The 57,671-nt window shown below is 68.6% G+C and carries 46 protein-coding genes, 1 tRNA gene and 1 pseudogene (2 of these 48 running past the window's edge); 23 read left to right on the top strand and 25 right to left on the bottom strand.

The features are described 5' to 3' along the window. The 3 genes from GGQ80_RS00270 to GGQ80_RS00280 all read left to right on the top strand — a co-directional run. Window positions 1–143: the final stretch of a hypothetical protein gene (locus GGQ80_RS00270; protein ID WP_183981706.1), read on the top strand. Its footprint begins 157 nt before the window's first position; 143 of the gene's 300 nt are visible here — the last part of the coding sequence; its start codon lies off the left edge, out of view; it ends in the stop codon at window positions 141–143. 43 nt (window positions 144–186) lie between these two features. After that, a complete protein-coding gene (locus tag GGQ80_RS00275) occupies window positions 187–1,152 on the top strand; it encodes a cation diffusion facilitator family transporter (protein WP_183981707.1) in 966 nt (321 codons plus the stop codon). A gap of 270 nt (window positions 1,153–1,422) precedes the next feature. Next, window positions 1,423–2,052, top strand: coding sequence for a PEPxxWA-CTERM sorting domain-containing protein (locus GGQ80_RS00280; RefSeq protein WP_183981708.1), 630 nt, complete (start codon window positions 1,423–1,425; stop codon window positions 2,050–2,052). A gap of 82 nt (window positions 2,053–2,134) precedes the next feature. On the opposite strand, the gene GGQ80_RS00285 is transcribed toward GGQ80_RS00280, so the two are convergent. Continuing rightward, window positions 2,135–3,145, bottom strand: a complete 1,011-nt coding sequence (locus GGQ80_RS00285; RefSeq protein WP_183981709.1) for a polyprenyl synthetase family protein — start codon at window positions 3,143–3,145, stop codon at window positions 2,135–2,137. Window positions 3,146–3,224: 79 nt separating this feature from the next. Here GGQ80_RS00285 and GGQ80_RS00290 point away from each other — a divergent pair, with 79 nt between their 5' ends. From GGQ80_RS00290 to GGQ80_RS00300, 3 genes are read left to right on the top strand one after another with little or no spacing between them, the layout of a single operon-like run. Beyond that, a complete protein-coding gene (locus tag GGQ80_RS00290) occupies window positions 3,225–3,503 on the top strand; it encodes a chorismate mutase (RefSeq protein WP_183982410.1) in 279 nt (92 codons plus the stop codon). A gap of 45 nt (window positions 3,504–3,548) precedes the next feature. Then, window positions 3,549–3,932, top strand: a complete 384-nt coding sequence (locus tag GGQ80_RS00295) for a DUF2147 domain-containing protein (RefSeq protein ID WP_246346760.1) — start codon at window positions 3,549–3,551, stop codon at window positions 3,930–3,932. Continuing rightward, complete coding sequence (locus GGQ80_RS00300; protein ID WP_183981710.1) at window positions 3,929–4,600, top strand: nucleoside/nucleotide kinase family protein; 672 nt, start codon at window positions 3,929–3,931, stop codon at window positions 4,598–4,600. The genes GGQ80_RS00295 and GGQ80_RS00300 overlap by 4 nt, the downstream gene beginning before the upstream one ends. Here the strand turns inward: GGQ80_RS00300 and GGQ80_RS00305 are convergent. Further along, complete coding sequence (locus GGQ80_RS00305; protein ID WP_183981711.1) at window positions 4,597–7,038, bottom strand: M10 family metallopeptidase; 2,442 nt, start codon at window positions 7,036–7,038, stop codon at window positions 4,597–4,599. The two genes, GGQ80_RS00300 and GGQ80_RS00305, sit on opposite strands and share 4 nt — an antisense overlap. A 185-nt stretch (window positions 7,039–7,223) precedes the next feature. On the opposite strand from GGQ80_RS00305, the gene GGQ80_RS00310 reads away from it, so the two are divergent. Genes GGQ80_RS00310 through GGQ80_RS00320 form a run of 3 tightly spaced genes read left to right on the top strand, consistent with a single transcriptional unit; the run spans window position 7,224 to window position 10,227 of the window. Continuing rightward, window positions 7,224–8,492, top strand: a complete 1,269-nt coding sequence (locus GGQ80_RS00310) for an extracellular solute-binding protein (RefSeq protein WP_183981712.1) — start codon at window positions 7,224–7,226, stop codon at window positions 8,490–8,492. Beyond that, on the top strand, window positions 8,489–9,370 hold the full coding sequence (locus GGQ80_RS00315) for a carbohydrate ABC transporter permease (RefSeq protein WP_183981713.1): 882 nt from the start codon (window positions 8,489–8,491) through the stop codon (window positions 9,368–9,370). Before GGQ80_RS00310 ends, GGQ80_RS00315 begins: the two co-directional genes overlap by 4 nt. Next, complete coding sequence (locus GGQ80_RS00320) at window positions 9,367–10,227, top strand: carbohydrate ABC transporter permease (RefSeq protein WP_425505990.1); 861 nt, start codon at window positions 9,367–9,369, stop codon at window positions 10,225–10,227. The genes GGQ80_RS00315 and GGQ80_RS00320 overlap by 4 nt, the downstream gene beginning before the upstream one ends. 47 nt (window positions 10,228–10,274) lie before the next feature. Here GGQ80_RS00320 and GGQ80_RS00325 read toward each other — a convergent pair whose 3' ends face one another. Beyond that, window positions 10,275–11,366 carry a sn-glycerol-3-phosphate ABC transporter ATP-binding protein UgpC gene (locus GGQ80_RS00325; RefSeq protein ID WP_183981715.1) on the bottom strand — a complete coding sequence of 364 codons (1,092 nt, stop codon included), beginning with the start codon at window positions 11,364–11,366 and terminating at the stop codon, window positions 10,275–10,277. A 95-nt stretch (window positions 11,367–11,461) separates the two neighbouring features. Here GGQ80_RS00325 and truB point away from each other — a divergent pair, with 95 nt between their 5' ends. From truB to pnp, 3 genes are all read left to right on the top strand, one after another. Next, the gene (truB, locus tag GGQ80_RS00330; RefSeq protein WP_183981716.1) at window positions 11,462–12,469 is read left to right on the top strand and encodes a tRNA pseudouridine(55) synthase TruB; all 1,008 of its coding nucleotides are present in this window, start codon (window positions 11,462–11,464) and stop codon (window positions 12,467–12,469) included. A 24-nt stretch (window positions 12,470–12,493) separates the two neighbouring features. Then, window positions 12,494–12,763 (top strand): 30S ribosomal protein S15, encoded by a 270-nt coding sequence (gene rpsO, locus GGQ80_RS00335; RefSeq protein WP_183981717.1) that lies wholly within the window; start codon window positions 12,494–12,496, stop codon window positions 12,761–12,763. 197 nt (window positions 12,764–12,960) lie between these two features. Next, window positions 12,961–15,321 (top strand): polyribonucleotide nucleotidyltransferase, encoded by a 2,361-nt coding sequence (gene pnp, locus GGQ80_RS00340; RefSeq protein ID WP_183981718.1) that lies wholly within the window; start codon window positions 12,961–12,963, stop codon window positions 15,319–15,321. A 208-nt stretch (window positions 15,322–15,529) separates the two neighbouring features. Here the strand turns inward: pnp and GGQ80_RS00345 are convergent, their stop codons facing one another. Further along, window positions 15,530–16,408, bottom strand: coding sequence for an LOG family protein (locus GGQ80_RS00345; RefSeq protein ID WP_183981719.1), 879 nt, complete (start codon window positions 16,406–16,408; stop codon window positions 15,530–15,532). An 85-nt stretch (window positions 16,409–16,493) separates the two neighbouring features. Continuing rightward, window positions 16,494–17,135, bottom strand: a complete 642-nt coding sequence (locus GGQ80_RS00350) for an extensin family protein (protein WP_221364109.1) — start codon at window positions 17,133–17,135, stop codon at window positions 16,494–16,496. A gap of 207 nt (window positions 17,136–17,342) precedes the next feature. On the opposite strand from GGQ80_RS00350, the gene GGQ80_RS00355 reads away from it, so the two are divergent. From GGQ80_RS00355 to GGQ80_RS00365, 3 genes are all read left to right on the top strand, one after another. After that, the gene (locus GGQ80_RS00355) at window positions 17,343–18,497 is read left to right on the top strand and encodes a phosphoserine transaminase (protein WP_183981720.1); all 1,155 of its coding nucleotides are present in this window, start codon (window positions 17,343–17,345) and stop codon (window positions 18,495–18,497) included. 113 nt (window positions 18,498–18,610) lie between these two features. Continuing rightward, window positions 18,611–20,188: a phosphoglycerate dehydrogenase gene (gene serA / locus GGQ80_RS00360; protein WP_183981721.1), complete on the top strand. Its 1,578-nt coding sequence runs from the start codon at window positions 18,611–18,613 to the stop codon at window positions 20,186–20,188. Between the two features lie 35 nt (window positions 20,189–20,223). After that, the gene (locus tag GGQ80_RS00365) at window positions 20,224–20,484 is read left to right on the top strand and encodes a hypothetical protein (RefSeq protein ID WP_183981722.1); all 261 of its coding nucleotides are present in this window, start codon (window positions 20,224–20,226) and stop codon (window positions 20,482–20,484) included. Between the two features lie 121 nt (window positions 20,485–20,605). Here the strand turns inward: GGQ80_RS00365 and GGQ80_RS00370 are convergent, their stop codons facing one another. Next, the gene (locus GGQ80_RS00370) at window positions 20,606–21,361 is read right to left on the bottom strand and encodes a DUF1134 domain-containing protein (protein WP_246346761.1); all 756 of its coding nucleotides are present in this window, start codon (window positions 21,359–21,361) and stop codon (window positions 20,606–20,608) included. Between the two features lie 174 nt (window positions 21,362–21,535). Between GGQ80_RS00370 and GGQ80_RS00375 the strand changes: the two genes are divergently transcribed. From GGQ80_RS00375 to GGQ80_RS00385, 3 genes are all read left to right on the top strand, one after another. Continuing rightward, window positions 21,536–21,625, top strand: a tRNA-Ser gene (locus tag GGQ80_RS00375). A 124-nt stretch (window positions 21,626–21,749) separates the two neighbouring features. Then, entirely contained in the window at window positions 21,750–22,589 is an 840-nt protein-coding gene (locus GGQ80_RS00380; protein WP_183981724.1) for a glutamine amidotransferase-related protein, read from the top strand. Between the two features lie 64 nt (window positions 22,590–22,653). Beyond that, on the top strand, window positions 22,654–23,937 hold the full coding sequence (locus GGQ80_RS00385; protein ID WP_183981725.1) for a glycoside hydrolase family 130 protein: 1,284 nt from the start codon (window positions 22,654–22,656) through the stop codon (window positions 23,935–23,937). A gap of 7 nt (window positions 23,938–23,944) precedes the next feature. On the opposite strand, the gene GGQ80_RS00390 is transcribed toward GGQ80_RS00385, so the two are convergent. The 8 genes from GGQ80_RS00390 to GGQ80_RS00425 form a co-directional block, all read right to left on the bottom strand. Next, complete coding sequence (locus tag GGQ80_RS00390) at window positions 23,945–25,414, bottom strand: FGGY family carbohydrate kinase (RefSeq protein ID WP_183981726.1); 1,470 nt, start codon at window positions 25,412–25,414, stop codon at window positions 23,945–23,947. Then, window positions 25,414–26,373 carry a transketolase family protein gene (locus tag GGQ80_RS00395; RefSeq protein WP_343050708.1) on the bottom strand — a complete coding sequence of 320 codons (960 nt, stop codon included), beginning with the start codon at window positions 26,371–26,373 and terminating at the stop codon, window positions 25,414–25,416. Before GGQ80_RS00395 ends, GGQ80_RS00390 begins: the two co-directional genes overlap by 1 nt. Continuing rightward, entirely contained in the window at window positions 26,370–27,245 is an 876-nt protein-coding gene (locus tag GGQ80_RS00400) for a transketolase (protein WP_246346762.1), read from the bottom strand. Before GGQ80_RS00400 ends, GGQ80_RS00395 begins: the two co-directional genes overlap by 4 nt. Window positions 27,246–27,333: 88 nt before the next feature. Then, window positions 27,334–28,617: an MFS transporter gene (locus GGQ80_RS00405; protein WP_183981727.1), complete on the bottom strand. Its 1,284-nt coding sequence runs from the start codon at window positions 28,615–28,617 to the stop codon at window positions 27,334–27,336. Window positions 28,618–28,685: 68 nt separating this feature from the next. Then, on the bottom strand, window positions 28,686–29,954 hold the full coding sequence (glcF, locus tag GGQ80_RS00410) for a glycolate oxidase subunit GlcF (protein WP_183981728.1): 1,269 nt from the start codon (window positions 29,952–29,954) through the stop codon (window positions 28,686–28,688). After that, window positions 29,951–31,069: an FAD-binding protein gene (locus tag GGQ80_RS00415; RefSeq protein ID WP_183981729.1), complete on the bottom strand. Its 1,119-nt coding sequence runs from the start codon at window positions 31,067–31,069 to the stop codon at window positions 29,951–29,953. Before GGQ80_RS00415 ends, glcF begins: the two co-directional genes overlap by 4 nt. Continuing rightward, entirely contained in the window at window positions 31,069–32,562 is a 1,494-nt protein-coding gene (locus tag GGQ80_RS00420; protein WP_183981730.1) for an FAD-linked oxidase C-terminal domain-containing protein, read from the bottom strand. The genes GGQ80_RS00415 and GGQ80_RS00420 overlap by 1 nt, the downstream gene beginning before the upstream one ends. 4 nt (window positions 32,563–32,566) lie before the next feature. After that, a complete protein-coding gene (locus GGQ80_RS00425; RefSeq protein WP_183981731.1) occupies window positions 32,567–33,544 on the bottom strand; it encodes a TIM barrel protein in 978 nt (325 codons plus the stop codon). Between the two features lie 357 nt (window positions 33,545–33,901). On the opposite strand from GGQ80_RS00425, the gene GGQ80_RS00430 reads away from it, so the two are divergent. Together GGQ80_RS00430 and GGQ80_RS00435 are read left to right on the top strand one after the other, a co-directional pair. Beyond that, on the top strand, window positions 33,902–34,636 hold the full coding sequence (locus GGQ80_RS00430; RefSeq protein ID WP_183981732.1) for a FadR/GntR family transcriptional regulator: 735 nt from the start codon (window positions 33,902–33,904) through the stop codon (window positions 34,634–34,636). Further along, window positions 34,633–35,676: a glycoside hydrolase family protein gene (locus GGQ80_RS00435; RefSeq protein WP_183981733.1), complete on the top strand. Its 1,044-nt coding sequence runs from the start codon at window positions 34,633–34,635 to the stop codon at window positions 35,674–35,676. The genes GGQ80_RS00430 and GGQ80_RS00435 overlap by 4 nt, the downstream gene beginning before the upstream one ends. 119 nt (window positions 35,677–35,795) lie before the next feature. Here GGQ80_RS00435 and GGQ80_RS00440 read toward each other — a convergent pair whose 3' ends face one another. Beyond that, window positions 35,796–36,971 (bottom strand): SGNH/GDSL hydrolase family protein, encoded by a 1,176-nt coding sequence (locus GGQ80_RS00440; protein WP_183981734.1) that lies wholly within the window; start codon window positions 36,969–36,971, stop codon window positions 35,796–35,798. A gap of 71 nt (window positions 36,972–37,042) precedes the next feature. Here GGQ80_RS00440 and GGQ80_RS00445 point away from each other — a divergent pair. Next, a pseudogene (locus GGQ80_RS00445) lies at window positions 37,043–39,505 on the top strand (family 78 glycoside hydrolase catalytic domain); the annotation flags it as partial. Next, the gene (locus GGQ80_RS18360) at window positions 39,485–39,856 is read left to right on the top strand and encodes an alpha-L-rhamnosidase C-terminal domain-containing protein (protein WP_246346798.1); all 372 of its coding nucleotides are present in this window, start codon (window positions 39,485–39,487) and stop codon (window positions 39,854–39,856) included. The pseudogene GGQ80_RS00445 and the gene GGQ80_RS18360, both read left to right, overlap by 21 nt. 104 nt (window positions 39,857–39,960) lie before the next feature. Here the strand turns inward: GGQ80_RS18360 and GGQ80_RS00455 are convergent, their stop codons facing one another. Continuing rightward, entirely contained in the window at window positions 39,961–42,066 is a 2,106-nt protein-coding gene (locus tag GGQ80_RS00455) for a beta-galactosidase (RefSeq protein ID WP_246346763.1), read from the bottom strand. A 27-nt stretch (window positions 42,067–42,093) separates the two neighbouring features. On the opposite strand from GGQ80_RS00455, the gene GGQ80_RS00460 reads away from it, so the two are divergent. Beyond that, complete coding sequence (locus tag GGQ80_RS00460) at window positions 42,094–45,414, top strand: glycosyl hydrolase (RefSeq protein ID WP_183981737.1); 3,321 nt, start codon at window positions 42,094–42,096, stop codon at window positions 45,412–45,414. On the opposite strand, the gene GGQ80_RS00465 is transcribed toward GGQ80_RS00460, so the two are convergent. The 9 genes from GGQ80_RS00465 to GGQ80_RS00505 all read right to left on the bottom strand — a co-directional run. Further along, entirely contained in the window at window positions 45,395–46,972 is a 1,578-nt protein-coding gene (locus tag GGQ80_RS00465; RefSeq protein WP_183981738.1) for an alpha-L-fucosidase, read from the bottom strand. The two genes, GGQ80_RS00460 and GGQ80_RS00465, sit on opposite strands and share 20 nt — an antisense overlap. Next, entirely contained in the window at window positions 46,969–49,032 is a 2,064-nt protein-coding gene (locus tag GGQ80_RS00470) for a DUF4350 domain-containing protein (RefSeq protein WP_183981739.1), read from the bottom strand. Before GGQ80_RS00470 ends, GGQ80_RS00465 begins: the two co-directional genes overlap by 4 nt. Next, window positions 49,029–49,760: an SDR family oxidoreductase gene (locus GGQ80_RS00475; RefSeq protein ID WP_183981740.1), complete on the bottom strand. Its 732-nt coding sequence runs from the start codon at window positions 49,758–49,760 to the stop codon at window positions 49,029–49,031. Before GGQ80_RS00475 ends, GGQ80_RS00470 begins: the two co-directional genes overlap by 4 nt. Continuing rightward, window positions 49,757–50,857 carry a Gfo/Idh/MocA family protein gene (locus GGQ80_RS00480; RefSeq protein ID WP_343050709.1) on the bottom strand — a complete coding sequence of 367 codons (1,101 nt, stop codon included), beginning with the start codon at window positions 50,855–50,857 and terminating at the stop codon, window positions 49,757–49,759. Before GGQ80_RS00480 ends, GGQ80_RS00475 begins: the two co-directional genes overlap by 4 nt. Next, window positions 50,854–52,041, bottom strand: a complete 1,188-nt coding sequence (locus GGQ80_RS00485; RefSeq protein WP_183981741.1) for an extracellular solute-binding protein — start codon at window positions 52,039–52,041, stop codon at window positions 50,854–50,856. The genes GGQ80_RS00480 and GGQ80_RS00485 overlap by 4 nt, the downstream gene beginning before the upstream one ends. Beyond that, complete coding sequence (locus GGQ80_RS00490; RefSeq protein ID WP_183981742.1) at window positions 52,038–52,829, bottom strand: IclR family transcriptional regulator; 792 nt, start codon at window positions 52,827–52,829, stop codon at window positions 52,038–52,040. The genes GGQ80_RS00485 and GGQ80_RS00490 overlap by 4 nt, the downstream gene beginning before the upstream one ends. Window positions 52,830–53,051: 222 nt before the next feature. Further along, window positions 53,052–55,748: a TonB-dependent receptor gene (locus tag GGQ80_RS00495; RefSeq protein WP_183981743.1), complete on the bottom strand. Its 2,697-nt coding sequence runs from the start codon at window positions 55,746–55,748 to the stop codon at window positions 53,052–53,054. Window positions 55,749–55,870: 122 nt separating this feature from the next. Beyond that, entirely contained in the window at window positions 55,871–57,055 is a 1,185-nt protein-coding gene (locus GGQ80_RS00500; protein ID WP_183981744.1) for a CaiB/BaiF CoA transferase family protein, read from the bottom strand. Then, window positions 57,052–57,671: the 3' portion of an ABC transporter permease gene (locus GGQ80_RS00505; protein ID WP_183981745.1), read on the bottom strand. It continues 520 nt past the right edge of the window; the window shows 620 of its 1,140 coding nt (coding positions 521–1,140); the start codon falls outside the window, past its right edge — the gene reads right to left on this strand; the stop codon is at window positions 57,052–57,054. Before GGQ80_RS00505 ends, GGQ80_RS00500 begins: the two co-directional genes overlap by 4 nt.

The following is a 57,671-nucleotide window of genomic DNA, read 5'->3' on the forward strand; positions in this document are numbered from 1 at the left end:
AGCAGACCGGGCTGCCCACCGACACCATCCAGCAGCTGCTGGCGTCGATCGGCGGCGAGGACATGTTGCAGCGGGTCACCGGCGCGCTAAGCCAGGGCGGCGGGTTGGAGGCGATCACCTCCGGGCTGTTCGGCAAGAACTGACGCGCTGGCGCCCGCGCGTGGCGGCGTGTAACCTCGCATCGCGATGAGCGGGCACCATCACCAGCACGGCGGGCATCAGCACGATCACGGCCACGGCCACCACCACGCCCCGGCGAGCTTCGACCGCGCGTTCGCGATCGGCATCGCGCTCAACCTCGCCTATGTCGCTGCCGAGGGCGGCTTCGGGTTGTGGACCGGGTCGGTCGCGCTGCTCGCCGATGCGGGACATAATCTGTCCGACGTATTGGGGCTTGCGGTCGCCTGGGGCGGCGCGGCATTGGCGCGGACGCCGCCGTCAAAGCGCTTTACCTATGGGCTGAAGGGTTCGACGATCCTCGCGGCGCTGACCAACGCGCTGCTGCTGCTGGTCGCGCTAGGGGCGATCACGCTCGAGGCGGGGCAGCGCTTCGCCGATCCGCCGCCGGTCGCGGGGCTGACCGTGTCCGTTGTCGCGGGTGTCGGGATCCTCGTCAACGGCCTTACCGCCTGGCTGTTCGCGCGCGGGCGACACGGCGACGTCAACATTCGCGGCGCCTTCCTGCACATGGCTGCCGATGCCATCGTGTCGGCCGGCGTCGTGATCGCCGGCATCGCGATCTGGGCGACGGGGATCGGCTGGATCGACCCGCTGGTCAGCCTGGTCATCGTCGCGGTCATCTTCGTCCAGACCTGGGGACTGCTGCGCGAGACGATCGAGATGGCGCTGGCCGCGGTGCCGCGCGGCATCGACTTCGATGCGGTGACGATGGCGCTGCGCACGCTGCCCGGCGTGGCGCGGTGCCACGACCTACATATCTGGCCGATGTCGACCACCGAACCGGTGCTGACCGCGCATCTCGTCATGCCCGCCGGCCATCCGGGCGATGCCTTCCTGGCCGACGCGCGCGAGATGCTGCGGGATCGTTTCGGCATCGGCCATGCCACGCTACAGATCGAGATCGAGGATCAAGACGACCACGACGGTGCGATTTGTGCGCCGCACCACGATACGGGCGATCATCGCCACTAAGTCGTGGTTCCGGCGCGCATTAACCGCCCGACCTGCAGAAAAGCCGATGCGATCGCGAAACGATGCCCAGACTACCGTTCATCGCGGTTTGCAGCGTCGCCCAAACGACACGGGTCAACGGAAATTTTTGTCCCCCAACGGCACAAAAATTCACCTTAACCGTTTGCGATTCCGTAACCTTTGGCGGGGTGGTGCATCCAAAGCGGCCCCGAGCAGTTTGGCGTCATGACTTCGGTCAACGCGTCTGTACCTGAATAGGGGTCTACCATCATGAAGAAGCTGCTTCTCGCCAGCGCCACCGTCGCGCTATTCGCGTCCTCCAACGCTTACGCCGCCGCCAACCTAACCAGCGCCACCGTCCGCGGCGGCACCATGGCCTCGCCGAGCTCGACGGTGTGGAACACCATCCAGGATAGTTTCTACACGCTGTTCATCCAGCAGCCGTTCGCGAATGCGCTCAACGGCACCAACCCGACGATCAACGATCCGACTACGCTGGGTGGCAACGACTTCCTCATTTCGGGCGATGGCTTTCCGTCGGGCTCGATCACCAATTCGGACCTGAACTACACGATCACGCTCGGCTTCGCCGATGGCGCCACGATTTCGGGCATGTACAACACCATCTCCGGCGCGTTCACCGCCGGCAGCTCGTCGACGGTCGGCGACACGACGTACACGCTGACCGGCTTCGGCTGGAATCGTAACCCGAACAGCGATATCGTCAGCCAGTTCGCCCCCACCAAGGGCAATGATACGTCGGACTATACCGGCCTGTTCTCGTTCGACGCCTCGGCGGTTCCCGAGCCTGCGACCTGGGCGATGATGCTGATCGGCTTCGGCATGGTCGGCGGCGCGGCGCGCTATCGTCGTCGCAACTCGCAGGTCGTCTACTCGTAAGATCGACGCGACGAGCGATATCGGAAAGCCGCGGCCCCCATGGGGTCGCGGCTTTTCTCTTGTCCGTCCCTGTAATCAGCGATCAGTAGGCGCGGGCGACCGCGAACTCGACCGCCTCGACCATCGCCGCGCGGGCCTGGCCATCCGGGAAACCGGCGATCGAATCGATCGCCCGCTGGCCATAGTGGCGGGCGCGCGCCAGCGTGTCGTCGACCGCCCGGCTGCGGCGGACCAGATCGACCGCCTGGGCGAAATCCTCGTCCGACGAACGCCGCCCCTCGACCGCGTCCTTCCAGAACTTGCGGTCGTCGGCGTTGCCGCGGGCATAGGCGAGGATGACGGGCAGCGTCATCTTGCCCTCGCGGAAGTCGTCGCCCGCATCCTTGCCCATCGTGCCGGCGTCGGACACGTAATCGATGGCGTCGTCGACCAGCTGGAACGCGATGCCGAGGTTGCGGCCATAGGCGTCGAGCGCCATTTCCTCGCGCTCCGGCCGCTCGGCGACCACCGCGGCGATGCGGCAGGCGGCGGCGAACAGGGCCGCCGTCTTGGCGTTGATGATGTCGAGGTAGCGATCCTCGCCCAAGTCGACACGCCGCGCGGCAGTCAGCTGGTTGACCTCGCCCTCCGCAATCACGGCCGACGCATTGGACAGGATCTTCAGCACCTTCAGGCTGCCGTCCTCGACCATCAATTCGAAGCTGCGGCTGAACAGGAAGTCGCCGACCAGCACGCTCGCCGGATTGCCCCAGATGATGTTGGCGGTGCGGCGGCCGCGGCGCAGGTCTGACCCGTCGACGACGTCGTCGTGGAGCAGCGTCGCGGTGTGGATGAACTCGACTGCCGCGGCGAGGCGATGGTGGCGGTTCCCGGTATAGCCGATCAGCCGCGCACTCGCGAGCGTCAGCATCGGCCGCATCCGCTTGCCGCCGCCTGCGATCAGGTGGCCGGCCAGCTCCGGGATCAGCGGGATCTGCGACTGCATGCGGTCGAGGATCACCGCATTGACCGAATTCATGTCGCCGGCCACGAGTTGCAGCATCGGCTCGAGGCTGGGCTGGCGATCGGCGAGACGGTGGATGGTCGCGGTCATGCTCGCGTGGCTGTGGCGGCTGGGGTTGGCAAAGGCAAGCCCGCGCTTCATGGAGTTGCGCGAGGGCAAGGGGCGAACGATGACCGACGACGTGCTGCAGGGCTATCGCAAGAGCATCGACAATATCGACGCGGCGCTCGTCCATCTGCTCGCCGAGCGCTTCAAGGTGACGCAGGCGGTGGGCCGGTACAAGGCGACGTCCGGGCTGCCCGCCGCCGATCCGGGCCGCGAGGAGCACCAGATCGCGCGCCTGCGCCGGCTGGCGGAGGACGCCGAGCTCGACCCCGAGTTCAGCGAGAAGTTCCTGCGCTTCATCATCGACGAGGTGATCCGCCATCACCAGCAGATGCAGGCGTGATCCAGCCATGACCGGTTCATGGGACGGTTGGTTATGCCGGCGGGCATGATCGCGTTTCTCGCCCTCGCCACCGCCGCGCCTATGATCGCCCCCCAGCAGGCGATCCTCGGCACCTGGCACAATCCGAAGAATTCGGTCGCGGTGAAGACCGGGGCGTGCGGCGACAAGCTGTGCGGCTGGGTCGTGCGCGCGAGCGACAAGGCCAAGGCCGACGTCGCGCGTCACGGCGGGCCGCCGCTGATCGGCACCGCGCTGCTGCGCGAATATCGCGTCAGCGGGCGTGGCAAATGGTCGGGCCAGGTGTGGATTCCCGACATGGGGCGCTCATTCGGATCGACGATCGCGATGAACGATGCGGACACGATCACGGTCAAGGGCTGCCTGATCGGCGGCCTCATCTGCAAGTCGCAGGTCTGGCGTCGCGATTGAGCTTCCTGCTGGCCATCGAGGGCGCCGACGGCGCCGGCAAGGCGACCACCGCCGCCGCGGTCACGGCCGCGCTGCGCGACCAGGGGCGCCGCGTCGAGGTGATCTCGTTCCCGCGCTATGGCGCCACGATCGGCGGGCATATGCTGGGCGATTTCCTGGCGGGACGGCTCGAGCGGACGGCGACGCCGCGATCGCTCGCGGTCCTCTACGCGCTCGACCGGCTCGAGTCGGCGGACGTCATCGCCGAGACGATGGCGCGCACCGACGTCATCGTCTTCGACCGCTACATCGCGTCGAACATCGCATACCAGGCGGCAAAGGTGCCCGATGCCGAGGCGCCTGCGCTGATCGACTGGATCGTCGCGCTGGAAACCGTGCAGTTCGCGCTGCCGCGCCCGGCGCTGTCGGTCTATCTCGACACCCCGCTCGACACCGCGCGTCGCCAGATCGCGCAGAAGCAGCAGCGCGACTATACCGACCGCACCTATGACGAGCACGAAGCGGACGTCGCGCTCCAGGCAGCGGTGCGGCGGCGCTATGCGGCGATGGCGGAGGCCGGGACGCTGTCGCCTTGGGCTCGCGTGCAGCCTCTCAACGGCGGCACGATGCGTCCGCCCGCCGACATCGCCGCGGAGATCGTCGCAGCGATGGCGACAGCCTCGACTTAAACGATATCGGCGACCGGCGCGATGGCGACGAAGCTCGCCGCGTTCAGCGCCGTCCCCGCTGCCAGCTGCGCCAGCAGGATCGCCGCGCCCGCCCCGTTAGCGTCGGCATCGAAGAACAGCCGCCCGCTCGCCTGATCATAGACCAGCCGGTCGTCGCCATCCTGCGCCGCGGTGCCAGCCACGAACTCGCTCGACTGGATGCCGCTATCGGTGACCGCGGCGAACACGTTGGTGGCGAGCCCGATCCTGTCGATGCCCGCCTGGAAATCGAGGATGGTGTCGGCATTGCCGCTCGCTGCCGCCGTCGTGAAGGCGAACACGTCCGCCCCGCCGCCCCCCGCGAGCGTATCCGCACCGCCGCGCCCGTCGAGCGTGTTGGCGCCGTCGTTGCCGGCGATCACCTGTGCGGTCTCGTTGCCGGTCAGCACCAATGCATCGGTGCCGCCGCGGTTCTGCGCCGCCAGCGTCTCGACGCTGACGCCGTTGCGCAACTGGTAGCTGGCCGAGGCGACGACGGTGTCGTTGCCCTGCCCGGCATTCTCCACGATCACGACGTGCGCATCGCCGACCGCATAGGTGTCGTCGCCGAACAGCCCGATCAGCGTGTCGGTCCCGCCCGATCCGCCATTGAGCACGTTGTTGCCGTAATTGCCGATGACGAGCTGGCTGGCGTAGTTGCCGATCAGGTCGATCCCGTCGGATGCGCCCTGGACCACGGTCGACAGCACCTCGACCTCGGCAGCGCCCAGGCTGTAGCTGACCGTCGCGAAGACGGTATCGTAGCCGCCGCCGTTCGCTTCCACCACCTGATCGGCGGTCGAGCGGACCTGATAGGTGTCGTTGCCACCGAGCCCGATCAGCGTGTCGCCGCCGCCCGCGCCCGACAGGATGTTGGCGCCGTCGTTGCCGATGATCGTCTGCGCATCGGGGCTGCCCGTGATATTGATCGCGTCGGTGCCGCTGGCCGCCTGGATCGTCTCGACCGAAGTGCCCGCGTTGAGGACGAAGTTGGACGCCGCGGCCGACACGGTGACGACGTCGCTGCCCTCTCCGGCGTTCTCGAACACGACGGTGCGCACGCTGTCGACGAGGTAACGATCATCGCCGCGCAGGCCGATGAGGACGTCGTTCTGGTCGCCCGACCGCGACGTGCCACCGCCGGTCAGCGTATTATTGCCGTAATCGCCGACGATGACCTGGGCATAGCCATTGCCCGCCAGCGCGATCGTGCTCGTCGCGCCGTTGGCCGACGTCGACAGCACCTCGACCTCGGCATCGGCAGCGAGGCTGTAGCTCGCCTCGGCAAAGACGGTGTCCCGTCCCTCGCCGACCGCCTCGACCACCACGTCACCGGCGCGATCGACGACGTAGAGATCATCGCCCTTGCCGCCGATCAGCGTATCAGCGCCGCCGCCGCCCGACAGGATATTGGCGACGTCGTTGCCGGTGATCTTGTCGTCGCCGGCGCCGCCATAGGCGTTCTCGATCGTCGCGCCATAGGCGATGGCGACGTTGTCGGTGCCGGTGAACAGGCTCGGCGTGCCGGTCAGCACCTGGCGGATGAAGCTGGCATAGGCCGGGTACAGGCCCGACCAATAGCTGATCTGGTCGGCAAGCGACGACTGGCCGATGCTGGAATAGGCGCCCGCGCGCAGGTCGATGACGCTCGGCAGGGTGAACGACGAGGTATCGATCGTGTCGTTGCCGCCGGCGTCCCAGATCGTCTGCACGCTCGCGGCGCGCTGGGTGAAGCGATAGACGTCGTCGCCGGTGCGCGTCGACGTCTCGGCGCCGTAGATCGCCTGCGCGGCGAGGATGTCGAGTACCATCGGCGTCGTCGCGACCACCGTCTGCGTCGACGACGACAGGCTGTTGCCCGACTGGCTGAAGGTGACGCTGCTCTCGATCCCCGTGTAGGACATGATCGTGTAGCGGTAATTGTCGAACGCGGCCGGCACCGCCGGCGAATCGAACGAGTGCTTCAGGCCTAGCGTGTGGCCCACCTCGTGCAGCACCGCCTGGTAGCTGTAGGTGCCGGGCAGGAAGCTGTCGCCGCTCTCGCTGTCGTCGATCCAGACGTCGCCGACCCGGCCGCCCGGGGAGACGGGCGTCCCCTGATAGGCATAACCATAGCTGCCGCCGGTATCGGTGAAGGCGATGCGGACCTCGCCGATCGTCGTTCCGCTTTCCGTCACCTCGCGAAAATCGGGCGCGATCAGCCCGTCCCAGACGGCGATGGCGCTGCGAAAGCCGGTGACGAGCGCGGCGTTGGGCGCGGCATAGGCGGCCTTGAACGGTTCGCTTCCCGATCCATAACCGGGCCATTGCGCGCCGGCACCGGGGACCGAAAAGGTGAACTGGTTTGATCCAAGATAGAAACCCGACTGCTGCAGCCAGCTTCGTGCCTGCGCCGCCGTCACGTCGATCGGTCCTGCCATGATGCCCCCGGAAGATACGCCGTACTCTGCGGCGTTATACCACCAAGAACATTAACGGCGAACGACGGACGGCCAGCCGCGATCGCGGATTTGGGGCGTTCCGCCGTTGGTACGCCACCGGTCCCATTGAGTATAATCAATGACGTAGCGATGGCGCCGCGCCGGGCGGCCTGCCACAGTGCCGTATGGAGAGCGCAACGGCCCGCTGGACCGCCACGCGGCGCGCGCTGATCGCCGGGCTGCCGGCGCTCGCGGCGACCGCGGGCTGTTCGCCCCGGCGCGATCCCGACGCGCTGACGTTCTGGGCGATCAGCTATGAAGGCGATTATGCCCCGCACCTGATGCCCGCCTTCACCACGGCGACCGGCATCGCGGTCGAGGTGCAGACGCTGCCCGCCAGCGCCGCGCACGAAAAGCTGCTGACCGCGCAGGCGGGCGGCGCGCTGCCTGACGTCATGATGCTGTACAACGGCTGGGTCGGCACTTTCGCGATGATCGGGGCGCTGCGCCAGGTGCCCGACGCGTCGCTGGTCGCGGACCAGTTTCCCGGCGTGCTGCAGACCGCGCAGTATTTCGGCCGCGACTATGCCGTGCCCTGGTCGGTCGCGCCGCAAGCGCAATTCTATCGCACCGACCTCGTCGAGCGGGCGGGCTATGCCAGTCCGCCGACCGACTGGGCCGAGTGGCGGCGGATGGCGGCGGCGATCAAGCGGCGGGCGCCGAACGATTACGTCATCCTCGCCTATCTCAACTGGTGGGACCTACTGGTGACGCTCGCCGGGCTGACGCAGGCGCGGCCGCTGAAGGATCGCGACACGCGGGGCAATTTCGCCTCGCCCGAATTTCGCGAGGCGCTCGGCTTCTACAAGTCGCTGTTCGACGACGGCTATGCGCCGGTCGCGCTGTCGACCGACATCCAGGATCCCGTCGCCGCCTTCGCGCAAGGCTATTTCGCGATCTATCCGTCGAGCCCGCCGATCATGCTCGACTTCCGCCGCCGCACCGCCGAGCTGCCGCCGGAGCGATGGGGCGTCACGCGGATGCCGGGACCCAATGGCCCCGGCCGCGTCTCGTCGGTATCGGCGAGCGTCGCGGTGACGACGTCGTCGCGCCGCCCCGACGATGCCTGGGCGCTCGTCCGCCACCTGACCAGCGCCGCGAGCGAGCTTCGCTTTCAGGAGCTGATCGAGACGATGCCGGCACGCGCCAGCGCCTGGTCGGCGCCGCAGATGCGCCAACCCCGCCTCGCCCCCTTCGCCGAGCAGGTGCGCGAGCCGGCGCTGTGGCCTGCCATCGCCGAATGGGAGCAGATCCAGACCGAGGTGCAGCTGATCGCCGAGCGGGTCGTGCGCGGCCTGATGACGCTCGACCAGGGCGTGGCGACGATGGATCGCGAGGTCGACCGCATCCTCGCCAAGCGGCGCCAGCTGGTCGAGGCGGGACGGATCGCATGACGCGACAGGAGCGCACCGCCTGGGCCTTCGTGCTGCCCGTGCTCGCGATCATCGGCCTGGTCTTCGTGCTGCCGACCACCCTCGCCTTCGGCTTGAGCGTCACCGACTACAGCATCTATGCGCTCGCCGACTGGAGCAACCTGCGCTTCGTCGGCGTCGGCAATTTCACCGCGCTGCTGACGACGCCGCTGTTCTGGCGCGCACTGAGCAATACCGCGCTGTTCGCGCTGCTCGGCGTGCCGATGGCGATCGCCGCCTCGCTGTTCGCGGCGCTGCTGCTCGACGCCGAGGCGGTACGGTGGAAGCCGCTATGGCGGGTGCTGCTGTTCGCCCCCTATGTCACCAGCGTCGTCGCCACCGCGGTGGTGTGGCGGTTCCTGCTCAACGAGCGCTATGGCCTCATCAACTACGCCCTGGGCTGGGTCGGCATCGCGCCGATCGACTGGCTGGGCAGCCCGACCAGTTCGATCCCGGCGATCCTGCTGTTCGTGACGTGGAAGGTGTTCGGCTACAACATGGTCGTGTTCACCGCGGCGCTGTCGGCGGTGCCGACCGAGCTGATGGAGGCGGCGCGGCTTGACGGCGCGGGGCGCTGGACGCGGTTTCGCCACGTCACCCTGCCCTCCATCGGCCCGACGCTGCTGCTCGCCGCGGTGATGAGCGTCGCGGGGTTCCTGCAGATCTTCGCCGAACCCTATGTCATGACGCTCGGCGGCCCGGCCCAGTCGACGACGACGGTGCTCTATTTCATGTACGACCAGGGGTTCAAATGGTGGAACCTGGGGCTCGCCTCGGCAGTCGCCTTCGTGCTGTTCCTGCTGATCCTGGCGCTGACGATCGTGCAGACGCGGATCGGGCGGCGCTACGAATGGCTGTGAGCGGCCTCCTCGCCCGCCGCGCCCGCGTGGTCGCGCTCAACCTGGCGGTCGCGCTGCTGGCGCTGGCGGTCATCATCCCGCTCGTCTGGATGGTGACGGTGTCGTTCATGCCGCGCTATGCGTCGAGCGCCTTCCCGCCGCCGTTCTGGCCGACGCGCTGGACGTGGGAGAACTATCACGAGCTGCTCGCCCGGCGGCTAATCGACGGCGCGTGGTTCGACTATCGCATCGTGCCGGCGATCGGGAACAGCCTGTTCGTCGCGGGGGTGTCGACGCTGCTCGGGCTGATGCTGACGGTGCCCGCCGGCTATGCCTTCGCCAAGCTGAAGTTCCGCGGTCGCGAACGACTGCTCCAGCTGCTGATCGCCACGCTGGTGGTGCCGGGGCAGGTGGCGATGCTGCCGCTGTTCCTGATCTTCAAGGAGCTGGGGCTGGTCAACAGCTATGCCGGCGTCATCCTGCCGAGCCTCGCCGGCATCTTCGCGATCCTGTTCGTCCGCCAGGCGACGCTGGCGATCCCCGACGAGATGCTCGATGCGGCGCGGCTCGACGGCGCGGGCGAGATGCGGATCTTCGTGTCGCTGGTCCTGCCGCTGCTCGCCCCTGTCACGGTGACGCTGGCGCTGTTCATGTTCCTGGGCTCGTGGAACGACTTCCTCTGGCCGTTGATCGTGCTGGCTGACCAGCAACGCTACACGCTGCCCGTTGCGGTCGCGGCGATCGCGCGCGAACACGCTGCCGATGGCGAGCTGATGATGGCGGCGTCGGTGGTGACGACGATGCCGGTGCTGCTGCTGTTCCTGATGCTCCAGCGCTATTACCTGCGCGGGCTTTTGGGGGGGAGCCTGAAGGGGTAGGCCTATTCAAATCCTCCCCGAGCTCGCTGGGGAAGGAATAGAATAGGTCACGCCGCCATCGGCCAGGCCTTACCCGTCGCATCGAACAGCCGCGCGTTGCCCGGCGCGACGCCGACGCGCAGACGCTCGCCCAGCGAGACGTGGCGATCGCCGGGCAGCTGCGCGACGATCGGCTGGGCATGGCCGGGGCCACCGAGATGCGCGAACGACAGCGGGCCCAGTCGTTCGAACAGCTCGACCGGCCCCTGGAATGCGCCGCCGGGATCGGGCAGCAGATGCTCGGGCCGCACGCCCAGCGTCACCATCTCGCCGACATGCCCCCCGCCCGGCTGCGCCGCGACCGTGACCACCGACCCGTCGGCCAGCCGCACCATGACGCCATCGTCTCCCGTGCCCCAGATCGTCGCGGGGATCAGGTTCATCGCCGGCGACCCGATCGCCGCCGCCACCGCGAGACTGGCGGGATGCGCATAGAGGTCGAGCGGCGCGCCGACCTGCTCGACGCGGCCGTTGGCCATCACCACGATGCGATTGGCGAGCGTCATCGCCTCCAGCTGGTCGTGGGTGACATAGACCATCGTGCGCCCCAGCTGCTGATGCAGCCGCGCGAATTCGTGGCGCATCCGTACACGCAGTTCGCTGTCGAGGTTAGACAGCGGTTCGTCGAGCAGCAGCACGTCGGGCTGGCGGACGATCGCGCGGCCGATCGACACGCGCTGCCGCTGTCCGCCCGACAGCGCCCGCGGGCGTCGGTCGAGCAGCTCCTCCAGCTCCAGCGACGCCGCGACCTTCGCCACCCGCTCGGCGATCTCGGCCTTGGGGCGGCGCGCGACCTTCAGTGGGAAGGCAATGTTCTCGGCGACGGTCAGGTGCGGGTAGAGCGCATAAGACTGGAACACCATTGCGACGCCGCGTTCCGCCGGCGGCAGATGAGTGATGTCGCGGCCGTTGATCGCGATGGTGCCGGCGCTCGGCTCCTCCAGCCCGGCGATCAGCCGTAGCAGCGTCGATTTGCCGCAGCCGGACGGGCCGACGATGACGATGAATTCGCCTTGCTCGATCGACAGGTCGGTGTGGTGAAGCGCCTCGAAGCCGTCCGTATAGCGCTTGGTCAAGCCCTTGATCTCGATCCGTGCCACGCGTGTTTCCCGTCGATCCCACGGCGACTGTCGGCGCTCGACTGCCTGGTGACAAGCCGTTGATTTCGCCGTGGGGGCCGCTAGGCGGCGGCGCGATGCATGGTTGGATCATCCTCGACAAGCCGCTCGGCCTCGGCTCGACCCAGGCGGTGAGCTTGGTGAAGCGCGCGCTTCGCGACGGCGGCTATGGCAAGTTCAAGATCGGCCATGGCGGCACGCTCGACCCGCTTGCCTCCGGCGTCCTGCCGATCGCGATCGGCGAGGCGACGAAGCTGGCCGGGCGGCTGCTCGACAGCGACAAGGCCTATGAATTCACGATCCGCTTCGGCGAACAGACCGATACGCTGGATGCCGAAGGGGCGGTGATTGCGACGAGCGTCGTGCGGTCGACCCTGGCGGACGTCATGGCGGTCTTGCCGCGCTTCACCGGCGGGATCGAGCAGGTGCCGCCGGCCTATTCGGCGCTGAAGGTCGACGGGCAGCGCGCCTACGACCTCGCCCGCGCCGGGGAAGAGGTGGTGCTGGCGACCAGGGCGGTGACGATTCATTCTCTCGAAATCCTCCCCGAGCTTGTCTCGGGGAGGGGGACCGCGCCCGAAGGGCGTGGTGGAGGGGCCGGCGAAGCCGGTGCTGACGCACCGCCCCTCCCTCACTCGCTTCGCGAGCGGTCCCCCTCCCCCAGCGCGCTGGGGGAGGAATTGGAAGAAATCATCCTCCTCGCCCACGTCTCGAAGGGCACCTATGTCCGCAGCCTGGCCCGCGACGTCGCGCTGGCGCTGGGCACGGTCGGCTATGTCACCCATCTGCGCCGCACCAAGGCGGGGCCGTTTACGATCGATCAGGCGATATCGCTGGACAAATTAGCCGAAAGCGGTAAGGCGCGCACCCTTGAACACCTACTCCTGCCGTTGAGGGCGGGGCTGGACGACATCCCGGCTCTCTCCCTCACTCCCGACCAGGCAGGGGCGCTCCGTCAGGGGCGTGTGCTGGCCGGGATCGCCGCCGACGACGGTCTCCACTTCGCGCTTGCCGGCGATACGCCGGTCGCCTTGGTCGAGGTTGCCGACCGACAGGTCAGTGTCGTTCGCGGTTTCAACATGTGACGCGATGTCGAGGACGAAAACGAAATGACGATCACTGCAGAGCGCAAGGACGCGCTCATCAAGGAACACGCCCGCGCCGAGGGTGACACGGGTTCGCCCGAGGTCCAGATCGCGGTGCTGACCGAGCGGATCAAGAATCTGACCGAGCACTTCAAGACCCACGCGAAGGACAACCATTCGCGTCGCGGCCTGCTGATGCTGGTCAACAAGCGGCGTAGCCTGCTGGATTACCTCCGTCACAAGGACGGCCAGCGCTACCTCGATCTCATCGCGAAGCTCGGCCTTCGCAAGTAATCGGAAGGGCGGCCCGACGGGTCGCCCTTTTCGCATCGGCCGCGCGCACAATCCGGTGCCGCGGCAGACGGGGCGACAACTCGTCCCATACCGCCACGGGCCGGTTTAGCCCGTAAGCAGGGTTCCCATGAAAATGGTATTTTCATGGGGTCCCATTGGCCCCCGGCGCATCCGGCGTCGGGAGTGAAGGAAATGATATGTTCGATACCAAGACCGTGACCACCCAATGGGGTGACAAGACGCTGACGCTCGAGACGGGCCGCGTCGCTCGCCAAGCCGATGGCGCGGTGCTCGCCACGCTGGGCGAGACGGTGGTGCTGTGTGCGGTGACCGCCGCCAAGTCGGTGAAGGAAGGGCAGGACTTCTTCCCCCTCACCGTCCACTACCAGGAAAAATATTCGGCCGCAGGGCGCATCCCCGGCGGCTTCTTCAAGCGCGAGCGCGGTGCGACCGAAAAGGAAACGCTGACCAGCCGCCTGATCGATCGCCCGATCCGTCCGCTCTTCCCGGAAGAGTTCCTGAACGAGATCAACGTGATCTGCCAGGTGCTCAGCTATGACGGCGAGAACGAGCCCGACATCCTGGCGATGGTCGCCGCGTCGGCCGCGCTCACCATCTCGGGCGTGCCCTTCATGGGCCCGATCGGCGCCGCGCGCGTCGGCTATGTCGATGGCGAGTACGTCCTCAACCCGACCAACGAGCAGGTGAAGACCGGCGATCTCGACCTGGTCGTCGCCGCGACGCACGACGCCGTCATGATGGTCGAGTCGGAGGCCAAGGAGCTTTCGGAAGAGACCATGCTGGGCGCGGTGATGTTCGCGCACAAGGCGTCGCAGCAGGTGATCGACGCGATCATCGACCTCGCCGAGCAGGCCGCGAAGGAGCCGTGGGAGCTGAAGGCCGGCATCGACACCAAGGCGGTGAAGGCCAAGCTGAAGTCGATCATCGGTGCCGACCTGACCGCCGCGTACAAGCTGCGCGACAAGCAGGCCCGCCAGACCGCGATCAACGACGCCCGCGCCAAGGCACGCGAGCAGCTGGAGTCGCTCAAGCACGAGAACCCGGCCGAGTATCTCGCCAGCCTGAAGCTGGTGAAGAAGCTCGAGGCCGACATCGTACGCGGCGCCATCCTGAAGGACGGCATCCGCATCGACGGCCGCAACACGAAGCAGATCCGCCCGATCGAGGCGATGGTCCACTTCCTGCCGCGCGCGCATGGTTCGGCGCTGTTCACCCGCGGCGAGACGCAGTCGATCTGCACCACGACGCTGGGCACCCGCGATGCGGAGCAGATGATCGACGGCCTGAACGGGCTCAATTACGAGCACTTCATGCTGCACTACAACTTCCCGCCGTACTCGGTCGGTGAAGTGGGTCGCTTCGGTGCGCCGGGTCGCCGCGAAGTCGGCCACGGCAAGCTCGCCTGGCGCGCGCTGCACCCGGTGCTGCCGACGAAGGAAGAGTTCCCCTACACGATCCGCGTCCTGTCGGACATCACCGAGTCGAACGGCTCGTCGTCGATGGCGACGGTGTGCGGCGGTTCGCTGTCGATGATGGACGCCGGCGTGCCGCTGAAGCGTCCGGTGTCGGGCATCGCGATGGGCCTGATCCTGGAGGGCAAGGACTTCGCGGTCCTGTCGGACATCCTGGGCGACGAGGATCACCTCGGCGACATGGACTTCAAGGTCGCGGGCACCAGCGAGGGCATCACCAGCCTGCAGATGGACATCAAGATCGCCGGCATCACCGAGGAGATCATGAAGGTCGCGCTGAGCCAGGCCAAGGAAGGCCGCGCTCACATCCTGGGCGAGATGAACAAGGCGCTCGGCGAGACCCGCAACGAGCTGTCGGCGCACGCACCGCGCATCGAGAGCTTCACGATCGACAAGTCGAAGATCCGCGAAGTGATCGGCACCGGCGGCAAGGTGATCCGCGAGATCGTCGCCACCACCGGCGCCAAGGTCGACATCGACGACGAGGGCGTGATCAAGGTGTCGTCGTCCGACCCGTCGCAGATCGAGGCGGCGATCGCCTGGATCAAGGGGCTGGTCGAAGAGGCCGAGGTCGGCAAGATCTACAACGGCAAGGTCGTCAACCTGGTCGATTTCGGCGCGTTTGTGAACTTCATGGGCGGCAAGGACGGCCTGGTCCACGTCTCCGAGATCCAGAACGACCGCGTCGAGAAGGTCTCCGACGTCCTCAGCGAGGGCCAGGAGGTCAAGGTCAAGGTTCTCGAGATCGATCCGCGTGGCAAGGTTCGCCTGTCGATGCGCGTCGTCGACCAGGAGACCGGCGCCGAGCTGGAGGACACCCGTCCCAAGCGCGAGCCGCGCGAGGGTGGTGATCGTGGCCCGCGCGGCGACCGTGGCGATCGCGGCCCGCGCCGTGACGGCGGCGACCGTGGCGATCGTGGCCCCCGCCGCGACCGTGGCGATCGTGGCGGCGAGCGCAGTGGCGGTGGCGACCGTGGTCCCCGTCGCGAGCGCAGCGAAGGCGGCAAGGACGACGGCCCCGCGCCCGACTTCGCACCCGCCTTCCTGACCGGCGATCGGGACTGATCGTTCGGCTCAAGCTGATAAAAAAGGGCCCCGGAGTGATCCGGGGCCCTTTTTTATGGCGCGGTCGACGAGGGCGCGGGGGAAGTCTTCTCCCCTCCCTGGAAGGGAGGGGTAGGGGGTGGGTATTCACCGCTAGCGACATGCTCTGCGAGGCTCGTAACCCACCCCCGGCCCCTACCTTGCAGGGAGGGGAGCGAGCGACGGTGGCTTACGCCCCCTCGGCCGCCGCCTGGTTTTCGTAGAAGCGCTTCACCACGTCCCACGCCTCTTCGGCGGTCTCGACATAGGTGAAGATCGACAGGTCGCGCTCCGACACCACGCCCTCGTCGACCAGCGCCTGGAAATCGACGACCTTGTCCCAGAATTCGCGGCCGATCAGCAGCACCGGGATCGGCTTGATCTTGCCGGTCTGGATCAGCGTCAGCAGCTCGAACAGCTCGTCGAAGGTGCCGAACCCGCCCGGAAACGCCGCCAGCGCGCGCGCGTGGAGCAGGAAGTGCATCTTGCGCAGCGCGAAATAGTGGAACTGCAGGCTGAGCGATGGCGTGACATAGGGGTTGGGCGCCTGCTCGTGGGGCAGGACGATGTTGAGCCCGATCGATTCCTGGCCGACGTCGGCGGCGCCGCGGTTGGCGGCCTCCATGATCGACGGACCGCCGCCCGAGCAGACGACGAACTGGCGCTTGCCGTCCTCGTCGCGCGGCAGCTCGCTGACGATCCGCGCCAGCTCGCGCGCGACCTCGTAATATTTGCTCTTCGCGACCAGCCGCTCGGCGATGCGGCGGCTCTTGTCGTCGGTGGCGAGTTCGAGCAGCGCCTGCGCCTTCGCCGGCTCGGGAATGCGGGCCGAGCCGTACATGACGAAGGTCGACGCGATGTTCGCCTCGTCGAGCACCAGCTGCGGCTTCAGCAGCTCGAGCTGGAAGCGGACGGGTCGCAGGTCCTCGCGCAACAGGAAGTCCATGTCCTGGAAGGCGAGCTTGTACGCCGGATTTTCGGTCTGCGGCGTCGGGACGACGGTCTTCGCGCTCTCGGCGTCCTGCTTGGCGCGGGGGAAGACGCGGTTCGGTACTTTGGGATCGTTCATCCGGGGCTGGTACGCCTCTCGTCCGTTCGTGTCGAGCGCAGTCGAGACACCGGTCCCTCGACTGCGCTCGGGACGAACGGAGGGGTTATCGACAGAACCCCGCCTTGTCGTCCTCGAGGTGCAAGTGGTTGCGATGGGCCGCATTATAGTCCGGCGTCAGCACCGTTCCGAACCGCCGGCACGCCGATCGGCGGATGACGTCCCAGAACTGGCGGAGCGCCGGGTCGGCGGAGGCCCAGTCGTTCAGGACCGTGATCCGCCGCCCGTCCTTGAGCACGAAGCCGCCGATGTCGATCGCATTGGCGGTGGCATGGCCCGACAGGCGCACCGGCCCGCTGGTGCCGACGGTGTTGCGGCAGGAATAGCTGCCCATGCTCTCGATCTTGGCGAGCTCCGATCCCAGGATCTGATAGGCCGCCGGCGCCACCGCATTGCGCGCCCAGAACGCATAGGCGCGCGCCTCGCCACAGCGGACCGCACCGAGGTTCGTCGTTGGCACGCCGATATCGAGCAGCTTGACCGTGCCGACCAGCCCGCAACCGGGCGCGAACTGCTTGTCGGGCAAAGGCTGGAAATCGACGCCCTCGCGGCGGAGGTCCGCCTGGCATTGCGCGGTTTCGCGGAGGCTGGGGCCCTGAACGACGCGCGGCGGCGGTTGCGAGGGTCGCTCGGGGCTCCCGCATGCGGCGAGGGCGCAACCGACAGCCAAGACGATGTAATGGCGCAATATTCCCCCGTTCGCCCTGAGCCTGTCGAAGGGCAGGAAGCTTTGTTCCCCAGTTGCGGGCGTGTGGGAAGACGCCCTTCGACAAGCTCAGGGCGAACGGAGACGTTGCCGCGATAAACTCGATTGCCAGCCTCCACCCGCATCTGTAGGGCCGTCGACGGGCCACGCGGTCCCAACGCCGCGCGTGCTCTCTGCAAGGAGAGATACATGACCGATACCGTTGCCGCCCCTGGCGTTCAGGGTGCGTCCAAGCCAGCCACGAAGCCGGCTCGTCCCTTTTTCTCGTCGGGTCCCTGCGCGAAGCCTCCGGGCTGGTCCGCCGATGCGCTCGCGACCGACAGCCTCGGCCGTTCGCACCGTTCGAAGATCGGTAAGCAGCGTCTGCAATATTGCATCGACCTGATGCGCGAGGCTCTTCGCCTCCCCGATACCCACCGCATCGGCATCGTTCCCGGGAGCGATACCGGCGCGTTCGAGATGGCGATGTGGACGATGCTCGGCGCCCGCCCCGTCACCACGCTCGCCTGGGAAAGCTTTGGTGAAGGCTGGGTCACCGACGCGGTCAAGCAGCTCAAGATCGACCCCACCGTCATCCGCGCCGATTACGGCCAGCTGCCCGATCTGGCGCAGGTCGACTGGTCGAACGACGTGTTGTTCACCTGGAACGGCACCACCAGCGGCGTGCGCGTGCCGGACGCGGACTGGATCGATGCCGACCGCGAGGGCCTGTCGTTCGCCGACGCGACGTCGGGCGTGTTCGCCTATGACATCGACTGGACCAAGATCGACGTCGCGACGTTCAGCTGGCAGAAGGTGATGGGCGGAGAAGGCGCGCACGGCGTGCTGATCCTGGGGCCCCGCGCGGTCGAGCGGCTCGAAAGCTACACCCCCGCCTGGCCGCTGCCCAAGGTGTTCCGCCTGGTGTCGAAGGGCAAGCTGGCCGAAGGCGTCTTCAAGGGCGAGACGATCAACACCCCCTCGATGCTCGCCGTCGAGGATGCGATCTGGGCGCTCGAGTGGATGAAGGGCCTCGGCCCGGACGGCGTCATCGCCCGCTCCGACGCCAATGCCGCCGCGCTCGACCGGATCGTCGAGAGCCGCGACTGGCTCGGCCACCTCGCCACCGACCCCGCGACGCGATCGAAGACCAGCGTCTGCCTGACCGTCGAGGGCGCCGACGAGGCGTTCATCAAGAAGATGGCCTCGCTGCTCGAGGCGGAAGGCGCGGCGTACGACGTCGCCGGCTATCGCGATGCGCCCGCCGGGCTTCGTATCTGGTGCGGCGCGACCGTCGACACCGCCGATATCGAGGTGCTCGGGCCGTGGCTCGACTGGGCCTACGCGAGCGCCAAGGCCGCTTAATCCTCCCTATTCCGTAATCCCGGCAAAAGCCGGGATCTCCGGCCGCGAGCGAACGGCTTGCCGCACGAGATCCTGACTTTCGTCAGGATGACGTTTGCACAGGAATGCATTCCATGCCCAAGGTACTGATTTCCGACAAGATGGACCCCAAGGCCGCCCAGATCTTCCGCGAGCGCGGGGTCGAGGTCGACGAGATCACCGGCAAGACGCCCGACGAGCTGAAGGCGATCATCGGCGAGTATGACGGCCTCGCCATCCGCTCGTCGACCAAAGTGACCAAGGACATCCTCGACCACGCCACCAATCTGAAGGTCGTCGGCCGCGCCGGCATCGGCGTCGACAACGTCGACATCCCCGCCGCCTCGTCGCGCGGTGTCGTCGTCATGAATACGCCGTTCGGCAATTCGATCACCACCGCCGAGCATGCCATCGCGCTGATGTTCGCGCTTGCCCGCCAGCTGCCCGAGGCCGATGCCTCGACCCAGGCGGGCAAGTGGGAAAAGAACCGCTTCATGGGCGTCGAGCTGACCGCCAAGACGCTCGGCCTGATCGGCGCGGGCAACATCGGCTCGATCGTCGCCGATCGCGCGCGCGGGCTGAAGATGAAGGTCGTCGCCTTCGATCCGTTCCTCACGCCCGAGCGTGCGGTGGAGATGGGGGTCGAGAAGGTGACGCTCGACGAGCTGCTCGCCCGCGCCGACTTCATCACGCTGCACACGCCGCTGACCGACCAGACGCGCAACATCCTGTCGGCCGAGGCGATCGCCAAGACCAAGAAGGGCGTGCGCATCATCAACTGTGCGCGCGGCGGGCTGATCGACGAGGCGGCGCTGAAGGCGGCGCTCGATTCAGGCCAGGTCGGCGGCGCGGCGCTCGACGTGTTCGTCGAGGAGCCGGCGAAGGCGAGCCCGCTGTTCGGCACGCCGGGCTTCATCTCGACCCCGCACCTCGGCGCGTCGACGACCGAGGCGCAGGTCAACGTCGCGATCCAGGTCGCCGAGCAGATGGCCGACTATCTCGTCTCGGGCGGCGTCACCAACGCGCTCAACGTGCCGTCGCTGTCGGCGGAGGAAGCCCCCAAGCTGAAGCCGTACATGGCGCTCGCCGAAAAGCTCGGCAGCCTCGTCGGCCAGCTGACCACCGGCGCGATCGGCCGCATCTCGATCCACACGGAAGGCGCGGCGGCCGAGCTGAACCCGAAGCCGATCACCAGCGCGGTGCTGGCCGGCTTCCTGCGCAACCAGACCGACACGGTGAACATGGTCAACGCGCCATTCCTGGCGAAGGACCGCGGGATGGAGGTGCGCGAGGTCCGCACAGAGCGCGAAGGCGACTATCACACGCTGCTGCGCGTCTCGGTGAAGACCGCCGACGGCGAGCGCTCGGTCGCGGGCACGCTGTTCGGCGACCAGGCGCCCCGCCTCGTCGAGCTGTTCGGGATCAAGGTCGAGGCCGATCTGGCGGGCGACATGCTCTACGTGGTCAACGACGACGCGCCGGGCTTCATCGGCCGGCTGGGCACGCTGCTCGGCCAGGCGGGGGTCAACATCGGCACCTTCCACCTCGGCCGGCGTCAGGCGGGCGGCGAGGCGGTGCTGCTGCTGTCGGTCGACGAGCCGGTGTCGGCGGATCTGCTGGCGCAGGTCAAGGCGTTGCCGGGCGTGCGCACCGCGATGGGCCTCGCCTTCTGAGCGGCTTCGCCCCGCATACCCGTGCCAAGGAATGGATGCGGCGCGCGACCGGCCTGGAGGACGGCGCGCTCCACATCCATGTCGGTATGGCGATCTGGGTCGCCGGCGTCGCCATCGCGGGCGACGTCGGCGCGCTCTGGCCGCTCGCGGTTGCGGCGCTGGCGGAACTGCTGAACGAAGCGCTCGATCGCTGGCGCGAAGGCTCGTGGCGGATGGCGGACACGACGATGGACGTGGTCAACTCGCTGCTCTGGCCGCTGCTGCTGTTCGGCCTGGCCCGCGCTGGGGTGATCTGACCCACCGTTGCCCCCGCCCCCACGCGTCATGCTGAACTTGTTTCAGCATCTCCTCGCGGCGAGCGGACCGCGCTACGTCGGGAGATCCTGAACCAAGTTCAGGATGACGCCCGCGGGAAGGTCAAAGCGGCAGCCACCGCGTCTTGTGCGTGAACTTCATATACCCGACGTTCACCCCGGCCCGCCAGCCGACGCCCAGCCGGATCGGGATCAGCACGACGTTACCGCGGCGCAGATACGTCGCCGCAAAGCCGCCGACGAGGTACAGCCGCCCCTCCGCCGCCGGGAAACGGTGGAACAGCTCCTCAGTGTCGTACAGATTGTAGACGAGCACGAAGACCTTGTTGGCATCGCCGCCGACGTCGAAGCCGATCGACGGCCCCGTCCAATAGACCGGCTGCTCGCCCTCGACCTTGTGGCTCATGATGCCCGAGCCATAGCGGACGCCCAGGATGAACGCGCCCGACGCCTCGCGCCCGGCGATATAGGCGTTGGGTCGGCCCTGTTCCTTCAGGATCTTTTCGACGATCCCGGCGAGGCCCGCCGCGCCCTTGCCGAACACCCCCTCGCCTGCCGCCAGCAGGTCCTCGCGCGCATAGGTGTTGGCCGCCTCGGTCGTCTTCTCGGCGCGCACCTCGGGCGGCGCCTGGTTGGGGACCGGCGGGATCGGTTCGGCGGGCACCGGTTCCTGCTGTTGCGCCGGCGCATAGGTGGGATCGGGATAGACCGGCGCTGGCGTCGGCGTCGGCCGCGGGGTCGATCGCGGCGTTGGCCCGGCGAGGTCGCCGTCGATCGCCCGGTTGGGATCGATCGTGCGCACCTGCGCCGGTGCGACGCCCGCCGCCAGCAGCGCCACCGCCGCGACCGATCGTGTCATCCAAACGCGCATATGTCCCCCATCGTGAGCCCCAAGCCGCGACGCTAGACCACCGCGGCGCTTGCCCGGCAATGAACAAGGCGCCGATCCGAGTCGATTCCACGCCCAATCGCGATGCGCGATACAGTTGATCGCCCCGCGATGCGCCGCTATAGCCCCCCGACGCCGCAGCTCGGAGACGTGGGTGAGTGGCTGAAACCAACGCTTTGCTAAAGCGTCGTACGGGAAACCGTACCGAGGGTTCGAATCCCTCCGTCTCCGCCATTCCCACAGCGCGCTGCATTCCATCACGGTGATGACGCAGCCGGTCCGGCCCGGACCCTTGCCCATCGCGGGGACGTTGTGTCGTAACTGTCCGCGCCTGCGCGACATGTGGTGAAGGAATGCCGTGCCCCGATATCTGGTTGCGCAAAGCGAGCTGCCTGACGAACGTGCGCAGCGACGGGCGAGGGCGGGCAAGAGCGCGGGCGAAACCTATGCGGCGACGCTGACGCAGCTGCGCCCCGGTGCGTCCGTCGCCATCGCATCGCCGTCGGACGACGACGCCCCGGGCCTGGCGGCCGAGGACATCGCCGGTTTCGACGCGGTCTTCCTCACCGGGTCGCCGATGCACGTCTATGACCGGACGCCCGAGGTGGAGCGCCAGCTCGATTTCATGCGATCGGTGTTCGCGTCGGGCGTTCCCGCCTTCGGCTCGTGCGCCGGGCTTCAGGTCGCGGTCGCCGCCGCGGGTGGCAAGGTTCGCAAGATGCCGCGCCGGATGGAGGCGGGGATCGCACGCCGGATCAGCGCCACGGCGGCGGGGCGCGGCCATTGGCTGCTCGCGGGGCGGACGCCCAGCTGGGACGCGCCTGCCATCCACGGCGACGAGGTGGAGGAACTGCCGCCCGGCGCGACGCTGCTCGCGTCGAACGAGGTCACGCACGTGCAGGCGGCGGAGATCCGCTGCGGCAACGGGACGTTCTGGGGCGTCCAATATCACCCCGAGCTCGCGCTGGCCGAGATCGCCACCGCGTTGCGCGCTCAGCGCGAGGAACTGGTCGCCGTTGGCCTTGCCGATCGGGAAGACGACGTCTTGGCGCGCGCCGACGACCTCGACGCGCTGCACGACGATCCGGGCAGCCTGGCGGTGCGCTGGCGGATCGGCGTCGATGGCCAATTCGCGGAGCAACGGTGCCGCCGGCTAGAGATCATCAATTTCCTGAAGCATGTCCCGCCGCGCGGATGACCTCGTCGGGACCGCGAATGCCTGCTCCGGCGTTAGCGCTCCGCCACATCAGGAAGGACAGCGGATGATCGCAGCGGACGTGTTCACCAAGCTGGGTGTCGAACTCAAGCCAGACCCGTCGCGGACGGTCATTCGGCCCTTCAGCTTCGGCTATCCGGCCGCCTTCGATCGCCAGCCGACGCGGGCCCAGGATGTCGCCCGTCGCGTCATGTCGCTCGACGAATCGATGCGCGACCGCATGCTCGTCCTGCTCAAGGCGGCGATGGAGAAGCGGCATCGCAACGTCGACGGCGTCTTCCTGCGCCGCTTCGCCGAGGTGAAGGGCGATATCGGCGTCGAGGTCAAAACCGAGCGCGACCGATTGCTGATCGGCGCCTATTTCAGCCAGGAATATGCCTTCGAGTCCGCGGCGCTCTTCAACCCGAGCATCGTCACGCTGCCCGACGACGATCCCGACGATGACAGCATCCGCTTCCTCGTGTCGCTACGCGGCGTCGGCGAGGGCCATGTCTCGTCGGTAACCTTCCGCACCGGCACCTGGGACGGCGGCACCGGCCTCGTCATCGATCCGCCGAGCGAGCAGGGCGTGCCGCCCCGCATCGACAGCAACGACGACGGCTGGGTGAAGATGCGCGCCGACGACAGCGAGGACGTGTCGGAGACGGTGATCTTCCCGATCCTGCCGAGCCAGCGCCAGGGCATCGAGGACCTTCGCCTCGTCCGCTTCACCGACCATGACGGGGTGGAAAGCCTGATCGGCACCTACACCGCGTTCGACGGCAGCAGCGCGCGCTCCGAACTGCTCCGCGGCATCAACCAGCGCAGTTTCGAGATGCGCGCGCTCACCGGCACCTTCGCCGCCTACAAGGGCATGGCGCTGTTCCCCCGCCGCATCGGCGGCCGCTTCGCCATGCTCGGGCGCCAGGACAATGTGAACGTCTGGCTGCTCTATTCCGACGACCTCTACAATTGGGACGAAGGGATGCGGATCATGGGTCCGAAATATCCCTGGGAATTCGTTCAGATCGGCAACTGCGGCTCGCCGATCGAGATCGACGAGGGCTGGCTGGTCTTCACCCACGGGGTCGGCATGGTGCGCGGCTATTGCGTCGGCGCCTGCCTGCTCGACAAGGACAATCCCGCCAGGGTCCTGGCGCGCACCCCTTCGCCCTTGCTCTTCCCCTCTGCCGAGCAGCGTGGCGGCTATGTGCCCAACGTGACCTACAGCTGCGGGGCGCTGCTGCACCGGCGCCGTATCCTGCTGCCCTATGCGATCGGTGACGAGTATAGCGCGTTCACGACCGGCAGCGTCGACGACCTGCTGTCGGTGATGGAGTGGGTGGCCTGATCGGCGGCTAGGAGCGGGACGCCAGCGCAACCGCCGATCGCCAGCGCGCGCGGAGCGCACCGCGCGCGGCGGGGTCGAGGCTAGGGTCGAAGATCGCGCCGGCGCGGGCGTCGATGTCCTCGCCCGCCAGTCCCATCGCCCGCGCCGCCATCATCGCCGCACCGATCGCGCTCAGCTCGGCATCGGGGCGGCGCACGACCCGGCGGCCCGACAGGTCGGCAAGCAGGCGAAGCAGCGTGTCGTTGCGCGTCGCCCCGCCATCGACCGACAGGAGCGGTAGCGTCGCGCCGGTGTCGCGCTCCATCGCCTCGACGACGTCGACGATCTGGTGCGCGATCGCCTCCAGCGTGGCGCGGGCGAGATGCGCTGGCTGCGTCGCCAGCGTCATGCCGCTGATCGTGCCGCGCGCCTCGTCCTGCCAGTGCGGTGCGCCCAGCCCCGCCAGCGCCGGCACGAACACCACGCCATCGCTATCCGCGACGCTCGCCGCCAGTTCGGTCAGCGCGTCCTCGTCGGCGAGCCCGAGCAGCTGCACCGCAAAGCGCGCCGCCTGCCCCGACACGGTAATGTTGCCCTCCAGCGCATGGCGCACGGCGCCGCCTTCGCCCCAAGCGATCGTCGACGACAGGCCGTTGCGCGATTCCGCCCGCTGCTCGACGAGTGCCATCACCGACGAGCCGGTACCGATCGTCACCTTCACGCCCCCCGGCGCGCGGATGCCGTGGCCGTAGAGCGCGGCGTGCGAATCACCCATCACCGCGCGGATCGGCGTGCCCGCGGGTAGCGCACAGACGCCGTCGGCCATCGTGCCGAAGTCGCCGTCCGACGCCATGGGTCGCGCGAGCAACGCCAGCGGCACGTCGAACAGCGCCGCCAGCTCGGCATCCCATGCCTGCGTCGCCAGGTTCAGCAGCTGCGTGCGCGCGGCATTGCCGATGTCGGTCGCATGCACCGCCCCACCGGTCAGCCGCCACACCAGCCAGCTGTCGATCGTTCCGGCGCGCAAGCCGCCCGCCGCCGCCCGGTCACGCGCGCCCGGCACCGCGTCGAGCAGCCACGCCAGCTTGCCCGCCGAGAACATCGGATCGATCGCCAGCCCGCTCTTCTCGATCACCAGCGGATCGTGTCCCGCCGCCCGCAGGGCGGCACAGCGCGGCGACGAGCGGCGACACTGCCAGCTCACCGCGGGTCCGAGCGGGCGGCCGCTCGTCGCATCCCACAACACCACCGTCTCGCGCTGGTTGCTGATCGCGACCGCCGCGACCGCGACGTCGGGCGTCGCCGCCAGCACCTCGCCGATTGCCTCGACGACGCCGGTCCAGATCGCCTCGGCGTCCTGCTCGCTCCATCCGGCCCGCGGATGGTCGAGCCGCATCGGCCGGCTCGCCCGCCCCAGCACCCGGCCATCGGGTGCGACGAGGAGGACTTTGGTGTTCGTCGTCCCCTGATCGATCGCCAGGATCGCCGGTGCCGGCATCAGCCCTGCCTCAGCGCCACCAGTTCGCGCGCCGCCGCGGCGATGCCCTCGGCGGTCAGCCCCGCGCGTTCCATCAACCACTCGGCCGAACCGGTCGGCTGGAACCCGTCGAAGCCGATGATCCGCATCGGCACAGGATAATGGGTCGCGACGATCTCCGCCACCGCGCCGCCCAGCCCGCCGCGCACGACATGCTCTTCGGCGGTGACGATTCCCCCCGTTTCACGCGCCGCCGCCAGCACCGCCTCGACGTCGATCGGCGCGATCGTCGCCATGTTGACGACGCGCGCGGCGATCCCCTCTTCCGCCAGCGTCGCCGCCGCCGCAAGGGCGCGATGGACCAGCGTGCCGGTCGCGATGATCGTCACCGCCTCGCCCGCGCGCAGCGTTTCGGCGCGGCCGATCGCGAAGTCGGCGGGATGATCGAGTTCGGGCACGGGCATCCGGCTGATCCGCACGAACACCGGCCCCTTGTGGTGCGCCGCCGCGCGGATCGCCGCCGCCGTTTCGCTGGGGTCGCTGGGCACGATGATCGTCATCTCGCGCATCGCGCGCAGCCAGGCGATGTCCTCGATCGAATGGTGCGTCGCGCCCAGTTCGCCATAGGCGACGCCGCTGGAGATGCCGCACAGCTTCACGTTGGCGTCGCTATACGCCAGGTCCGCCTTGATCTGCTCCAGTGCTCGCGCCGTCAGGAAGCAGGCGGCGCCGCTGACGAAGGGCACCTTGCCGCCATTGGCGAGGCCTGCGCCGACGCCGATCATGTTCTGCTCGGCGATGCCGACATTGACCAGCCGTTCGGGAAAGCGATCGCGGAACTTGCCGAGCTTGCTCGATCCGACGCTGTCGTTGACCACCGCGACGATCCGATCGTCCTCGACCGCGAGCTGTTCGAGCGCACCGACATAGGCGTCGCGGCAATCGAACATGCCGGCCGGCTGCGCTTGGACCGCGCTCACGCCTCTTCCTCGCTCAGCGCGAGTTCGCGCAGCGCCTGGGCGAACTGCTCCTCGCTCGGCACGCCATGATGCCACCCCGCCTGGTCGCGCATGTACGAGATCCCATATCCCTTGATCGTGTTGGCGATGATGCAGCGCGGCCGGTCGCCCTGCGCCTGCCCCAGCGCCCCCAGCAGCGCGCCATGGTCATGGCCGTCGACTTCCGACACGTTCCAGCCGAAGGCGCGCCATTTGTCGGAGAGCGGTTCCAGCGCATTGGTATCCTCGGTCCGCGCCCCCTGTTGCAGGCGGTTGCGGTCGACGACCACGGTCAGCTTGTCGAGCTTGCGATGTCCCGCCAGCATCGCCGCCTCCCACATGCTGCCCTCCTGCAACTCGCCGTCGCCGGTCAGGACGAAGGTGCGGTAGTCGGCGCCGTCGATCTGGCCGGCGATCGCGATTCCCACCGCGACCGGCAGGCCGTGGCCGAGAGGCCCCGTGTTGGTCTCGATGCCCGGCAGATAGGTACGATTGGGATGGCCGTTGAGCCGCGACCCCGGCTGGACATAGGTCGCCAGCTCCTCCTCGGGAAAGAAGCCCGCCGCCGCCAGCGCGGTATAGAGCGCACCGGTGCAATGCCCCTTGCTCATCACGAAGCGATCGCGCGCCGGATCGTTCGGCTGGCGCGGGTCGTAGCGCATGATCCCGAAATAGAGCGTCGCCAGCACGTCGGTGGCCGACATGTCGCCGCCGGGATGCCCCTGCCCCGCTTCAAACACCATGCGGATGCTGCGCCGGCGCATCCAGTTGGCGCGCTCGCGCACCGTGGCGACGACCAACGCCTCGTCCATCGCGCCCGTCACCTGGCGCTCCATACCCGCTTGCCGCCCCATGCCGCTCTCCTGTTGGCTCGACATCTACTGCCACGGCCCGAGGGCGACAAGCGCAAACTTTCGTTTTTCTTCGTATTGGATCGAAATCCTACGCTTCCATTCGTGCTTCCAGCTCGTCGAGCGACTTGCCCTCGTTGCGCGGCGCCCAGATGCCGCCGATCAGCCCGCTGATCGCCAGGAAGCCGGTCAGAATCCACGCCAGCGTGGTGAAGCCGGTCGACGTCAGCGCGGGCACGAAGAAGCTGAAGATGCCGAGCGCGATCCGCACCACCGCGAACATCACCCCCTGCGCGGTACTGCGCAGCAGCGTCGGAAACATCTCGGCGCTCCACAACTGGAAGAAGCATTGCGCGCCGAAGCCCTGGCCGAACGCCATCAGGAAAACGTGGATCAGCGCGATCGGCAGCGTCAGCGGAAAGATCGCGAGCAGCGCCATGCCGATCACCTGAATCACCGCCGAGGCGATGAACAGCAGCCGCTGGTTCACCCGATCGGACAGGCGCATGAACACCTGCCAGATCGTCAGCATCCCGATCAGGAAGCTCAGCGCCTGGATGCCGACCGCCATCGCCTGGCTCTGGTTGCCGACGGTGCGCAGTATATAGGGGAAGAAGAACCCGTTGGTCCCCGCCCACAGGTTCCAGAACACGTACATCCCCGCCAGGAACGACATCGCACCCAGGTAGCGCGGGGTGAACAGGTCCTTCAGCCCGGCCTTGGGCGCCGCGACCGTGGCACTGGCTTCCTCTTCCTGCGCCTCCAGCCAGCGCTGCGATTCGTTCATCCGCGACCGCAGGAAGGTCAGCGCCACGGCCAGGATCGCGAGGTGCGCGAACACGATCCGCGCGCCCAGCAGCCCGAGCGGCGACAGCACGAGGAACATCAGCAGGACGACGACCGGCCCCAGATACCAGAGTACCTGCGCGACGCCGCTATGTGCCCCGCGCTTTCCCTGCGGCGCCGTCTCCGCGATCAGCGACCAGGATGCCGGAATGTCCGCGCCCACCGCAAGCCCGACCAGGAAGAAGCCGACGACGATCATCCACGCGTTCATCGCGAAGACCAGCCACAGCATGCCGAAGGCGTAGAACAGCATGTCGTACTGGTAGATCTTCTTGCGCCCCAGCCGGTCGCACAGCCGCCCGCCGACGAACGCGCCGATGCCCGCCGATATGGCGTTGGGGCCGAACGCGCCGATGATGCCGACCAGGTCGTTGCTCAGCCCATATTCGGCGACCCACAGCGACAGCGCCGCCGATCCCGCGACGATCGATCCCGCGTCGATGTAATTGGCGAGGCCGGCGAGGATCGTGTTCTTCCAGTCGCTCGCCTCGTCACGTCCCGTCGGCACCACCCCGCTCGTCGTCGTCATTCGAAACCCTCTCCGTCGGCGTGGCGCCGAGCATTACCGTTCGAAACTATATCGCAGCTAATCGCAGATCATGCGAGTACCGACGGGCGCGGTCCGCCCATCGCCCAGTCGACCAGCTCGACGACATGGACGACCGGCACGGCGCTGCGCCGGCCGATCTGCATCGCGCAGCCGATGTTGCCAGTCGCGATCACGTCGGCGCCCAGCCGGTCGAGCGCCGCCGCCTTGCGCTCGCCCAGCCGGTCGGCGATCGCGGGCTGAAGAATGTTGTACGTCCCCGCCGACCCGCAGCACAGATGCGCCTCGGCGGGCACGCGCACCGCAAAGCCCATCCGCGCCAGCAGCCGTTTCGGCGCCTCGGTCACCTTCTGTCCGTGCTGAAGCGAACAGGCGCCGTGATAGGCGACCGTCAATGCCGGCGCCGCGCTGGCCGGCAGGTCCGCGTCGGCCAGCAACTCGCTGATATCCTTCGCCAAGGCCGACACCCGCGCCGCCTTCGCGGCATAATCGGGATCGCCGCGCAGCAGATGACCGTAATCCTTGATCGTCGTGCCGCAGCCCGACGCCGTCACCAGGATCGCGTCGAGCCCGCCGTCCTCGATCACGCGGGTCCAGGCGTCAACGTTGCGCCGCGCGCTCGCCAGCGCCTCCGCCTCGTGCCCCAAGTGATGGACCAGCGCCCCGCAGCAGGCCTCGCCCGGCGCCGGGACCACCGCATAGCCAAGCCGCCCCAGCACCCGCGCCGCCGCCGCCTGATACGCCGGCTTCAGCACCGGCTCGGCACAGCCGCGCAGCAGCACGACGCGCTTCCCGCTTGCGTCTGACCGCGGCACCGCCACCGGCGTCGCCAGCCGTGTCGGCGCCATCGCCAGCATCGCCGCGAGCCGCCCCTTGCCCAGCAACGGCGCCCCCAGCCGCCCCACCGCCGCCAGCCGCAGCGCCAGCCTAAACCGCCGCGGATGGGGCAGGACGGTCGCCAGCATCCACCGCATCATTCGATCGCCCAGCGGCCGACGATAGCGCTCGGCGATATAGGCGCGGGCATGGTCGACCAGATGCATGTAATCGACGCCCGAGGGGCAGGTCGTCGTGCAGGCCAGGCACGACAGGCAGCGATCGATATGCTTGACCTCGACCGCGCTCGGCACCCGCTCGTTCTCGAGCATGTCCTTCATCAGGCTGATCCGCCCGCGCGGTGAATCGAGCTCGTCGCCGAGCAGCACATAGGTCGGGCAGGTCGCCGTGCAGAAGCTGCAATGGACGCACGTCCTAATCGCCCCCGCTGCGGTCGCCGTGGCCGGATCGGCAAGCTGTTCCGCTGTGAAGCTTGTCTTCATGCCACCGCCCCCGTCATCCGCGGGCTCGCGAACACGCCGGCGGGATCGAACGCCGCCGCGATCCGAGCTTCCAACGCCGCGACGCCAGCCGCCGGGGGATGCAGCGCCGCCACCGCCCGCCGCATCGCCTCGGGCCCCCGCACCAGCATCGCATGCCCCCCGGCTGCCTCCGCCGCCGCACGCACCTCCCCGGCTGGCTGGTCGCTCGCCAGCCACACCAGCCCCCCGGCCCAATCCGCCAGCCAGTCGCCCGACAACCCGGCCATCATCGCCGGCGCGGCCGATGGCGGCGCGTTGATCCGCCACAGCGGCCGATCGAGCGGCAACGGCGCCAGCGTGCGCAGCGCGTCACATTCGCCATCATTGCCCGGGCGAAGCCCCAACGCCGCCAGCATCTGCCCCCGCGCCTCGACCGACGGCCCGAACCCCTGCACCCGGAGCAACGCCCGCCGCCGTCCGGGCAGGTACGCCGCCGCCGCCACCTCCGCCGTCGATCCCATCGCCGCCGCCATCAGCCGCTGTGCATCGGCGAAGTCCAGCCCCTCCGCCACCCAGGTCACGCGCGCGCGCGGCGCCGGCACCACCTTCAGCGTCACCTGCGTCATCGCGAACAGCCGCCCCCAGCTGTTCACCGCCAGCTTGGGCAGGTCGTATCCCGTGACGTTCTTCACCACCTTCGCGCCCGCGACGAAAAGCTCGCCGCGTCCCGACACCGCGGTAAAGCCCAGCAGATGATCGCGCCCGCCACCCATGCTCAGCCGCTGCGACCCCGCGACGCCCGCCGCCAGCACCCCGCCGATCGTCGCCTTGCCCGATGGCTTGCCGAACAACGGCCCGTGATCGAACGGATCGAACGCCAGCATCTGGCCCGACCCCGCCAGCAACGCCCGAACCTCGGCCAGCGGAGTCGCCGCGCCCACGGTCAGCACCAGCTCTGCCGGGTCGTAATCGATCACGCCGCTCAGCAGCGCCATATCGAGCACCGCCGTCTCGGAAGGGGCGCCGACGCCGTCCTTGCTGCCGCCGCCCCGGATCGTCAGCCGCTCCCCACGCGCCGCCGCGCTCGCGACCATGTCGGCCACGTCATCCGCGGAAGCGGGATGGAGCACGTCCATCAGAAGCGCGGCAGGTCGGGGAACGGCACCTGCCCGCGGTGGACATGCATCCGCCCCAGCTCGGCGCAGCGATGCAGCTGCGGAAACACCTTGCCGGGGTTGAGCAGCAGCGCCGGGTCGAACGCGCATTTCAGGCGCTGCTGGTGCATCAGGTCGGTCTCGCTGAACATCACCGGCATCAGGTCGCGCTTCTCGATGCCGATGCCATGCTCGCCGCTCAGCACCCCGCCCACCTCGACGCACAGCCGCAGGATGTCGCTGCCGAACGCCTCCGCCGCCTCCAGCTGGCCGTCGATCTCGGCGTCGTACATGATGAGCGGGTGCAGGTTGCCGTCGCCCGCGTGGAAGACGTTGGCGACGCGCAGGCCATATCGGACCGACATCTCGCCGATCCGGTTCAGCACCTCGGGCAGGCGCCGGCGCGGAATCGTCCCGTCCATGCAGATGTAATCGGGCGACAGCCGGCCCGCCGCCGGAAACGCCGCCTTGCGCCCCGCCCAGAACCCCAGCCGCTCGCCCTCGTCCTGCGACGCCCGGCACGACACCGCGCCGCTGGCGACGGCGATCGTGTCGATCTCGGCGATCAGATGGTCGCATTCGGCCGGCGGCCCGTCGACCTCGACGATCAGCAGCGCCTCGACGTCGAGCGGATAGCCGACCCGCACGAACGCCTCGGCGGCATGGATCGCCGGCCGGTCCATCAGCTCCATCCCCGCCGGGATGATCCCCGCCGCGATCACGTCGGCGACGCAGCGTCCCGCATCCTCGATCGTCGCGAAGCCGATCAGCAGCGCGCGCGCCGTCTCCGGCTTCGGCAGGATCCTGACCGTCACCTCGGTCACCATGCCCAGCAGCCCCTCCGACCCGACGACCACGCCGATCAGGTCGAGCCCCGCCGGGTCCAGCTGCCGCCCGCCGATGCGCAGCACTTCGCCGTCCATCAGCACGATCTCGGCGCCCAGCACGTTGTTGGTCGTCAGCCCGTATTTCAGGCAATGCACCCCGCCCGCATTCTCGGCGACGTTGCCGCCGATCGAACAGGCGATCTGCGACGACGGATCGGGCGCGTAATAGAAACCCGCTTCCTCCACCGCACGCGTCACCGCCAGGTTGGTGACGCCCGGCTGCACCACCGCGACGCGGTCGCCGTAATCGACGTCCAGCACGCGATCGAACTTGCTCATCACCACCAGCACCGCATCGGCCATCGGCAGCGCCCCGCCCGACAGCGACGTGCCCGATCCGCGCGGCACCACCTTCACCCCGTTGTCGAAGCACCAGCGCAATATCGCCGACACCTGTGCGGTCGTCTCGGGCAGCGCCACCACCAGCGGCGTCTGGCGATAGGCGGTCAGCCCGTCGCAATCATAGGCGCGCATCGCGATCGGATCGTCGATCACCCCCTCGCCCGGCACGATGTCGCGCAGCGCCGCGACGATCGCATCGCGCCGCGCGATCGTCGCGCCATCGGGCAGGGGCATCGCGATCGTCATGGCATCAGAAGCTGGTGAACAGCGCCTCGCGCGCCAGCCGCAGCGCCTCGACCGCATCGTGCCGCGCCTGCGCCGCGCGCATCGCCTCGACGTCGAGCTTGTCGAGCGCGCGCTCGATCCCCTTCAGGAAGCTGATCGCGCCGTTGGCGGTGGCGATGCTGTCCTCGCGGAACGGGAACTGATCGAGCTGCCACACGCCCTCCCAGCCGTTGCGGCGCAGCGTGTAAAAGAATTCGAACAGCTCGATCGGATGGACGCTGCCCGCCATCAGGTCGTCGTCCCAGCCGCGCATATTGTCGTTGACGTCCATGCCGAACAATCGGCCATGATCGATCGCCAGCTGCGCCGCATCCGCCGGGCTCTCGCCGCCGTACAGCGAATGCCCGAAATCGAGCAGGATGCCGACATTGGGCAACCCGATCTTCTCGATCCCCAGCAGCGTGCGCGCGACGCTGTCGTAGCTCATGTGGACGCGCGGTTCGCGCGGCTTGTACTCGATCACGAACTTCAGGTCCGGGTTCGCCGCCGCCAGCTCGCCGACGCCGTCGATGCTGTGCTTCCACAACACGCCGTGGTCGACCTGGAACGGATAGTCCCAGCCGTCCTGCCCCGGCCACAGCTTAACGTAATCGGCGCCGAACCGGCGCACCACGTCGGCGGCCTCGGTCACCAGCTCGTTGGCGCGACGACGAACGCCCGCGTCGGGATTGGTGAAGGCACCCTTGGCGAACTCACGCGTGTAGATCTCGGGGGTAATCCCGATCACCGACAGCCCGTTGCGCTTCAGCGCCACCTCGACCTCGTCGGCCGACACGCCGCCGCCCGGGAAGGGATAGTTGATATCGACCACCGACAGGTCGTCGACCTGCCCCGCCAGGTCGATCATCTCGACCAGCGTGCGCGGTGGCCCATAGCCGTCGGTCGCATAGCGATCGACATAGGTCGCGAAGTGCCAGATCCCCGCCCCGTATTTCTGCGTCATCGACCTCTCCTGATCGGCTGGTTGCGGGAAAGCCTAGAAGCCGGCGGAGGCAGGGTCAACGCAGAACGTAGATTTTCGAAACTTACCGAAAGTCAGATGGCTACTCTCCCTGATGCTGCCACCGTTCGTGGTGAGGAGGCGCTGAGCGAAGTCGAAGCGCCGTCTCGAACCACAGGCGGCTTGGCCTGCCCCCTTCGACTGCCTGCAAGGCAGGCGCTCAGGACAGGCTTCGAGACGAGGCTTCGACGTTGCTCAGCCTCTCCTCAGGGCGAACGGGGGGAGGAAGTCCGATCTTCCTCATCAATAATCATATAATACGTCCTTGCCAACCCGCCCCGCGCCGCTCAGGACAGGATCATGACCAACCCACGGGGCTTCTTCGGCTTCTCCGAGCGTGTCACCTCAACTCACGACCAGGTCGCGCGCATCCTCGGCATGGAGATCCTCGACGGCACCCACCCCGCCGGCGCCAACATGCCGAACGAGGCGGATTTGCTCGCGCGCTTCCAGATCTCGCGCACCGTCCTGCGCGAAGTGCTGAAGACGCTGTCGGCCAAGGGGATGATCGCGTCCAAGACCCGCGTCGGCACCCGCGTCACCGATCCGGTCAACTGGAATTTCTTCGACGCCGACGTGCTGGGCTGGAAGGTCGCGCTCGGCCTCGACGACGCGTTCCGACGCCACATGGCCGAGATCCGTCGCTCGATCGAGCCCCGCGCCGCCGCGCTCGCCGCCGAACGACACCACGACGCCGACATCGACCGCATCCGCGCCGCCTTTGCCGCCATGGCGGCACCCGACGGCGACGCCGCCGCCTTCGCGCGCGCCGACCTCGATTTCCATCTCGCGATCGGTGCCGCGTCGGGCAACCCACTGATGCGCTCGATCGCTGCGGTGATCGAAACCGCGCTCGTCGCCTCGTTCAGCCCGGTTGCGCCGCGCAACCAGCCCGATCTCCACGCCCGCATCGTCGCCGCGCACGAACGCATCCTGCGCGCGATCGAACGCCGCGACCCCGACGACGCCGCCGACGCCATGCTCGTGGTCATCGACGACGCAGCGCCGCCCACCGAGGGAAAGGCCAACCGATGAGCGATCTCACCCGCCGAGGCCTGATCGGTGCAGGCATCGGCCTGTCGAGCGCGGCCATCGCCGGTCCTCGGCCAGATCCGGTCGCCCCTTATCGAACGCCGTACAAATACGGAAAGCTCGTCCTCGCCGCCTCGGGCACACCGGGCAGCTTCGACGCGAAGTCGGTCGACTGCCCGTTCGTCTTTTCCGCCAACGACCGTTTCTATCTCAGCTACGTCGGCTTCGACGGCATCGGCTACCAAACCGGGCTCGCCGAATCGCGTGATCTCGTCACCTGGACCAACCGCCGCCTGATCCTGGCCCGCGACCCCGCCTCGCCGGTCACGCGCTACAATGTCGCGATGGCCTCGATCCTGCGCGAGAATGCGCTCGAAAGCCCTGCCCGGCTGGTCAAGGTCGATGGCCGCTACGTCGGCGCGTGGCACGCCTATCCCAGCGCGGGCTACGAAGAAGGCCCGGCGGTGATCGGCCTCGCCTGGAGCGACGACCTGATCCACTGGCGCCGCGGCGACCCGATCCTGCTGCCACAGGACGGCGCCGCCTGGGAACGCGGCGGTCTCTACAAGCCCTATCTGGTCCGCATCGATGGGCTCTATCACCTCTACTACAACGCCAAGACCACCGGCATGCCATGGCACGAGCAGACCGGGCTCGCGACCTCGCCCGACCTCAAGGCGTGGACCCGCCACCCCGCCAGCCCGCTGATCCGCAACGGCCCCGCCGGCAGCTGGGACGACCGCTTCGCCAGCGATCCCGTCGTCGTCGAGCATCGCGGGCGCTGGGGCATGTTCTATTTCGGCCTGTCGACCGACAAGAAGGCGCGCGAACTGCTCGCGATCGGCGACAGCCCGACCAGCTTCGCCAAGGTGCCGGAGATACTGGTCGACACCGGCGCGCCCGGCGCGGTCGACGACACCTATGCGCACAAGCCGTCGGTGATCTTCCACCGCGGCGCGCTCTATCATTTCTACTGCGCGGTCGGCGGCAAATGGCCCAACGAAACCCGCGGCATCGCGATGGCGCGATCGACGCCCTGGTGAGCAGTCAGCACCAATCCCCGACCATTCGCCCGGAGCTTGTCGAAAGGCGTGTCACGATCCTCACCGCCTGGATGGCGTGCTTCGACAGGCTCAGCACGAACGGTGGCAGGGGCAGCGGCTCACCGCCGCCCGCATCCCTCCGCCGCGATCACCGGCCGCGCCGCCTTTGCCATCGCCGTGTAGCCCGCATCATTGGGATGCAGGTGATCGCCGATCTCATATCCCGCCATCAGCCGCTCGGGATGCGCGGGGTCGCGTGTCGCCGCCTCGAAGTCGATCACCCGGTCGAACGCGCCGCTCGTCCTGATCCAGCGATTGATGGCCAGCCGCATCGCCTCGCCCGCCGCGGTCTGATAGCCGGCGCCGGTAAAGGGTAGCAGCGTGCCCCCGATCACCCTCAGTCCGGCACCATGCGCGCGCGCGATCAGCTGACGATAGGCGCCGATGACCGCGTCGGCATCGACCGCCTCGGCGGGCTTGTCCTTGCCCGCGCCGATATCGTTGATGCCCTCCAGCAGAACGACATGCGTCGCTCCCGGCACCGCCAGCACGTCGCGGTCGAACCGCGCCAGCGCATTGGGCCCGCGCCCGTCGTGGAGCAGGCGGTTGCCGCTGATGCCCGCGTTGACGACGCTCCAACACCGCGTCGCCGCCGCGCCATGCAGCAGCGCCCCCAGCTGCGCCGGCCAGCTCGTCCGCGCCGCCGCGCTCGCGCCTGCGCCCTCGGTGATCGAATCACCGAACGCGACCAGCAGCTTGCCCGGCGCCGCGACGTCCACCTCGACCGCGCTGGCCAGGCCGGCGGTCCGCACCTCCTCGCCGGCATCGGCCGGGCTCGCCGTGGTGTCGCCCGCCGTCAGCCGCACCATCTGCGCATGGGCCGGCGGCGTCACCGATCCCGGATAATAGACCCTCAGCACCAGCTCGGCGCCCGGCGTCGCCCGTAGCGCAACCGGATCGCTCACCAGCGGCGCCCCCGCCGGGATCGTCGCGCCCTTCGCCCCGCCGAAGCTCAGGCTCACCAGCCGCCCGCCCAGCGCCACGCTCGCCGCGCCGACCTCGACCGGTGTCATCCCCAGCTCGTTGGTCAGCCGCACCCGCAGCCGCGCGCCCTCGCCATCCAGGCGGATCACCTGCGCCACCGTCTGGCGCTCGATCGGTTTCGTCAGCGCCTTGCGCGATGCCGGTTCCCAGCCGATCGGCGGCGCGATCCAGGCTGATTGCCAGCGCTGCGCCGATGCGCCCGTCCCGATCAATGCCACCGCCAGCATTGCCGCCCACCACCGAGGGGTCATCGCGCCGTTTCTCCCTGGATCGCCATTAGTAATATGATAGGCCGGCGCCCGGTTCGAGCAAGGGGGCGTCATTGACCAACACACCATATGTCAATCGACGTACCCTTCTCGCCCTGACCGGCGCCGGCCTCGCGACGCCGGCGATCGCCGCGACACGCGCCGGGGCCGGGATCGCGCCCGCCTATCCGCGGGTCGAATGGCGCAGCGCGCCGGTCGGCATCGACACGCTCCGTCCCCGCTTCCTGTGGGAAGTCGCCGCGATCGACGCGGCGGAACGCGGCGCCGCGCAGACCGCCTGCCGCCTGATCGTCGCGACCAGCCGCCGCCTCGCCACCACCGGTCGCGGCGACGTCTGGGACAGCGGCTGGATCGAATCCGATCGTCCCGGCGCGCAGCCGGCCGCCGCGCTGCCGCTGGCCTCGCACCGCGACTATTGGTGGGCGATCGACCTGCGCGACCAGCATGGCCGCGCCACCGGCCTTGGCACGCCCGAGCGCTTCGTCACCGGCCTGCTCACCGCCGAGGGCTGGCAGGCGCAGTGGATCGCCGCCGGCCCCGACCACCCGCGCGGCACCCACCGCCGCGGCAACGACCCGCGCCCCGCCGCGCCGCCCGAACCGCTGCCGATCTTCCGCCGCGACCTGACGCTGCCCGCCGCGCCGCGCCGCGCCATCCTGTCGATCAGCGCGCTCGGCCATGGCGACGTCACCGTGAACGGCCGTCCGGTCGACACCGCGATGCTCAACCCGGGCTGGACCGAGTATTGCCGCACCGTCCTCTACACGTCGCACGACGTCACCGCGCTGCTGCGCCGTGGCGACAACCGCATCGGCGTGATGCTCGGCAACGGTATGTACAATGTCGAGCGCGTGCCCGGCCGCTACACCAAGTTCGTCGACAGCTTCGGCCGCCCCAAGCTGATCGCGCGGCTCGACGTCGAGCTGGTCGACGACCGCCGCGTCACTCTCGTCAGCGATGCCGCCTGGCAGGTGCGCGAGGGGCCGATCCGCTTCTCCAGCGTCTATGGCGGCGAGGATGTCGACGCACGCGAGGACCAGCCCGGCTGGGACATGCCCGGCCACACCGGGCCCGGCTGGCGCGCGGCGACGCCGGTCGCGAGCCCCGGCGGCGTCCTCAAGGCGCAGAACATCCCCGGCATCGAGCCGATTAGCACGCTGAAGCCCGTCCGCACGACGCGCATCGCGAACGGGCGCGAGGTCCACGACTTCGGCATCAACGGCTCCGCCCGCCTGGTCGCCACCGTCAGCGGCCCGCGCGGCAGCCGCGTCCGCCTCTATCCCGCCGAAGCCGTCGCCGCCGATGGCGCCGTCGACCAGCGCAGCTACAACGCCGCGCCCGATCGCGCCGTGTATTTCGAATATACGCTCGCCGGCACCGGTCGCGAAACCTTCCGCCCCCGCTTCATCCATCAGGGCTTCCGCCATCTTCAGGCGGAATATATCCCCGCCGCCGACGGCACGCTGCCGCGGCTCGACGACCTCCATATCGAGGTCGTCCACGCGGCGCTGCCGCTGATCGGCGACTTCACCTGCAGCGAGCCGCTGTTCGTCGCCACCCATCGCCTGATCGACCAGGCGCTGCGCAGCAACATGGCGAGCGTGCTCACCGACTGCCCGCACCGCGAAAAGCTCGGCTGGCTCGAACAGACCCACCTCAACGCCCCGACGATCTTCTACAATCGCGACGCCACCGCGTTGTACGAGAAGATCACCCGCGACATCGCCGACACGCAGCAGACCAACGGCATGGTCCCCGCCATCGCGCCCGAATATGTCGCCTTCCTCAACGACGACGGCAGCGACACGATCTGGCGCGATTCGCCCGAATGGGGCGCCGCGGCGGTGCTGTCGCCCTGGGCTGCCTACCGCGCCTATGGCGATGCCTCCGTCCTGCGGGACGGTTATCCGACGATGGTCCGCTTCATCGACTATCTGCGCGGCCGCGCCGATGGCGAGATCATCGATTACGGCCTCGGCGACTGGTACGACGTCGGTCCCAAGCCGCCCGGCGTGGCGCAGCTGACGAGCCGCGCGCTGACCGGCACCGCCTCGCGCTACGAAGCGCTCGTGGCGCTGGCCGACATCGCCGCCGTCATCGGTCGCCCGGCGCATGAGGTTACCCGCTAGCGCGACGAGGCGGCGCGCGTCCGTACCGCCTTCGACCGCCGCTTCTGGCGCGGCGGCACCTATGACACCGACAGCCAGTGCGCGCTCGCGATGCCGCTCGCGCTCGGCATGGTGCCGCCGCCCCGCGAGGCGGCGGTGCTCGGCCAGCTCGTCGCCGCCGTCCGCGCCAACGGCAACGGCGTCACCGCCGGCGACGTCGGCTTCCGCTACGTCGTCACCGCCTTGACCCGCTTCGGGCGCGACGACGTCCTCGACGCGATGATGCGCGTCACGGACCGCCCGGGCTATGGCCAACAGCTCGCCGGCGGCGCCACCGCGCTGGCCGAAGCGTGGAACGCCGATCCGACCAAGTCGCTCAACCACTTCATGCTGGGCCATGCCGAGGGCTGGTTCTACGGCGCCCTCGCCGGCATCCGCGTCGACCATGCCGCCGCGTCGGCCAACCAGATCCTGACGATCGCCCCCCGCCCGGTCGCCAGCCTGAGCGCCGCCGCCGCGACGCATCGCTCGGTCTATGGCCGCATCGCCAGCCGCTGGCAGCGCGACGGCACGCGCATCACCTATGACATCACGCTGCCGCCGGGGCCGGGCGGCACGATCATCCTCCCCGCCGATGCAATTAACGCGCGCGAGGGCGGCGTGCCGCTGGCCCAGGCGCGCGGCATCCGGTCGGTCGAAGCTACCGCGGAAGGCATCCGCGTGGTCGCCCAATCCGGCCGCTATCGCATCGAGACCTGACCGATCCTCCCCCGTCAGGGGGAGGTGGCAGCGAAGCTGACGGAGGGGGAGGTAAGCGACGCTTCATCGATGGCGCACAGCCTACCGCCCCCTCCGTCACGCCTTCAGCCTGCCACCTCCCCCTGGCGGGGGAGGATCGGCTCAATGGTCACCACCGCCACGCCATGGGCGGGCAGGCTGCGCCCGGCCAAGTCTCCGGCAACCGCCCGAGCGCCCGTCGGCAGCGGTAACGCGACGGCCGCCGCGCCGTGGTTGACGACCACCAGCACGCGCCGCCCGCCGCCGTCGCGCGCCATCACCTCGACCGTGTCGGGCAGACCCGCCAGCACCGGCCCGACCTTCGCCTGATCGAGCAGCCGCTGCGCGAGCGCGGTCATCCCGGCGGCGTCGAGCCACGCGCCGACATAGGTGATCTGCCCCTTGCCGACACGGCGCGTGACGATCGCGGGCTTGCCGTCGATCCATCCGTTCGCCGTGCCGTATCGCGCCAGCACCTCGACATCTGACGCGCCCGGGGCCAGCGTCTCCGCCCAGATGTCCGCCGTCCCGCCGCCCACTGTCACCGGCGTATCGAGCGCATAATATTGCTCGACATGCGCGCCCAGCAGGTCGGCGAGCGGCCCCGGCTGCCGCTGCGGCCACAGCGCGTTGGCGTCGTCCTTCATTCCCGATCGCGGCCCAAGCACCAGATGCCCGCCGCCGCGAACATAGGCCGCCAGCCGATCCGCTTGCCCCTGCGTCACCACGTGCAGCGACGGCGCCACGACCAGCGGATAGCGCGCCAGATCGGCCATCACCGGCAGCACCGCCACCCCCTGCGACGCGATCCGCAGCGGCCGATACCAGGCGACGAACTGCCGAACCGGATCGAAATCGCGATGATGCCGCTGAAGGTCGATCGCCCAGCGACTGTCATAGGAAAACAGCATCGCGACCTTTGCCGCCGGCTCGGTACCCGCCAGCGCCGCACCCGCGGCCTGCGCCTCGCGCGCCACCTGCGCGGCTTCGGCCAGTACCGGATTGGCGGTGCCATCGGCGCCGAGCAGCGCGCCGTGATATTGCTCCTGGCCATTGAGCGCGGATCGCCATTGCCACCACAGCACCGCATCGGCGCCATGGCCGATCGCCTGCCACGCCATCTCGCGCACCTGCCCCCGGTCGAGCGAGCGGTTGACCGGCACCCAGTCGACGCGCCCCGGTTGCGTTTCCATCAGCCAGAAATTGCGCTGCTTGTAGCCGCGGACCAAGTCATGGTTGGCGCCGTTCGCGACCCAGTCGGGGCGCCCGTCGGGGATGTAATTGTCCCACGACGCCATATCCAGCTCACGGTGCATCGCGTAGTGATCGAAGCCCGCGTTCCAGAACATCGTGTTCGTCGTCACCCACTGGCGCGGCTGCGCTACGCCACGGATCGCACGCGCCTGCTCGGCGACGTAATCAGTCCAGGTCGCGGTGGTGAAATGCTTGAAGTCGAGCAGCAGGCCGGGGTTCTGCTGTCCCGTCGCATGCAGCGGCACCTGATCGAAGCGATCGTAGTGCTGGCTCCAATATTGCGTCGTCCAGCGCTTGTTGAGGCGGTCGATCGTGCCATAGCGCGCCGTCAGGAACGCGTGCCAGCGTGCCACCGCCTCGTCGTCGAACGAGGGCGGGCCGACCTCATTGTCGATCTGCCAGCCGATGACGCGCGGATCCTTGCCATATCGCTTCGCCATCACGGCGGCGATCCGCACCGCGAAGCGGCGGTAGCGCGCGCTGGCGAATGAGAAGTGCCGCCGTCCGCCATGCTCGGCGCGCACGCCATTTTCGTCGATGCGCAGGATGTCGGGATAGCGCTGGCTCATCCACGCCGGCGGCGCGGCGGTCGGCGTGCCCAGCACCACCTGCATCCCCGCGCCATGCGCCGCCGCGATCGCGCGATCGAGCCAGGCGAAATCGAATTGCCCCTCGCGCGGCTCCATCGTGCTCCACGCGAATTCGGCGAGCCGCACGGTGTTGAAGCCGGCGCTGCGCATCATCGCCAGGTCGGTGGCCCAGCGTGCCTCGGGCCATTGCTCGGGATACCAAGCGGTGCCGATCGCGATCGAGATCACTGGCCGGTCGAGTACCGCCGCGGTAGCATGACGCGGATAGATAAGCTGTTGCGCCGGAGCGGCAATCGTCGCGCTTGCCGCCGCAAGAACGGCAACGAGGCGATACATGTGCTGGACCATCGACACCGCTCCTATTAGTATGATGATATGAATAATTCAGACGACGCCGCAAGCCGCAATCCGGGCCTGGCCCGCCGCGACCTGCTCGCGGCGGGCGGCGCGATGGCGGCGGGCAGCCTGATCCCCGGCGCCGCCGGCGCATGGCGCGCCGTTCCCGACAGCGTCGCCGCCGCGTCGGTCGACAGCGCCGCCACCGACCTCGCCGCGCGCTGGCGCACGCCGCCGATGACCGCGCACATGGCCGCCTATTGGTACTGGATGGGCGGCGCGGTGACGAAGGAAGGCATCACCGCCGACCTCACCGCGATGAAGGCCGCCGGCATTACCCGCCCGATGATGTTCAGCATCGGCAAGAGCGGCAAGGATCCCCGCGTCGTGCCCCCCGCCGAAGCCTTGACGCCGACCTGGTGGGCGATGGTCGAGCATGCCGCCCACGAATGCGAACGGCTCGGGCTCGAACTCGCGATGAACATCTGCGACGGCTGGGCGACCGCCAGCGGCCCATGGATCACCCCCGATCGCTCGATGCAGCACCTGATCTGGGGCGAGCACATTGTGAATGGCGGTCGCGCGATCGACGTGACGCTGCCCGCCGGCGCGGTGAAGCTCGACTATCATCGCGACGTCGCCGTGCTCGCCGTGCCGATCGACCCCGCCTGGGAAGCGACGAGCGCCGCCGCCGCCATCACCACCGACCTGCCGATCGCCGATCCGCGCCGCCTCGCCGATCCCGCCAACCGCGACGAGCTGATCAACGTCGAGACGGGCGGCTGGATCGCCTTCGCCTTCCCCCGCCCCTTCACGTTGCGGTCGGTCACCGTCCGCACGCCCAAGGCCGCGGGCGGTTTCGCCTATGGCGTGTTGCGTGCCGCGAACAGCCTGTTCGTCCAGGCGAGCGACGACGGCCGCAGCTGGCGCGATGTCGATCGCCTCGATTACCCTCATCACGGCTGGCAGACCGATCTGCCGACGCTGACCCATGCCGTGCGCGAGACGACCGCACGCCATTTCCGCTTCGTCCACCGTCCCGAAGGCCCCTTCGCCTATGAGGAAGACCAGGATTTCGGCCAGGAAACCGCACTTCGCCTGACCGGGCTCGAGCTGTCGTCGATGCCCGTCGTCCACCACCTGCCGATCAAGTCGGGCGCCGCCTGGGGCCGCAGCCGGCGCATCGCCGACGACGCGCTGTCGCCCGCCGCGCGCATTGCGCCCTCCGCGATTCTCGACGTGTCGCGTTTCATGGACCAGAGCGGTCGCCTGCGCTGGACTGCGCCCAAGGGCCGCTGGCGCATCCTGCGCATCGGCTGCACGACGACGGGCAAGGAGAATGCCGCCGCCGGCCTTGGCCAGGGCCTCGAATGCGACCGTTTCGATCCCGCCGCCGCCAAGCTCCAGTTCGACAGCTGGTTCGGCAAGACGCTCGACCGCCTCGGCCCGGCAGGATCGCGCGCGCTGAAGGTCGTGCATGTCGACAGCTGGGAAGCCGGCACGCAGAACTTCTCCCCCGCCTTCCCCGCCACCTTCCGCGACCGCTGCGGCTACGATCTCACGCCCTGGCTCGCCGCGATGTGCGGCGTGCCGGTCGGCGGGATGGAGGCGAGCGAGAGCTTCCTGTTCGACGTCCGCCGCACGATCTCCGATCTCGCCATCGACAATTTCTACGCGCCGATCGCCGCCATGGCGAAGGCCCGCGGCTGCCGGTTCAGCGGCGAGCCGCAAAGCCCGACCTTCCTCGCCGACGGCCTCGATTTCGCGCGCCACGTCGACGATCCGATGGGAGAATTCTGGCTCGACAGCTTGCGCAACGACAAGCCGACCGACATCAAGGACGCGGTGTCGGGCGCGCGCCTCTACGGCGGCAAGATCGTCGGCGCGGAGTCCTTCACCCAGATCCTGATGACCTGGCGCGAGCATCCCTTCACCTTCAAGCGCTTGGGCGACCATAATTTCTGCGAAGGCATCAACCGCTTCCACCTCCACGTCTGGGCACAGCAGCCCTGGCCCGATCGCGCGCCGGGCATGACGCTCAACGGCATCGGCTCGCACTTCGTCGCGCAGCAGAGCTGGTGGAAGCCGGGCCAGGGCTGGCGCGATTACGTCATCCGCGCGCAGGCGCTGCTCCAGGCCGGCCATGCCGTCGCCGACGTCGCCTATTTCATCGGCGAGGACGTGCCGACACGGTCGTTGCTTCCCAATGCGCTGCGCCCGGCGCTGCCGCGCGGCTTCGCCTATGATTCGATCAACCGCGACGCGCTGATCCGCCTCGCCCGGGTCGAGGACGGCCGCATCGTCCTGCCCGGCGGCGCCTCCTATGCCGCGCTCGTCCTGCCACCGGCGACCCGCATGACGCTGCCGCTGCTCGAGGCGCTCGCCCGTCTCGCCGATGCCGGCGCGACGATCACTGGCCCGCGTCCAACCGCCGCCTACGGCCTGTCGGGCGGCCTGGACGCTACCGCGCGCCTCCGCCAGCTCGGCGAGCGCCTGTGGGGCAGCAACCGCATCCGGGCCGACCTCGACCTCGCCGCCCACCTCGGCACCCCGGCCTTCCGCGCCGAGGGAGCGGACGCCATCGAATGGACCGAGCGGCGCGGCGACGGCTGGCGGCTGTTCTTCCTCAGCAACCAGCGCGACCGCGCCGTCACCTTCACCGCGCGGTTCCGCAGCGACGGCAGCGCGCCCGAACTGTGGGACGCCGACCGCGGCACCGTCACCCCCGTCCGCGATTGGAGCGAGGCGAGCGGCGTCACGAGCCTGCCGATCACCCTCGATCCACACGGTTCGATCGTCGTCGTCTTCGCCGGCGAGCGCCGCCCCGTCGCGCGGACTAGGCCCGCGACCGTCGCAGACACGCGGCCCGTCACCGGCCCCTGGCGCGTCCGCTTCGCCGAGCATCTCGCCCGACCCAAGACGATCGAGCTCGCCACCCTCGCCTCCTGGACCGAGCAGGCCGATCCCGACCTCCGCTTCTATTCGGGCATCGCGACCTATGCGACCATGCTCGACCTGCCGCCGCCGCGCGCGGGCCAGGAATGGCTGCTCGATCTCGGCGACGTCGCCAACCTCGCCACCGTTCGCATCGGCGGGCGGCATATCGGCTATGCGTGGCGCCCGCCCTTCGTCGTGCCGCTGCCCGCAACGCTGCCGCGCCGCGTCCTGCTCGAGATCGACGTCGCCAACACGTGGCGCAACCGCCTGATCGGTGACGACGGCAAGGCGGAGGATCAGCGCGTCACCCATGTCGTGCCGATGCTGCGCAAGGGCGAGCCCTGGCTACCCGGCCGCGACGCCGCGCTCGATCCCGCCGGCCTGCTCGGCCCCGTCCGCCTCGTCACCCGCGCGCGAAGCTGATGCGCAGCGTATAGGGCATTCGTGCGGGATCGCTCGCCGGGGGCAACGTCACCGCCAGCCCCCTGTCGGTCTGGCGCCACTCGACCGTCCCGCCGCCCAGCAGCTCGATCGACCGGATCGGCCGGTCGAGATAGGGTGTGCCCTGGTACAGCGTCTTTACCAGCACTCGCCCGTCCGCCGGCTGGTCCAGCCCGATCGCGTACAGCGTCGCGCCCTTGGTCGTGAAGCGGATGTCGGCGGCGGTGTACGCCTTGTTCGCCCCTTCCGACTTTTCGCCGCTCGCCGCCGTGGTCGGCCCCTCGCCGAAATATTTCCACGGCCGGGTGCCATAGATCGCCTCGCCGTTGACGGTCAGCCAGGCGCCGATCCCGCGCAGCACCGTCGCCGCTTCCTCGGGGATCGTGCCGTCGGCGCGCGGGCCGACGTTGAGCAGCAGGTTGCCGTTCTTCGACACCACGTCGACCAGGTCGCCGACCAGCGACTTGGGCGTGCGATAGCCGTCGTTCTGCGCATAGCCCCAGCTGCGGATGCTCACCGACGTATCGGTCTGCCACGGCAGCAGCCGCAGCGTGTCGAGCTTGCCGCGCTCGACATCGTACAGCGCGGCATTGGCGGGGAAATGCTCGCCCTTGTAGGTGATCGCCGGCCCCTGCCCGCGCCGCGCCGCCTCGTTGTAATAATAGGCGGCGAACTTGCGCAGATACGGGTCGAACCGCGGCGCCATCGTCCACCAGTCGAGATAGATCAGCTCGGGCTGGTATTTGTCGACGATCTCGGTCGCGCGCGCCAGCCAGTCGCGCAGGAACGCGTCGTCGGGCGGCATCCAGTTTTCCAGGTGATTGGGGTTGGGCTCCCTGGTCGGATCATCCCCCGGCAACGTCCGCGGCGCCGCCGGGCCATACAGTCCGGCATAGCGCGGATCGTTGACGTCGCTGTCGTATCCGCGACCCGCATTATACCACCAGAAATGCTCCGCCCGGTGCGACGACAAGCCGAAGTGAAGCCCCGCCGCGCGCGTCGCCTTGGCCAGCTCACCCGCCACGTCGCGCTTCGGCCCCATCGCCGCCGCGTTCCAGTCGGTCATTCCGCTCGCATACATGGCAAAGCCGTCGCAATGCTCGGCGACCGGAATGACGTAGCGCGCGCCCGATTCCTTGAACAGCGCGATCCACTGCCCGGCATCGAACTTGTCGGCGGTGAACTTCGGAATGAAGTCCTTATACCCGAACTTGGACTGCGGCCCGTAGACGTTCTGGTGATAGGTGAACGCCTGGTTGTCCGGCACATACATGTTGCGCGAATACCATTCGTTCGCGAACGCCGGCACCGCATAGGGGCCCCAGTGGATGAAGATCCCGAACTTGGCGTCGCGGAACCACTCGGGCGCGCGAAAGCCGCCGAGCGAGTTCCAATCGGGCTTCAGCTTGCCGCGCTTCAGCTTGGCGTCGACCGCCGCGACCTGCCGGTCGACGGCATCGGTCTTGTACGTCTGCGCCGCCACCACCGACGGCGCCGTCGCCGCCATCAGTGCCGCGGCACCCAGCATCACCCGTGTCATCGGTCTTCTCCCTCGGCGGTCAGCACCGCGACCCCGCGCGCGCCGAGCGCCACGGCACGCACCGTTACGCCCGCCAGCACGTCCTGCATCGGCCGCGGCAGCGCGATCCGCTGCGGCGTCTTGGTGTGATTGACCAGGATGGTCACCGTCCGCCCCTTGCCGACGCGCACCATTCGCTCGACGCCCGCGGGCAGCGGCGCCAGCATCGCGACCCCCGCGTCACTCATCGCGCCTTCCGCGAAGCGCTTCATCGCGGCGGCATCGAGGATCGTGCCGAGATAGGTGATGCGGCCCTTGCCCACCGCCCGCGTGATCGCAGCGGGCTGCCCGTCGAGCCACCCGTTGGCCTTGCCGTAGCGCATCGTCACCCGCGCATCCGCCGCCTTGGTCGACAGCTGCTCGGCCCAGATCCGCGCCGTGGCCGCCCCGGCATCGCCGGACACCGGCACCGTCTCGTCCAGTGCATAGAATTGTTCGACCCGCCCGCCCAGTAGCTCGGCGAGCGGCCCCGGCTGACGCTGTACGGTCAGCCGGTTGTACTGATCCTTCATCCCCGACCGCGGCCCCAGCACCAGATGCCCGCCGCCGCGCACCCAGGCACCCAGCTTCGCCGCCAGTTCGTCGGTGATGACGTTCAGGCTCGGCGCGAACACCAGGCGATAGCCGTCGAGCGGCCGCGCCGCCTCAACGATGTCGACCGCGCCCAGCCGATCCTTGAGCGGCCGATAATAGTCGAGCAGCAGCCCGATCTGGTCATAGTCCTTGTTGTGCAGCTGGAAATCGATCGCCCAGCGGCTGTCGTAATCCTGCAGGATTGCCACCGTCGACACCGGCTGCGTGCCTGCTAAGACCGGCGAGGCCTTGGCGAAATCGCGCCCGATCTCCGCGGCTTCGGCATAGAAGGGCAAAGGCTCGCCATCCGGCCCCACCAGCGCGCCGTGATATTGCTCCTGCCCGTTCAGCGCCGACCGCCACTGCCAGTACAGCACCGCGTCTGCGCCATGGCCGATCATGTGCCACGCCATCGCCCGCGATTCGCCGCGATCGAGGATGTTCGACACCCCCGCCCAGTTCACGAAGCCGGGCTGCGTCTCCATCACCCAGAAATTGCGCCGCTTCCACCCGCGCGCCAGGTCGTGGGTCGCGCCGTTGCGGTAGGGCTCCAGATGGCCGGTGCCGACGTAATTGTCCCACGACGCGATATCGAGGTCGCGGTTGATCGCATAGCGGTCGAACTTGTTCGCCCAGCCCAGCCCGCCCAGGTTCGTCGTCACGAACTGCGTCGGCGCCGAATGGGCGCGGATCGCGTCCGCCTGGTTGCGCTGGAAATCGACCCAGGTCGCGGTGATGAAGTGCTTCAGCTCCAGCATCCAGCCGGGATTGCCCGGCTTGTCGTTGAACGGCACCTGATCCCAGTCGGTATAGGTCTGCGACCAATAGGCCGTCGTCCATGCCGCGTTGAGCGCGTCGAGCGTCCCGAACCGCTGCTTCAGCCACGCATGCCAGGCGGTGCGCGCGGCGGGATCATAGCTTTCGTCGGTATATTCGTTGCCGATCTGCCAGCCGATCACCGCGCGGTCGCGCCCGAACCGCGTCGCCATCGCGCTCACGATCCGCTTCGACAGCGCGCGATAGCGCGGGCTGCTGATCGAGAATTGCCGCCGCCCGCCGTGCCCCAGCCGCGTGCCCGATCCATCGACGCGCAGCGTGTCGGGATATGTGCTCGTCAACCACGCCGGCGGCGTGTCGGTCGGCGTGCACAGCACCACCTTCAGTCCATGCCGCTCCGCCAGTCGGATCACGCGGTCGAGCCAGTCGAGGTCGAACTTCCCCTCTGCCGGCTCCATCCGCGCCCAGGCGAATTCGCCGATTCGAACGACATTGGCGCCATGCGCCTTCATCAGCCGCAGGTCTTCGTCCCACCGCGCCTCTGGCCATTGCTCGGGATACCAGGCCGACCCCAGCCACAGCCGCTCCGATGCGACCGCCGCGGCGGTAGAGGGCTTCTGCGCCGCGACCGGCGTCGCGAGCGCCAGCAGCGCGAGGGCGAGCGCCCTCACTGCGTCCACCCGCCGTCGATGACGTGGATCTGCCCGGTCGTATAGGTCGCCCCCGCCAGATACACCGCCAGCCCGGCGATCTCCTCCGCCGTCCCCAGCCGCCCGATCGGCTGGCGCGCGACGAACGCCGCCTTGCCGGTCGCCAAATCGCCGGTCGCCGCGATCCGCTGGTTCAGCGACGGCGTGTCGACGGTGCCGGGACAGATCGCGTTGCAGCGGATATTGTGCGCAACATAATCCGCAGCAACCGACTTGGTGAGACCGATCACCGCCGCCTTGGTCACCGAATAGGCACAGCGGTTCGCGACCGCCTTCACGCTCGACGCCACCGACGCCATGTTGACGATCGCGCCGCTACGCCGCTCGATCATGTGCGGCAACGCCGCGCGGATCGTCCGCACCATCGCCTTCACGTTCAGGTCGAACGCGAAGTCGAGGTCGTTCTCGCTCATCTCGGCGACGCTGCCGCCATGGACGACGCCCGCGCAATTGAACAGGACATCGACCCCGCCCAGCCGGTCGAACAGTCGCTCCACGCCCTCGTCGTCGAGCACGTTGAGCCGCGCCGTCTCGATCCCCGTCTCCTCGCCCAGCGCGGCCAGCGCCGCCTCGTCGATGTCGGTCGCGATCACCCGTGCGCCGGCCGCCTTGAAGGCCAGCGCAGACGCGCGGCCGATGCCCTGCGCCGCCGCGGTGATGAGTACGCTTTGCCCGTTCAGATCCGTCATGCGCGTCCCTTTGCCGGCGTTCGGCCGTGTTGGTTGTCGTGTTCCTGCGGGATCGGCGTCGCCGGCTGCGCCATCGCGGTGTAGCAGGCCTCGACCAGCGCCATCGTCGCCCAGGCGCTCGGGGCGCCCGTTTCCAGCATGTCGTCCTCGCCCGCGGCGTAGCGTTGCAGGTTCGCCATCGGCCCGACGAAGGCATCGGGGAACCACGCGCCCGCCAGCGGCACCTGCCGCCAATCTTCACCCCGCCGCGCCAGCCACAATTCGTCGGGCTCGCCGGTCGGATAGTCGAGCAGCAGCCCCAGCTTCACCATCGCGGCGCCCTCGCTGCCCTCGACGCGGAAGCTCGCATCCTGGAATCGGCGCCCGAAATCATGGTGGTGGTTGATCGACAGCGTCACGCGCTGCGCGTCGTCATAATCCAGGATCGCACTCGTCCGCGTCGGCGCGAGGTCGCTCGACGGATGGCCATAGGATCGCGCGAACACGCCGAGTGGCGACCCCACCAGCGCGCGGATCGTGTCGAGATAATGGATCGAATGGCTGACGATCTCGACCCGCTCGTCCGCCTTGAGATGCGGGAACAGGTGCCATGGCGTCACCAGGTTCAGATGCACCTCTATCTCGGTCAGTTCGCCGAAGTGCCCGCGCGCCAGTGCGTCGCGCATCGCCAGCATCATCGGCGAAAAGCGCAGCTGGAAATTGACCGCCACCGTCTGCCGTTTGGCCGCGGCGATGTCGCGAAGCCGCGTCGCCATCGCCAGGTCGCGCCCGAACGGCTTTTGCATCAGTGCCACCGCCCCCTCGGGCAGCGCGTCGAGCAGTTCGGCATGCGCGACCGGCGGCGCGGCGACGTCGAACACCGCATCCGCCGCCGCAGCTTCTTCGAGCGTGCGATACACGCGCTCGACGCCCCATTCTGCCGCCAGCGCTTCGGCGCGAGCCACGTCGCGGTCGTAAAGCCCCGCGACGACGAACCCCGCCTTGCGATACGCCGGCAGATGCGCGTCGCGGACGATCCCGCCGGTGCCCAGCACCACGATCGGCCGCGGCTCGGTCGGCATCGGCCAAGCCTGGCGAAGCGGCGCGTCGTTCGTCACGCCAGCGCCTCCACCCGTGCCTGCGCCTCGGCCAGCAGGTCGCGCGTCGGCCGATCGGTCGTCACCGCCACCGTCAGCATGTCGTCGACCACCGCGCTGATCGCGGCGATGTCGGGCCGCACCGGGATATGCCGCGCTCGCGCATGCAGCCCATCGAGCCGATTGGCATAGGGGATGACCGCGTTGACCGCCGGATCGGCCCAGGTCGACCGCCGCACCCCGATCGCGCCCTCGTCGGTAGTGATCCGGTCCATCGCGGCGGTCGCGCAATGGCGCAGGAAATCCCATGCCAGCGCCTTGTTCGCGCTTCCCGCGGCGATCGCCAGCACCCAGAACACGTTGAGCGACAGGCTCTCGCCGCCCGGCCCCGCCGGCAATGGCGCGACGTCGATCAGGCCGCGAATCGGGCTGCCCTCGGCCTCACCCAACGCAGCGAAGCCGAACCAGTTGGCCATCATCGCCACCCGCCCCTCGCAGAACCGAAGTCCCGCCGCGACGCTGTCGAGCGCCGTCACGTCCGCCGGCACCGCGTCCTGATCCTTCGCCAACGTCCGCAGGAAGTCGAGCGCACCTTCCGCCGCCTCGCCGATGAACGACGGCCGCCCCTCGCCATCGAACGGCGCGCCGCCGCGCGACCAGACGTGGATGCAGAAATCGTAGAAGCCGTTGTGCCCGTCGGGAAACAGCGCCAGCACCGTCCCGCTTACCCCCGTCGCCGGATCGTTCAGCCGCCGCGCCGCCGCATGGAATTCCTCCCACGTCGTCGGCACCGCCACGCCCGCCGCTGCCAGCAGGTCGCGGCGATAGATCAGACACTCCGGCCCGTCGTGATAGGGCATGCCCCAGAACCCGCCGGCAAAGCGCTGCAATCCCAGCAGCGAGGGGCTCCACGCATCGGGAAAGTCGGCGATCGGCGCCCGCTCCAGCCACGGCGCCAAATCCTCGATCAGCCCACCGCCCTGCGCCTCCGCCAGCCAGTCGGTATTGAGAAAGGCGATGTCGAACCGTCCGTCCGCCAGCCCGGCAGCGAACAGCGCCGCATGCAGCGGGTTCAGGTCCAGCGCCACCACCTCGACCGCGGCATCGACGCCAGTCACAGCCACGAAATCTGCGAACTGCCGCGCGATCGCCCGTTCGAACGGGTCGAAGCGCCGCACCGCGATCCGCAGCCGCGTCGTCGTCACGCGATCAGCCCCGCATCATGCGCGATGGCATCGGCACAGGCGGTCAGCGGCCCGCGGATCCGCTCGACCTCGGCATCGCCGCCCGCCTGCACCAGTCGCGCCACCGTCAGCGCCGCCGCGATCGACGATCCCGGCCGCCCGACGATCGCGCCGATGTCGGCGCTGCCCATGAAACGCTCGCCGACCGACAGGTCGAAACCATCGGCGCGCACTCGTGCCAGCCGCTGCTCGAACCCGCGCCGCTCGCTCGCCGACAGCGTCCGCCAGTCACGCTGGTGCTGCAACGCCTGCGCCAGCCCCTCGGTATCGAGCGCCGCCAGCAGCAGCCGCCCCGACGTCGTGCGCAGCGGCGAGTGGCGCGATCCGACCTCGACCGACAGGCGGAACGGCTCGGGGCTCTCTTCCTGCGCCAGCACCACCACCTCGCCGCGATGTAGCACGCTCAGGTGGCAGGATTCGCGGATATCGTCCGCCAGCCGCCGCATCAGCGGCCGTGCCGCGCGCAGCAGCGCCTCGAACGGATTGTGCGTCCGCGACAGTTCGAACAACCGCAGCGTCAGCGAATAGCCGCCGGTGCCGGCATCGCGATGCAGATAGCCCCGCCCCTCCAGGCAGGCGAGCATGCGGAACAGTTCGCCCGGTTGCCGCCCCAGTGATCGCGCCAGCTGCGCCTGGGTGTTGGGCACCGCCTGGTCGGCCAGGAACTCGAGGATATCGAGCCCCTTCTCCAGCGCGGGCACCGAATATTTCTGGCGCTTTTCCTCGGCCTCGGGCGTCGTGTCAGCCATGGCGATGCATTCCCTTCGATGACGGCGCCATTGGGCGCGCGAAGGGGACGATAGAAAGGTCGGCGCCGCACGACGAGCCCGTCGCGCGTACCGAAGCTGGCGCTCCGCCCCTTGCGTCGATCCGATCAGCGCCTGCAACGCCATCCACTCCTGTCGTCGGTGTTTAGCAAATTGCCCGGGCGGTGAGGCCCGGGCACAGGTGCCCTTCCGGGGAGGGAGGGTTTAGTAACGGAAGCGGAAGCCGACCAGGAACTGGCGATCATCGATCGTCTGATCGTTGAAGCGCGTCGGCACCGTGTAATAGCTCTCGCGCCGCGTGCGCAGCAGGTTGCTGCCCTCGAACGAAACGGTCACGTTCTTGTCGATGTCGTAGCTGAGCGACGCATCGAGCCAGCCATAGCCCTTGCGATAGATCGGCCCCGGCGGGATCGACGTCGCCCCCGCCACCGTCGCGCCGGCGAACACGCCCTCCAAGAATCGCGAGCGCCAGTTGTACGCGACGCGCGCCGAGATGCCGTACTTCTCGTAGAGCGCCGACACGTTGTAGCTGTGCTTCGACAGGTTGGTCAGCGGCAGCGGCGCCCCCGCCAGCAGCGTCGGCGTCTCGGAGTCGACGAAGGTATAGTTGGCCTGCACGCCGAAGCCGTTCAGCCCCTCCGGCAGGAAGTCGAGGAAGGTCTGGCCGCCGACCTCAAAGCCGCGGACGTAACCCTTGCCGCTGTTGACCGGCCGGGTGATGTTATAGAGGATTCCGCCAACGTCGACGTTGGTCTCGACGCTGGTCGAGGTGAAGGCGTTCACCCATTTGTAGAAGCCCGCGACCGACACCGACGTCGTGCGTGACAGATAATATTCCAGCGACGCGTCGACCTGGTCGGCGGTGAACGGCGCCAGGTTCGGATTGCCGCCCGATCCCGCGCCCTGCGCCGGCACCAGCGTCAGCGACGGCGTGAGCTGCGAGAAGCCCGGCCGGGTCAGCACGCGCGATGCACCCAAGCGCAGCTGCAATTCGTCGGTCAGACGGGCGCGCAGGTTGAAGCTCGGCAGCACGTCGGTGCGATCGGGCCGCGTGTTGATCGGCGCGAAGCCGGTCTGGCGGCGCGTCACCTGTCCGTTGATGGTGACCGTCTCGAACACCGGCGTATTGCCGGTCAGCGTGCCGTTGAAGCGGATCACCCGGACGCCGATGTTCCCGTCGATCGGCACGCCCAGGTTGAACTCATACTTCGCCATCGCATAGCCGGCGAGCGTGCGCTCGGTGATGTTGAAGATGCCGAGCGGCGTGACTGCGGGCAATGCGGTGATGCCGAGCGACGTGCGCAACGTGTCGAAGTTGGTCCGCAGCGCGTCCGACCCGGCGATCAAGAAGTTCTGCGGGAAGGACACGCCGGGCGCATCCTTCTGGAAGAAATCATTGACCGGATTCTGCTGCAGGAACTGCGACACGTTGCCGATGCTGTTGTTCACCGGCGATTGGAAGAAGCGGATCGGCGAGAAGATCGCCGAACGATCGGCATAGCGCGCGCCGACCGCGATCTGGCGCAGGAAGCCGCCGGGGATCTCGTAGGTCGCGTCGATCCGACCCGCTTTCTGCTCGCCGCGCGAGATGTTGACGTTCTGCGTCAGCGGCCCGACCGTGAACGAATTCGGGTTGAGCAGGTCGACGCCCTGCAACGAGAAGCTGGTCGCGTCGGTCGTCAGGTCCTGGCGATACGTCGGCGCGGTGCCGAGCAGATCCAGTTCGCGATAATCCAGCTCCGAATAGGACTTGTCGTAGCTCGCATCGAAGCTGACCTTCAGCCGGTCGCGGTTCCACTCGCCGCCGATCGCGATCGTCCGGTTGTCGTCGAGCAGATCGCGCGACACGCCGAGCAGCGTGAACGGCTGGTTGGTGTAAGTGCCGGTCGCCAGATCGTTGGTGCCGGGGAAGGTTGTGAAGCTGCCCGCGGTCGGCACGCGCAGCGTCGGTTGCGACGCGTTGCGGTTCGACTGGATCAGCAGGCCGTTCTGGTCCTGCGTCGTGATGAAGCGCGAATATTGCCCCTCGACGTAGAACATCAGGTCCGGCGTCGCCTGCCACTGGATCGCGCCGTTCAGGCCGATGCGCTTGCGCTGGCCCAGCACCTGCACCTTATAGCTGCCGTTGGGCGCATTGACGGTCTGGCCGGCGATCAGGTCGGTGCGCGGCAGCGGCGCGCCGGTGATGTTGAAGTCCTGGCGGTACGAACGCTGCTGGTAGGCGCCCGAAAACAGCACGCCGATCTCGCCGATGCCGGTATCCCAGCGGTCGCTCATCAACAGCGAGACGAGCGGATCCCATTTGTCGCGCAGATCGGCATAGCGCGCCCGCGCACTGCCAGCGATCTGCGAGTCCGCGAAGTCGAACGGGCGGCGGGTGCGGATATCGATCGTGCCGCCGATACCGCCCTCGATCAGGTTCGCGGTCGGCGCCTTGTACACGTCGAGCCGCGACAGCAGCTCGGCGGGCAGGTTCTGCAAGTTGAAGTTGCGGTCGACGCCAGTGAAGGCGTCGCGGCCGTTGATCGTCGTCTCGACGCCGGTCAGGCCGCGAATCTGGACGCGACCGGCGCCTTCGCCAACGTCGCGCTGCACCTGGATGCCGGTGATCCGCTGCAGCGCTTCCGACACGTTGATGTCCGGCAATTTGCCGATGTCCTCGGCGACGATTGAATCGACGATCGTGTCGGCGTTGCGCTTGATGTTCTGCGCCGAGGCCAGGCTGGATCGGATGCCGGTGACGACGACGTCGGGCGCGGCCGGCTCGTCCGCCTGGGGCGGCGTTCCCGCCGGGTTCGCCACGGCCTGCGTCGATCGCGCATCCTGTGCATGAGCCGGCATCGCCGCGAATACCGCAAGCGCCGCCATGCTGACACCGGTCAACAGCTTTCCACCCATCATCACCCTCTCCCGTCCCTATTGCCGGACATATTTATTAGCGAACCGATAGCGCCTATTTGAACCACTGCCAAGTACGATTGTCGATTTGCAGCGTTTTCGACGCGCTCGCCGAGAAACAAAAATTAATCGAAAGCCCCGGGCCTCGGAGGCGGTGCAGATAGCGCTGGGTCCAAACCGAATTCCGCTCGCAGCGCCGCGGTGTCGGCGCCAACCGCCGGTGCCGCCGCCGCGCTGCCGCCACGTTCTCCATCGATGCGGATCGGGCTCGCCGTCGTCACTAGCGACGCGCCGTCCCGTGCCACCGTGCGCAACATGTCGAGCCGTTGGAACGCCTCGCTCGCCATCAGCACTGGCCAGTCCTGCACCGGCGCGCACCACACGTCCTCGGCGCGCAAGGCGGCCATCCATTGTTCCGTCGTCCGCTCGGCCAGCCGCGCCGCGATCAGCCCCTTCACCGCATCACGCTCGGCGAACCCATCGGTCACCGCTGCTAGCGCCGGCAGGTCGATCAGCCGCGCTAGCTTGTCGAGCGGCGTCATCGCCAGCGCCAGATGCCCGTCCGCGGTCGCGTACACCCCATAGGGCGCCGCCAGATAAGCATGCGCATTGTTGACGGCCGCGCGCTGCGGCGGCCGGCCGTCGTCGTTGAGATGCGTGGTCAGCACCTCGAACTGAAAATCGACGATCGCCTCGAGCAGGCTCGTTTCCACCGCCGCGCCCTCGCCCGTGATCCCGCGCCGGACCAGCGCCGCGAGGATGCCTTCCAGCAGCGCGTGCCCCGCCAGCATGTCGGCGATCGACAGCCCCACCGGCACCGGCCCGTCGCCTGCCGATCCGTTGAGCCACATCACCCCCGACAATGCCTGCGCCAGCAGGTCCTGCCCGGGCAGCCGCGCCAGCGGCCCCTCTTCGCCATAGCCTGAGATCGACGCATGGATCAGCCGCGGATGCCGCGCGCGCAACGCCGCGCGGCCGATCCCCAGCCGCTCGGCGATGCCGGGGCGGAAGTTCTGGATGACGACGTCGGCGCGCGCGATCAGCGCCTCGACCTCAGCCAGGTCGGCGGGGTCCTTCAGGTCGGCGGCAAAGCTCTGCTTGTTGCGGTTGATGGCGTGGAACAGCGTCGAGTCGCCGCCGATCCGCGTATCGCTGAGGTACAGCGTCCGTCCGATGTCGCCCGTGCCCGGTCGCTCGATCTTGATGACCCGCGCGCCGAGGTCGGCGAGCTTCAGCGCCGCCATCGGTCCCGCCAGGAATTGCGCCATGTCGAGGACCAGCAGGCCCTCCAGCGGACGCCCGCCGCTCATGCGGCCACACCCCTGCGCCCGCCGACGGTATAGATCGCGGCGGCGACGATCACCACCGTCCCCTCGACCAGCCCCTGATAGCTCGCCCCCAGGTTCAGGATGTTGAAGCCGTTGGTCAGCGTGAACAGGATCAGCGCGCCGACCACCGTCTTCACCACGCTGCCCGCCCCGCCGAACAGCGAGGTGCCGCCCAGGATCGCGGCGGCGATGACGGTCAGCTCGGTGCCCTGCAACGCGGTCGGGTTCATCGCGCCCAGCCGGCTGGCGAACAGCGCGCCCGCAAAGCCTGCGGCCAGCCCGGACAGCACGAAGGCGCCGATCTTGTACGCCGTCACGTCGATCCCCGACAGCCGCGCCGCCTCGGCATTGCCGCCGGTCGCATAGAAGCGCCGCCCGACGACGGTGCGCGAGAGCACCAGCGCCGCGACCGCGGTGATGACCAGCAGATACGCCACCGTCACCGGCAGCGCGAAGCCCGGCCCCGCCGCCAGCGCGGCGATCACCATCACTGCAGCCCCGATCATCAACCCAAGCCGCAGCGCGCGGCCCTGGCGCCGCCGTCGCAGCATCATGCCGACACCCACCGCCAGCGCCGCCAATCCCAGCAGCAGCAGCG

The organism is Sphingomonas jinjuensis (assembly GCF_014197105.1).
Taxonomy (GTDB): Bacteria; Pseudomonadota; Alphaproteobacteria; order Sphingomonadales; family Sphingomonadaceae; genus Sphingomonas; species Sphingomonas jinjuensis.

What these genes read in the sequence shown, in the direction of transcription:
- GGQ80_RS00345 (WP_183981719.1), bottom strand. Translation starts at nt 16,408, where the DNA reads ATGAACGATCCCAAAGTACCGAACCGCGTCTTCCCCCGCGCCAAGCAG.
- pnp (WP_183981718.1), top strand. Translation starts at nt 12,961, where the DNA reads ATGTTCGATACCAAGACCGTGACCACCCAATGGGGTGACAAGACGCTG.
- GGQ80_RS00310 (WP_183981712.1), top strand. Translation starts at nt 7,224, where the DNA reads ATGGAGAGCGCAACGGCCCGCTGGACCGCCACGCGGCGCGCGCTGATC.
- rpsO (WP_183981717.1), top strand. Translation starts at nt 12,494, where the DNA reads ATGACGATCACTGCAGAGCGCAAGGACGCGCTCATCAAGGAACACGCC.
- GGQ80_RS00495 (WP_183981743.1), bottom strand. Translation starts at nt 55,748, where the DNA reads ATGATGGGTGGAAAGCTGTTGACCGGTGTCAGCATGGCGGCGCTTGCG.
- GGQ80_RS00315 (WP_183981713.1), top strand. Translation starts at nt 8,489, where the DNA reads ATGACGCGACAGGAGCGCACCGCCTGGGCCTTCGTGCTGCCCGTGCTC.
- GGQ80_RS00415 (WP_183981729.1), bottom strand. Translation starts at nt 31,069, where the DNA reads ATGGACGTGCTCCATCCCGCTTCCGCGGATGACGTGGCCGACATGGTC.
- truB (WP_183981716.1), top strand. Translation starts at nt 11,462, where the DNA reads ATGCATGGTTGGATCATCCTCGACAAGCCGCTCGGCCTCGGCTCGACC.
- GGQ80_RS00490 (WP_183981742.1), bottom strand. Translation starts at nt 52,829, where the DNA reads ATGGCTGACACGACGCCCGAGGCCGAGGAAAAGCGCCAGAAATATTCG.
- GGQ80_RS00500 (WP_183981744.1), bottom strand. Translation starts at nt 57,055, where the DNA reads ATGAGCGGCGGGCGTCCGCTGGAGGGCCTGCTGGTCCTCGACATGGCG.
- GGQ80_RS00425 (WP_183981731.1), bottom strand. Translation starts at nt 33,544, where the DNA reads ATGACGCAGAAATACGGGGCGGGGATCTGGCACTTCGCGACCTATGTC.
- GGQ80_RS00435 (WP_183981733.1), top strand. Translation starts at nt 34,633, where the DNA reads ATGAGCGATCTCACCCGCCGAGGCCTGATCGGTGCAGGCATCGGCCTG.
- GGQ80_RS00290 (WP_183982410.1), top strand. Translation starts at nt 3,225, where the DNA reads ATGACCGACGACGTGCTGCAGGGCTATCGCAAGAGCATCGACAATATC.
- serA (WP_183981721.1), top strand. Translation starts at nt 18,611, where the DNA reads ATGCCCAAGGTACTGATTTCCGACAAGATGGACCCCAAGGCCGCCCAG.
- glcF (WP_183981728.1), bottom strand. Translation starts at nt 29,954, where the DNA reads ATGAAGACAAGCTTCACAGCGGAACAGCTTGCCGATCCGGCCACGGCG.
- GGQ80_RS00405 (WP_183981727.1), bottom strand. Translation starts at nt 28,617, where the DNA reads ATGACGACGACGAGCGGGGTGGTGCCGACGGGACGTGACGAGGCGAGC.
- GGQ80_RS00280 (WP_183981708.1), top strand. Translation starts at nt 1,423, where the DNA reads ATGAAGAAGCTGCTTCTCGCCAGCGCCACCGTCGCGCTATTCGCGTCC.
- GGQ80_RS00420 (WP_183981730.1), bottom strand. Translation starts at nt 32,562, where the DNA reads ATGACGATCGCGATGCCCCTGCCCGATGGCGCGACGATCGCGCGGCGC.
- GGQ80_RS00285 (WP_183981709.1), bottom strand. Translation starts at nt 3,145, where the DNA reads ATGACCGCGACCATCCACCGTCTCGCCGATCGCCAGCCCAGCCTCGAG.
- GGQ80_RS00440 (WP_183981734.1), bottom strand. Translation starts at nt 36,971, where the DNA reads ATGACCCCTCGGTGGTGGGCGGCAATGCTGGCGGTGGCATTGATCGGG.
- GGQ80_RS18360 (WP_246346798.1), top strand. Translation starts at nt 39,485, where the DNA reads ATGCTGGGCCATGCCGAGGGCTGGTTCTACGGCGCCCTCGCCGGCATC.
- GGQ80_RS00295 (WP_246346760.1), top strand. Translation starts at nt 3,549, where the DNA reads ATGATCGCGTTTCTCGCCCTCGCCACCGCCGCGCCTATGATCGCCCCC.
- GGQ80_RS00465 (WP_183981738.1), bottom strand. Translation starts at nt 46,972, where the DNA reads ATGACACGGGTGATGCTGGGTGCCGCGGCACTGATGGCGGCGACGGCG.
- GGQ80_RS00365 (WP_183981722.1), top strand. Translation starts at nt 20,224, where the DNA reads ATGCGGCGCGCGACCGGCCTGGAGGACGGCGCGCTCCACATCCATGTC.
- GGQ80_RS00430 (WP_183981732.1), top strand. Translation starts at nt 33,902, where the DNA reads ATGACCAACCCACGGGGCTTCTTCGGCTTCTCCGAGCGTGTCACCTCA.
- GGQ80_RS00355 (WP_183981720.1), top strand. Translation starts at nt 17,343, where the DNA reads ATGACCGATACCGTTGCCGCCCCTGGCGTTCAGGGTGCGTCCAAGCCA.
- GGQ80_RS00390 (WP_183981726.1), bottom strand. Translation starts at nt 25,414, where the DNA reads ATGCCGGCACCGGCGATCCTGGCGATCGATCAGGGGACGACGAACACC.
- GGQ80_RS00475 (WP_183981740.1), bottom strand. Translation starts at nt 49,760, where the DNA reads ATGACGGATCTGAACGGGCAAAGCGTACTCATCACCGCGGCGGCGCAG.
- GGQ80_RS00400 (WP_246346762.1), bottom strand. Translation starts at nt 27,245, where the DNA reads ATGGGGCGGCAAGCGGGTATGGAGCGCCAGGTGACGGGCGCGATGGAC.
- GGQ80_RS00370 (WP_246346761.1), bottom strand. Translation starts at nt 21,361, where the DNA reads ATGACACGATCGGTCGCGGCGGTGGCGCTGCTGGCGGCGGGCGTCGCA.
- GGQ80_RS00460 (WP_183981737.1), top strand. Translation starts at nt 42,094, where the DNA reads ATGAATAATTCAGACGACGCCGCAAGCCGCAATCCGGGCCTGGCCCGC.
- GGQ80_RS00385 (WP_183981725.1), top strand. Translation starts at nt 22,654, where the DNA reads ATGATCGCAGCGGACGTGTTCACCAAGCTGGGTGTCGAACTCAAGCCA.
- GGQ80_RS00275 (WP_183981707.1), top strand. Translation starts at nt 187, where the DNA reads ATGAGCGGGCACCATCACCAGCACGGCGGGCATCAGCACGATCACGGC.
- GGQ80_RS00305 (WP_183981711.1), bottom strand. Translation starts at nt 7,038, where the DNA reads ATGGCAGGACCGATCGACGTGACGGCGGCGCAGGCACGAAGCTGGCTG.
- GGQ80_RS00455 (WP_246346763.1), bottom strand. Translation starts at nt 42,066, where the DNA reads ATGGTCCAGCACATGTATCGCCTCGTTGCCGTTCTTGCGGCGGCAAGC.